A 57671-nucleotide genomic window follows, 5' to 3' on the forward strand; every position below is an offset into this window, starting at 1 on the left:
AAGCCATTAGCGGATAAATAAAACACGAAATCATCAAGCGATATGTCTGTAGAAAGCTGAAGCAGATTTCATTCATTAACAATGAAGGCATTGTGGTTTCATTCTTAGATTTTCTACAGACTCGTTAGCTACTCAAATCTTAAGCATCCTGTACATTATGCCTATAGAACGAATTGATAAATTTTTAGAAACAACAGATCTGGGTATAACTCATTCATTAGGTATTGAAACAAATCAAATTAATGAATGTATTGCAGAGATAAAAAGTAGACATATCTTAGGTGTATTTGGGTGTCCAATCTTTGGTTTCAAGCAGAGTGATTTCGATTTTTTTGAAAAAATACCATTTATTAAGCAAGTTTGGTTTTGGGAAACAAATATCAAGAATATCGATGGGTTATACACACTTGACGATTTGGAATATTTTGGTGTTTCTGAGAAACGACCTCCGATAGATTTCTCAAAGTTCCAAAAATTAAAAAAGGTCGTATGGCACCCTATTAAGAACGACTCAGGGCTAGAAAAAATAAACAACCTTAACGAACTGCATATCTGGAGATTAAAACCAAGTAACAAAAGCTATGAAAATATTCCTAATCCCTGCAACTTAAAAAAACTTGATCTAAATTGGTGCAATCCAACATCCCTAAAAGGGATGCCAACCTTAAATAATCTGGAAGAGTTACAAATCCACTACTGTAGAAATTTAGAATCAATTGCAACATTATTCGATATAGCACCAAATTTAAAAAAATTAATCATAACCCGTTGCTCAAACCTTACAGATTATGCTGTAGTCAAAGATCACGAGTGGGAACATCTCTTTATACATATCAGGGGTAAAACCGTAGCTAACAAGAAAATCAAAAGGACGCCTACGGCGCCCTTTATTTAGACGTTATACGTATCATGAGCTCTAGGGATGAGAATTATTAGAACCCTCTTTATATCTGTATCAATGTTATTTTCTCCGTTGTGTTTGGCCGGGGCGTGGGGTATTGGAAGCTTCGAAAATGACAGCGCACTAGACTGGTCATATGAGCTAGAGCACTCCATTGGTTCAGTAGCATTGCAAGGTGCATTCAGATCTGTTCAAGTTGGTGGCTACATAGAAGTCAATGCTTGTTCCGCTGCTATGGCTGCCGCAGAGGTGGTGGCAGCAATCAAAATGAAATCCTTTGAGCAACTCCCTGATAGTGTTCGAAAATGGGCTATTTCAAATTCATCAGTAGTTAACGATGCGCTAATTCAAAATGCAAAGAAATCAGTAGCTGTATGCTCCAACGCTGAAAATTCAGAATTAGCGCAGCTTTGGCTAGAGTCATCAAGTAAAGAATGGGCAGACTATATTTCCACACTCAGCTCAAAGCTATAGCAAACATGCGTATAACAAGGCGGTGTTAGTCGCCGCTTCGCGGCTGGGACTGCCTACGCGTTGCTTCGGCAGCCCCAAACCTTATCGTTATGTAATTAGTGCAAATCCCAACTATTATTCACTTACAATAGAATGTTACTCTTGCAACTCGCGGCTGCACATCAGAGCAATTGAAAGTAACAGAGAAATCTATGATTGTTGAAAATGTGCTTCCTGAATACTATGCAGAAATGCTAGATGTTTGGGAAAATTCAGTCCGAGCTACTCATGACTTCATTACGGAAGAAGATATTGAGTTTTTTAAGCCTATTATCATCGAACAGGCTTTCCCTGCTGTGACACTAAAATGTGTCAAGAATGCCGAAGACCAAATTCTAGGGTTTGTGGGCGTTCATGATGCTAAAGTTGAGATGCTCTTTTTACTCGACAAGGCAAGGGGAAAAGGCATAGGTCGGTTGTTACTTGATTATGCAGTAAACAACTTAGGAGCAGTGAGTGTAGATGTAAATGAGCAAAACCCACAAGCTGTTAATTTTTACAGGCATATGGGTTTTAAAGTTATCTCACGTTCACCTCTCGATGATATGGGTAAACCTTTCCCGATCTTACATATGAAGTTGTAAATCTCGGTTAATCTCTAATCGAACTGGGTAGAAGAAACGCTTAAGGCTAATAATCTTAGGTGTTTCCGCATGTCTGCAAGAAATCACATAACAAATGTTTCCAGTTCGTTCCGGGGCTTCGCCCCTCCACCCGACCGCCTTCGGCGGCCGCTGAAGCAGGCGTTATAAGTCCCAGTCAGCAATGAAGGAACTGCCATGAATATTGATGAGATAGAGAAAGACTGGATTTCTCGAGGTTTTTCATTTGGTGTTGGCACCATCAAGTCTGGCGATGGTGTTAACGAAGCCGTACATAATGATAAAGATGAATTGGTCATTATGGAAAAGGGGAAATACGAATTTACCCTTGATGATGAGTCATTTGTTCAAGAAGGCTGTGCTGAGGTATATATTCCAGCAGGGTCTACACACAGCATTAAAAATCTCGGGCCAACTGATTCAAAAATATACTATGGCTACAAATCAACAAACTTATAACGCGTTATGTGTAGGAGAAATAGATGGCATCAAAGGAAGAAAAACAAAGACGCGCAGCCTTAGTCCAGGCGATGGTAGATGCAGATACGAAAAAGGCCATTGAAGAAATGCCTATTTCGCTAGCTCATCTTGGCCAACTTTTCGATCATTTAGATACCGACTTAGAAAATGGTTGTGATCATACTTCCAAAATAACCACTGCTTTTTTAGCGAGTCACAACCTCAAAATAGAAAGCATTCTACCGTGGCTTCAGGATCAAGGGGGGTATTGTGATTGTGAAATTCTGGCAAACGTAGAAGAGAGCTGGGAAAGTGAAATTAGCAAAAACACATAACATGGCGTTCTTGTTCGCCCCTTCGGGGCTCGCCATGCCTCGCTTCAAGCCGTACGACACTCGTCAAAATCTTTTATTACCGATTAACCTGGCCGAGCAACTAGTGCCCGGTTCTTTTGAGTACACGCTGAATTACCTGGTGGATCATGAGATCGATACGTCCATCTTCCATGACCATTACCACAACGATGAAACCGGTCGTCTGGCTTATGATCCGGCCATGCAGTTGAAGGTGGTGCTGTTTGCCTATTCTCGCGGCATCACCTCCAGCCGCAGGATTGAGAAAGCCTGTCGTGAGAATGTGGTTTTCATGGCGCTCTCCGCCGACAGTCAGCCTCACTTTACGACTATTGCCGACTTTATCAGTCGTATGCACAAGCCGGTGGGACAACTCTTTATTCAGGTCTTGATGATCTGCGACCAGCTCGGCCTGAACTGCAAGGACATATTTGCCATTGATGGTCGCAAAAGCGTTATCGACCCAGTGATGCAAGACACCTAACGAAACCTTCAGGGATTGCTGAAGCCTCCAACGATAAAAAGAATACCTAACCATTAACCGACGGCTCTGCAGAAACCTGAACAAGAATGATTTCCTCGAAAATAAGGCAAGCCTGTTTTCTTTTTTGTTTTTCTACAGACTCGTTAGATTTACAGCAATAAAAAGGAATCTCATGAAAAAAACAACAACTATATTGCTGGCAACCTTAGTGACGATGTCTGCATATGCAGAAGATTTAAAGCCAGTAGATAGAATTCCAAAAGATGTAAAATCAGTAAAAGCGGTCATTCCCATATATAGTCAGAGATTAGCTTTTCGCCTCCCTACAGATTGGAAGCCTGCGTTTCAGGATCAAAAGTCCAACATGTTTATGATTGAATTTACTCCAAAAAATGAGACCATTCAAAGTTGGAGTAATATGTTCTCTGTTCAAGGTTTCAAGAACCTTGCATCGAAAGCCAACTCAGAACAATTTCTTGACAACCTTGCCTCTCGATTTCAAGCCACCTGCGGTGAATACCTGGTCTATGAAAAGATTGGCTCGCCAATTATTGACGGATTTAAATCCACAACAGCTATTCTAGGTTGCTCTAAGTTACCAGATAGTCATCCTACTGGCGTCAAAAAAGGTCAGAGTGAAATCGGATATTACTATTCTATCCAAGGTAAAAAGGATATATACCTGATCCACAAATCAGTACGCGGGGATGCATTTGACCCTACTAGTACTCCTTTGACAAGAGAAAACATTGCATCTTTCATAGCCCCATTTAATTCAATTGAGCTTTGTAAAAATACTGGAGGCCAGGGTCAGTGCAATAAATAATCTAAAAAAACAATCGTGTGGGAATGCGCTAACGTGCAGTCTCATACCGAGTCTCTACAAAATTAATACGGTACTTGAGGATAGAGAATGAATGAAGATTGGAACCTAATGGTTCCAGAACTTGCTGTTACTGAATTTCAAAAATCTCTTTCCTGTTTAACTTGCCCAGCTCTGGCCGCTCACTGATCCGTGTGTAGGCCAATACAGAACCAACACCAGGTGTACTGGTAAGAATCGCTATCGGAACACGCCAGCGTGACTCCTGTTGCACCAGGATATACAGCTCTTCAGTGATCCTGGTGATCTGTTTTTCAAGCATCTTGAGAATACTGTTTATGGAGCTATGCAGTGCTGCCGGCATGATTTGAAGACGATTCTTCTCCATTGTCCTCATAACCAACAGCTGCTTGCGCCTGACCAATAGTCTTTGATTTAACGCGATTTTACGTCAGGCAGAGGGCGGATTTCCGGTTTCATGTTGGCCGCATACTTTGCAATCAGTTTGGCATCAATCTTGTCGGATTTGGCCAGAACACCGAGGGCTCGGGCAAAGTGCCTGACCTTCGCTGGATCTGCGACAACAATGGGTAGGCCTGCTTTGTCGCAGGCAAATACGAAAGCACTTGCATAACGGCCTGTCACTTCAACGACAATGTACTTATGCAACAAGTCCCTGAGTCACAGCAGTTAGTACCACAAACCGTCTGAAGCTCTGGAACACTTGCAACAGAGAAGATTATAAAGAAATACCTGAATCCGGGACTTCGTTTGGAGTAAAATGACTGCAGTCCTTGTGTTACAAGAGCTGTAGAGGGAAAACAGTCAACCAAAAATGCACCAATCAGGTGAGTTTTTGAGTTACAGATTTTTCCGCTGCATCCCGTGCAACAGAAGCGATGCAGCCGTTTTAACGCTTACGAAGTCACGGGTTCAGGAAATAGGTCTATTGGCGAAACCCATAATTCGCTGATGCAGTCAAACTTATTGAATTTCTTAATAACAGGGAAACGACGACATGAATACAACAATAATAGGAGTCATTGGGACTTCAAAAAAAGAAGATGAAAAACGTTTACCAATCCATCCAGAGCATTTGTCACGTATTCCTGAAGAAATTCGCCGCCGGTTAATATTTGAGGAAGGTTATGGCGCACCATTTGGTATCGCAGATTCGGAAATTGCTGCTCTGACAGGTGGCATTGGGACACGGCACGACATACTGGCCGACATTGGTATGGTTATTATTAACAAGCCAGTCTTAGCTGATTTACAGGAACTTCGCGAAGGAGGAACACTTTGGGGTTATGTACATTGTGTGCAGCAACGAGAGTTCACGCAGGCGGCTCTCGATCGTAAGCAGACACTCATTGCCTTTGAGGATATGTATGTTTGGTCTCCTGCTGGGCACATTGGTCGCCACACATTCTATAAGAATAACGAAATGGCTGGCTATTGCGCAGTCATACATGCCCTGCAACTTAAAGGGATCGATGGGCATTACGGTAATCAACGAAAAACAATCATTTTCGGTTTTGGTGCAGTCAGTCGTGGTGCTATATACGCTCTTAAGGCACATGGTTTTAGAGATATCACCATCTGCATTCAGCGCCCTGACCATGAGGTGCGTGAAGAGGTACTCGATTGTAATTATGTCAGAATTCGAGCAGGTAGCGAGGACGAGGCACGCATGATAGTGGTGGAGCACGATGGAACCGTGCGGCCGCTGACGGACCTGATTAGTGAAGCAGATATCCTCGTAAACGGAACCTTTCAAGATACAGAAAATCATATCGACTTTGTTACCGAAGCAGAAAGCGCATGCCTCAAACCCAATAGTCTGATTATTGATGTCAGTTGCGATGAGGGAATGGGGTTCTTTTTTGCCAGACCAACCACATTCCAGAATCCGATATTTAAATATGAAACCATCGATTATTATTCCGTGGATCACACACCCAGCTATCTCTGGGACAGTGCCACGCGATCAATTTCTGCCGCTCTCATTGTCTATTTGCCGGCTGTACTGGCAGGCCGTGATAGTTGGCAGGAAAATGAGACTATTCGAAAGGCGATCAATATTGATAGTGGCGTGATTCAGAATCCCTCTATTCTTTCGTTTCAAAATCGTGAGCCGGACTATCCCCATGCGTACTTAAATCCGACTGGCAATGCTGCTCCAAATAAGATTGCCTAGACATAATGACTCCCGCTGACCGGTAGAGCTGGTCTCCAAATAAAACGCGGGCTCAGCCCTTCGCCCAAAAGCGTGAGCTATGACCCGCTTGAAGCGTGGTTCCCAAGCATAGAACAGCCACCGCTGATTCCTCTTGTTGCCTACAAAAGATCACTGCTCGTCCATCTCACAGAGCAGTTGCACCCTGGCCTTATCGAAGGGGTGGCTTGTTACTTGTTGAGGAGAGAGTTTTTTAAATGGCGGGATACGGTGTTTGGACTGATATTGAGTACTCGCCCCGTGTCTCTTACGCCTGAACCATTCATTGCCATGTCGATAATCCGCTCATGGGTTCCTGACTGGTTCGCGTTGTAGATAAACTCGATCTGAAAGCTGTGCTTGCAGTCACGACAGAGGTAACACTGAAGGCCAGAGGGCGCTTTACCGTTTCTCACAACAGCTTTGGTAGCATCACAATGGACACAAACAACATCAATCTTTGCCATAGAGCCTACAGATAAAACCGAAGAAATATACAGGTTCTATCTGTGATCGGTATTCGCAATCAACGTATTGGCGGCATTACCACAAAACGACAAAACGACAAAAGGGAAAAAAATGAAACGGAATCTCTGTTTTTTCATCATTTTCATTACAGCCATAATTGCGGCTTGTTCATCGAAAGAGCCGGTAGTGGCTTACCCGCCGGACGGAGGAAATCTGGTTATTTATAACGGCACGATCCTAACAATGGCGGTAGAAAATCAGAAGCTAGATAATACTCAGGCGCTGCTGATTAAAGATGGGGTGATTAAAGGTATTGGCAAAACTCAAGATATTATCTCCCAAAGTAGCAGTCTAGAGAGCGTTAAATACCTTAATCTTAACGGTAAAACCCTGCTACCCGGATTTATTGAACCTCATGCCCATTTAATGCTGACAGCCAATGGTGAGGCAGTCACTAATCTTATGCCATGCCTGCCTGACAAATATCAGAAAATTTATGAATTGGATTATCCCAAGGGTAAGAAATGCAAAAATTATATTAATGAAGCTTTGGGAAAGCTGGCGAAAGATAATTATTTAATTAATGGCTGGTATATCGGCAATGGTCTTGACCCGTCAAGAATGTTACTTGATAACAGAGAACCAAACCCGGAGTGGATAGATATTAACCGCCAGTTCCTTAATCAACCGGCTCACTATATCCAGAGTTTCAACAGTGAAGATGAAGCTTTTTATATCACCACAAAACCGTCAGATGGTAATTATCCTTTTGATGATGGCACGCCGCTATTTATTCTTGATCAATCGGGCCATCTCGCTTATGTGAACGAGGTAGCTTTTCAGAAATCCGATATCTGTTCTTTTACTCCTGGAGAAGTACTTAACAGCGAAAGTGGTGTGATCTGTGTGGGTACCAAAGATCAGATGGAAAAATCACTGGAAAATGCGAAGAGTTATTATGGATTTCCGGATGGAGCTTGGGGGATTACCTGTAAAGAAGACAGGGACATTTGCTCTTTCTCAGGTTTGTTGAATGAAGAATCGTCCTACCAACCTTTTGTTGATGCGATTGCTGACCCAGGCACTAAGGCCATGCTGAGGCATGCCAGGCAGGATGACCCTGCCTTGAAGGTTGAAAATCGCATGGTTGAGTTGATGAAAATCTTCTCCCGGCAGGGTGTTACTACCTTTGTTGAAGGCGGTGGTTCCAGTGTAGGGATGATTGAAGCTTATAAAAATATGGTCAAAAATAATACCATGGCAGCCCGTTTGCGCGTTCTATATACTTGGGATATCAAAGGCACTGATGGCAACCCACTGAATCATAAGCAGTTCAAAAACGTCGTTGAGAAGATTCCCTTTGAAGACTCTGAGTTCAATGGTTTTCTCTCTGCAGGGGGCATTAAGCTCTGGGCCGATGGTTCAACTCAGGGCTGCAGCGCTGACTTAATTACAGTTTATGATATTGATGGGTTATGTAAGGAGTTTAAGCGCGGTCATCAGAATTATGATGACCAAGAGATTATTGAAAACCTTGGTCCTTTTTATGAAGATGGCTGGTATTTGAATGTACATGCCAATGGCGATCAGGCAATTATCAACACGGTTACCGCCTTCAAAAACTTTGGCGTTAATGGCCCAGAATACAGTGACACGCCGCTGACCCTGATACATTCCACTGTTTACGACGACAAACAGAAAAATGACACAATTGCTGCTATCAAAGATGCTCAGAAGTTTGTACCCAATCTCTCTGTCAGCCATTTGATAGGCCATGTGGCTTATTGGGGAGAGTCTATGAAAAATGAGCTAGGTGATGAGCGTGGCGGTCATATTGCCCCGGCTCGTAGTGAGCTGGAGAAGGGCATTGATGTGTCGTTGCACAGTGATATGTCGATTACGCCTTTGTATCCACTCTGGTTTGTGGAGCAAGCAGTCACCCGAAAAACTTGGAAATACCCCAAACTGACCGGTAATGGCGAATCCCTGATCCCTAATATCCCACAAAAAGAATGTATGACAAAAGGTGAATGCCTCACACCATACCGCGCGCTAATGGCGGTAACCGCAATACCGGCAAAACAGCACCAACTGGATAAGCTGGGTACGATTGAGCGACATAAAATTGCTGACCTGGTGGTGCTGGAGCATGACCCAACGATCTCTCTTGCAGATGATATACATAGCATCCCAGTCGCTTGCACCTTTATTAATGGCCAAAAAGTGAAGGCTTCCGTCAGCCAAGACGGTTGCCAGCTGACGGATCTCCCAAAGCTGTTGTAACCAATTTTGGGCTGTATGGGCTGTTGTTATCAAACAGCAGCCCAGTAAAAACAGACCCATTAAGAATCAAGCAGGTTTCGTGCAGTTTTGAGTTTTGTGTCCAGAGCTGAAAAGAGTGAAAACTAGGCTCGCTTAAAGCAGAACTGATAAAGGCAGTCACTTTTATGGTGAGATGCATTTGCGGGATTTGAACTTCCCCCGTTTTAGTGGACAGCCAAATCACTAAAACGGAGACTGCCATGCGCAGGTATGTATATGAAAGACCAAAAGGAAATATGCAAAAAATTCGAAACCATGCCCTTTCCTTGCAATGGCAAGGACAAACTAGGTATCGCAATTGATACAATTGGAAAACTACCCATTAATGGTTTGCGCCACATGCCAGAAAAAGGTACCAGTGGCTGGTATATATGGTGTGGAGAAGAGCTATCCGATTCACCAGATTTCTTTAATCCCATTCATGTAGAACATATTGAAAAATACTTGCCCAACGTAAACCAATATTTGTTATTACCTCCAGGGTATCGCTTTTTAATAACTAATAAGTACGAAGATGTATGGTATGACCCTCAGTTAACAACCGTGTGATTAAATAATCTATCCGTAATGCATCAAGAGAACAGGTCCTATATGCAAAAATACCCTTTCCGTGGTATAGAAAGTAATGGCTTTCTTTTAAAAGGAACAATTTCTCAAGAAAAAGCGATTGAATTAGCGGGAAATGATTTTAGATTTGCACAGTCAGAGTCTCCAAACCATGTGCGTTGTGCATTACTTGTGGTTCGCATTGAGCAGCTAACGACATGGGGAATTCCCATCATACGTTGGACTTATCCAGAGGCAGTCTGGATGCTAGAACTATCCGACAATTCATTTATAGCGATAAAAGCGCATACCCCAGGATATATGCTGGGTGCACTTTCATTGATGGATAAATATAACACCGATATTGGTTCGATAACGTTATCGAAACGTGAGGATTCTGCAACTATTTCAGTTAGCTCAAAACAATCAATATTCACTGCAAACTTAATGGGATCGGCTCAAGGCGATACGAAACTCATAACAAACTTATGGACACGAAACCATAAGGGCAACTATTACAGAATTCCATGGGGTGCCAATGAACCAGCCAGTGCCTATCGTATGCATTGCAACGTAGAAGATAGTTCTCTTGGTGAGAAGGTCTTTGGAAAAGGAATAGTCTGGGAGGATGAAGCGATTTATTTTATAGAACGTGTTCATCAGTGTGCACCTGCATATTCAGAATCACCTATGATTTAACATCATTTGATTAGAAATCATTATCGTATTTCCAACAACTTCTTTATTTTAACAACCAGCACAACATTGCCTTTAATTAATTCCGAAGAGTGTCATAGCATTTACCAAATGCAGTCAATTAACTATACGCCTACGGCGCCAGACATAGCAAAGTTGCAACAGTTACTGGTGTGTTATTCAAAGCATCAATCTGTGCTTGCCCTCTCGATCACGTCATCATTCAAAGAAATATAACAACCAATGGAGATACGATGAAAAAGCAATACTTAGGCTGGTTCACCGCCTGTCTCATCCTACTGAGTGGCTGTTCGCTGAATTTAGTCGGCCCTTATGATCCGCAAACCACCGCTCAACTACAAACTATTGACCGCAAGATCGAATATATGTACCTCTCGATGCACGCTCTGGAGGAAAGCCAGCGTCACTACGATCGGTTTGCCAAACAATACCTTGACCTTGATATCGACATTCGAGCTTTGGAACGCAGGCAGGAACGACGCGAGAGCAACAAGGAAACGCTGCAGCAAGTTCAGATACTCGCTCAGCTCTGGCAGCAGGATCGTAAAATTCACCAACAGCAAGACGGTCTTTCAGACTTTATGATCAAACGCCGCCAGGAACAATACCTACGGCTTATCGACACAATAATGCGTGGCGAACTCGCCAAACAATAGTCTATTGGAGCAGATACCATGACAGACACCATTGAATCCGTACTGATGCAGATTACCGCTCAAATCGAGGATTCCTCGATAAAAGAACAGCTAGGGAATGCGCTTATAACCAGTATTAGAATGCAACAAGTCGCTATCGAACAACTTCTCATCGCAAGAAAGAACGGCGAGATAACCGAGGAGGACTTTGAAATTGAGCTCACTCGTGAAAAGCAAATAACAGTAGCGGAAATGCTCACGTCGCAAATCATTGCGAAGGCTGAAGTTCAACGAGTCGTGAACAAGACTTTCCAGGCACTGGCTAACGTGCTGGTGTAATCTACCTCGGCTTGCTACAGACAAAACCAATAACGCAAGCTTACGACGTAATACCGTTACACAATAGACACATGCACAAGGCGCTGATAGTTGTTGATTCGATCCCGGGGCGACTAAACCTTCCCTGGAGCTGGCACTATCTATTTTCTACCAATGAGTTGATTATCGATGGAAACCGTTTCAATTTTGGTAGATGTACAGAACGTCTACTATACAACGAAGCAAGCTTACGGTCGTAATTTCGATTACAACAAGTTCTGGCGTTACGCAACCAATAACAGGAGGGTTATAAACGCAGTCGCCTACGCAATCGATAAAGTGGATGAAAAGCAAAGGCATTTCCAAAATATACTTAGAGCGATTGGCTTTGAGGTGAAGTTAAAACCCTTTATACAACGTTCCGATGGTTCGGCGAAAGGCGATTGGGATGCCGGTATTACATTAGATGCGATGGAATATGCAGAACAAAGCGATACGATTGTTTTAGTTTCAGGGGATGGTGATTTCGATTTACTCGCAGATAGAATGAGAACCAAACACAATGCTACGGTAGAGGTGTATGGCGTTGATAGGTTGACCGCAGCGTCATTGATAGATTCAGCGAATAAGTTTATTCCAATAAAATCAGACTTATTACTAAATTTAAACCCGATCACGTATAAGTTACTGTAGCTCTTCGCCAACCAATAAAAATGCAGCAATGGATAAATTCTTGAATAAAGAATATAACTATTGAGAGTAGGTTACGTGCAAATATAAATAATAATCCATTAGGTTACATAATGAATATGAATTCAATCAAAATTAACTCCTTCGTTTTGATACTATTATCAGCAACGTCCAATCACTTACTTGCTGATAGTAATACTCATGATAAAAGTTTATGGAATCGCCTCTATATAGGCAGCCATATTAATAGCGTCCATTATAAATCGAACGTTACCACCAGCTCCAACCCGGGCTCATATTTCATCAATGATGACTATTCTCAACTGATGGATGCTGGGTCTGGCTCACCGTCCGGCAATGATATCTCTGGCGGTATCAACATAGGATGGAATTATGCGTGGGATAATTTCATATTCGGTATTGAAGCTGATTATTTACATGCCAATAAAAAGCTTAAGATACACAGTGGTGATATTTTTTATATCACTCAACCTGCAGACACTTTCAGAACAACCAGCCAGATAAACATAAAAGATACATTCTCCTTACGACCAAAAGTTGGCTACATGTGGGGAGGCTCGCTAGTTTACATTACAGGCGGAGTCTCTTTAGCAAAATTAGAACACAGTTTTAATTTTTCTGAGACCTTTGAAAATCAGCTGTCCAGTGCCAAAAAATCAAAAACCCAGATAGGGTGGACGATTGGTGCCGGGATGGAACATGCTATAAACAACAACTGGTCAGTAAAACTTGAGTATTTATATACTGAATTTGATGACTTAAAGACGAGCAGTCCCCTTTCCGGCTATCCCGACCAGATTATTGATAACAAGGTAAGCGTTAAAATGTCTGACTTCAGGGTTGGAATTAACTACAGATTCTAGAAGAAGTTACTGTTCAGCATTAAGAATTTTTATTATTAATCGTTCCCTTATCGGAGGCCTACTCGACAATTGAATACGTTCACACTGTATTTTAAAAGATATCAAGCATGGACAATATCCATCAGTATCAGGAAAGAGTGTTGTTAAGAATTCCGGCTCGGCGAAGAATGGATCAGTTGTGAAACTTTAGAGCTTGGAAGGTGATGTTCCCCGAGCGTTGACATTGAAACCAATAATGACTCTAAAGATAACAAGTCATTCTCACCGTCATGGTTTGAGAAATACATCCCCTGTTATTTAGATATACTTTAACCGTCGCTTAGAGCTCTACCGCGTCAGCAACGATTACAGGAAAGAGTTCAGACCCGTGAAACGTAATGGTCTGCCAACAACTGCCATCCGATTTTGGTGTAAATTCAATGTGATAGCCGCTTGGATAGTAATCCAAGTCACCTCGATCTCTTGGGTCGCTTTGGTCACGCGGTATTTTTTTTGTATCTAAGGGCTCTTGTAGCGTTACAGCTGTTAGCTGCCCTGATTCAAGTATGGGGGTTAAACGCTGAACGACGGCTGCCGGGGTGTTACTCCAGAAAGGGGCATGTGTCACATCTGTCGATAATGCAGCCACCCCATGTCTCCCAGGTGCTACTACAGCATCAGTAATGGATGCATCCACTTCAATTTCAGCCAATAGTTCTGAATAATACGTCCAAGGGAATGAACTTGTTTTCTCCGATGACAAAGGGTCCTTTGTTTTATGTATTGATAATGGGTCTATAAAAAAACATAAACCTGATTCTTTTACTTTCTGGTAAGCATCATTAAGTAAACTCTCATGCATAGCGCCAAACATCATCACCTTTCTAAACGCTCGAGGATGTAGTCTAAGGAAACTTTCATGCTGTAACTGCAACTCCTTATCATCAGACTCAAGATATCCACTCATGTAGGAATCACTGAAACGCAGGGAGATGAACCTACCTCCAAATTCCCTTGTTTTTTCTCTTACTGTAAAACTGATTTCAGCAATGTTATCTGTATTCTGGGCTTGAGCGACATCTTCAATAGGGGGGAGGGTGTATAGGAAAGCCAGAAGCTGGCAAATATTGGGGGTACTGTATTTGGTTAGGTAATCTTCTCTTGGCAGCTCTGTGTCGAATAGCGTTCTTCCCGCTATTGTCAACAGACCAGATTCTTGATAAACAGGCCACTGATGGCCATGCCTTCTTGTTATCGTCAATGTAGTTACTTCTTGAGAGGCAATATTTCTATTATGTGGATAGGACTTACGGCCTGTTGTACTATCGACTTCTGTCACCGTACGTTTTAGTACCGCTATAGCCGGTATATCAGCCTTGCCACCCTGCATCCGTAACTCATAAGTACTTGCGAAAGCTATAGGCGCAGAAGTGGTTTTTTTTCCAGGTAAAACGTCGGTTTTTAAGAGAGGCTTAGATGATCTATACGATGAACCTGATTCTATATCACTACGAGATTCCATGGCCATAACTCCTTAATTTTAGAACAGAGTAAAAAAATACCATTAGGTTCAGATTGCTTATTAAGGGTTTTATCCCGAAATAATTAAACTGAAGCTCTTTACAAGAACAGTCATTCATATTGGCTCTTTTATGGGTCAATTAGTTCACGATTAGTTAGCCATTTTATTTACATCCGTTAGGCATGCTGACTACCAGCCTCCAGCTCAGCGCCTTAAATTCATGAATAAGTATGTTCCTGCCTCACAGAGTAGCTCTACCTTGGTCTTCTCGAAGGGATGGCTTGTTACTTGTTGGGGAGAGAATGTTTAAATCGCGGAATACGGTGTTTGGACTGATATTGAGTACACGCCCCGTCTCTCTTCCCCCTGCACCATTCATTGCCATGTCGATAATCCGCTCATGGGTTCCTGACTGGTTCGCATTGTAGATGAACTCGATCTGAAAGCTGTGCTTGCAGTCACGACAGAGGTAACGTTGAAAGCCAGAAGGCTCTTTACCGTTTCTCACAACAGCTTTGGTACCATCACAATGGACACAAACAACATCAATCTTTGCCATAGAGCCTACAGATAAAACCGCTGCAATATACAGGTTCTATCTATGATCGGTATCCGCAATCAACGTATTGGCGGCATTACCAAATTTTAACGGGTAATAACAATGAAGACTTACATCCTCATTTTCCTGATCAGTTACAGCAGCTACATTTATGCCAATGAGCTGCCAATGGAGAAATTCATTCATGTAATATCCAATAACTACACAAAAGTACATTGTTCCGAGAGTGGTTATGGGGGAGCCTGTTTTGCTATTCCCACCACTGAATGCAAAGTATCCATTCGCTCTCACATTAAACAATGCTTTTTAACACTCCGAAAAGAAATACCGCAATCTATAGCCACTAAGGAGGAAGCATCACTGTGGAGTGGCAAAATCATGCAATGCGCTGGAGAAAACTTCCACCATAGTCATGATAACCGTTTCCAGTTCCAATGGAATTGTGCAACACTCATTGGTAAAACAGTGAAGCATAATCTGTTTAACAAAACCCCATAAAAATCAACAGCCACGAAGAAAGACACAATATGAACAATGTATACGAACCCCCACAATCGGACCTGAAACATGATAAAGAAAAGTATGAATATGCCGGTTTCTGGATAAGAACGGGGGCATCCATTATTGACTCCATATTGATACTCGCCATTACAACACCATTAATTTTTATGGTTTATGGCAGTGGTTACTACACATCAGAAACCTTCATCCATGGGCCCTTTGATGTTTTTATCAATTATATTTTTCCGTTAGCGGCAACATTGGTTTTCTGGTCTTACAAGTCGGCGACACCCGGAAAAATGGTCATCAGTGCCCAAATTGTCGATGCGAAAACCGGTCAAAAGCCCTCGACAAGCCAGTTTATTGTACGTTACGTCGGTTATATCCTGTCCATGATTCCCCTGTTTCTCGGTTTCTTCTGGATCGCCTGGGATAGCAAAAAACAGGGATGGCATGACAAAGTAGCGGGTACGGTTGTCATACGTAATCGTAACCGTGGTACAGAAGACGTCTCATTTCCAAACCAATAACCCAAGACTGCCGCTGCATTACAGCGGCAGAAGCCTTTTCTGGCACATATCAAAACGTTTCTGGTAACGCGAACGCATCGTATCGCCCGCCCTATTGTGTGACGTAACAGCCCCAGGCGTTCGTTAGCCCGCAATACCCAATCACCGCCCAAAATTTCTGATTACCCACGACAAGGATGCATGCATGAAACCGTTATTCCCTTTGTTACTGATGCTCAGCCTGACAGGCTGCAGCGCCCATACCTGGTGGCCTGACGTAGACAGTGAAGCGATATGTGCGAATAAATGGAAACCTGAAGGCCATATCAACACCACCCATATTGTTGCCACAATGGCCGGTGTACCTGAATACAGCGCGGAACGTTATGCACTCTATTCACAGGTGCCCGATGCCCAATGGTTTCGGTTTTCTGCCCCGGCGGTTTCTGTCTGGGCGACACTCGTCCCCTGGGAGTGGGACTACCGCTATGAAGTGAATGCCATCCTCCACTCACTGCATGGCGGCAACCAGGAACAGATAACAGAGAGAAGATCACGGTTAGTGAATGAGATTAATGACTACGCGCGTCTGGATCTCCGGGAAAACGACTGGAAAGTCGGGTTTCTTATTCATGCGTTAGGCGACAGCTATGCCCATGTCTACCAACGAAACCCTCAGAGTGATCAACAGGCTTATGGCCCTGCCATCGGGCACGTCGTTAGCAAAGGCATCTATTCCGCCGACTCCATTCAGGAAAACATGGAGAACTACCTCGCCTATATTCATGCACTCTATGATGCATTGAACACTGGCAATGGAAACCAGAACAAACTCTACAATCTCAAACACAGTGTTGATTATTGGCAAACAAAAGATGATGCCTATATTGCAGGGAAAATAGCCGAATTTAATATCAGCGACAGCGCTCCAATACATTACTGTGAACATCAGGAATGGGCTAAGGAAGTCACGAAACAGGACGTCAGCCTGTTTCTGAAAGAGCTCAAGCACAAGCTGCGTGAAGACGTATAAACCATGGAGCTGACCAACAAAACCATTATCATCATTGGCGCCTCTTCCGGAATCGGTAAACAGGTGGCACGCCTTTTAAGCCATAGAAACAACAACATTGTCGTTCTTGCCCGCAGGGAGAATCTGCTCACATCACTCGCTGAAGAGATCACCCGCAATGGCAGCCAGTGCCTGCCCATCGCCGCCGATGCACTGTCTGCCGAAGCGATGGAGGCCGCCGTCCAGTTAACCGTCGAGACCTTCGGTACCATTGATGTCGCACTCATCAACGTGGGCGACGGGCCGTCCTTCGACATGGCGTCTGCCACTGCAGAGCCAGTGCTTCACAATATGGCGATCAACTACAGCACGCTTGTCTATGGCCTGTTACCTCTGATTGCGGTCATGAAGCAGCAGAAACAGGGGTTGATTGCCCATACTAACTCACTGGCCGGCTTTCTCGGTCTGCCAAGGCAAGGCCCTTACTCGGCCGCAAAAGCCGCCGGCCGGATTCTGATAGATACCTGCCGTATCGAACTTGCCCCGTGGAATATAAAGTTTCTGTCGCTTTATCCCGGCTTCGTCGCAACCGAGCGCGTATCAGACGATGGTATTCCATCACTGTTTGAAATCTCCGAGACTGCAGCGGCGAAGCACATGGTGCATGCCATGGAGAAAGAAAAGCATGACTACCTGTTTCCCTTTTCACTTCGTTGGCTGATTCGACTGGCGCGCATTCTGCCCAAGTCTGTCGTTGCCAGGATGACTCAAAAAATGATGAACGATTAACATCAATCGCTGTCTATCGAGTATCCACGCATCACAGCACACACTATGCTCAAACCGGGCGGTCAATGAGGCTTGTTTCATGCACCAATGCTATGAAGACCTGTGGCAGACCACAGTGGAAAACCCTTTTTCCAATGTGAATACCCATGCCTATCTCATACGACATGATGACGGCAACATCCTGCTTTATAACACCAGCAATACCGATGACATTCGGGCCATGGAAGCGCTGGGTGGCGTCAGACTGCAGTGCCTCAGTCACCGCCATGAAGCCGGTGATTCCCTGCGGTTGATTAACGAGACCTATCATCCCCGCTTATGTATCGATCGTCTCGAAGCCCCGTATATCACCCAACGAGACGTCAACCTGACGCTTTCAGGCACCACAACGCTGGCCACAAACTTCGTCGCTATTCCGACCCCTGGCCATACGGAGGGCGGTTTTTCTTACATCTATCGCTCACCCACCGGCTTAACCTATTTATTTACGGGTGATACCTTTTTTCTGTCAGACGCTCAGTGGTCGACTTTTGTCCTGACTGATCAAGGAGGCTGCCCGACTCGTCTTGCTCACAGCCTGATGGCTCTGCGTGAGCTGCAACCGGATGTCGTGCTTTGCAGTGCCTCGGTTGGCGACATGGCTATCGCTGAAGTCTCTCGGGCAGAGTGGGTTGACGCTTTAAATGCCAATATTCACTTGTTACATCAGGCAAACGATACTGCAGACGAATAGATGAGCATTATTGTCGTTACGATCACTGCAGCATCGCATTAGCTTTTAAACAGGGACTCATCGAATGCCCTACAGAGACATAAAAACTATGGAACACCTTGGAAACCTTTTAAAACGTGCGCCACACGGACTCGAATTTGGGTGGCTTTACTTACCGCAAAATGGACCATGGCAACCGGAAGCATCCGCCGTGATTATTGATGTTGATCATTTGGACAGTCATGACGTTGATCAGGATGACGAACCCATTTTTGCAAAACAGCAGGGATTGGCTGCCACACTCGAATCACGCACGGTAGAGGATATTGTCGCGTCAGCCACAGCTCTCGAATCACCCGCTTCGGTAGATTTGTTAGTCGAAGCCTTCAATTACTATTTTGAGTTTGATTCATTCCTGCCGGAACGAGGCCATATACCTCTCAGCCGTGACGAGTGGAGACACAAAGTGAATCGGGATTTTTACGACGCCCTTGGACCTGAAAGTCTAAATAAGAAATGTCATATCGAAAGCTGCGAACGAGGAAAAATCACAGGAAGCCTTCGCTGCAAGGTTCACCACTATGGAATGGTCAGAAATAAACCCTGCCCGTTTACTGACTGACAACAATGTACCACGAAAATAAGGCACAGTATTAATAGAATATGTATATAAAACGGCTCGCTCACTTGACCATGAAAATATCTTATACGATTTGTATCTGCATCCTGCTGAATATATTTTTCCTTGCCACGATGTCCGCCGCAGAGATTCACGTCAGCCCGGGCAAGTACAATGATTATTATCACCTGCGTTTTACGCTGACCCCGGAAAACTGCTCCTTAAGCGTTTCCCCTACTGAACGACAGCACCGATACGCAAACAACAACACCTATGAACTTTCTGAAGGCGGCCAATTTGAAGTCTTCATCCGCAAACAGGCTTTCCCGATTCCGGCGCCCCACACAGACAGTGATTATCTAATCCTGCGCATGCCCTATACCAACCCGAACCTCCCTGAAGCGAATCGCCACATCGCAACCAAGCGCGCCCTGTTCAATCAAATTCAGGCGATGAAATCGAAAGGCCAGGGGTCCGTCGAGGTCACCATAGAACTTAATCCGTATGTGACGGTGCTCAAGCACGAACCCCTGACGCTCGAACTCTCAGGCCGCAACGTGTTCTTCCGTCAGGCTCTGGGGCAGTACATTGATTATGTGGGTCCCCTGAAACAATAACCCGGCATCATTCATTCCAGCACAATCTTTGGCTGATAATACGGCATTAGGCCATCCGTGAATGTGCCATCGGTCATTCTACGAATTACCCATTAATGAAAACAAAGTAATCACGTTTTTCAGCATTGTTCCATTGCATGAAGAACAACCTACACACCCAAACTCCGCGTCACACACTCGCTGTTTGATGTTATTCACATAACCAATAAGTAAAATAAATTATGCAAAACAACATCTATGCCCCACCAACCACCGATGCCGCATCATTAGAGAAAACCTCTGGGTCATCGACGTTTCAATTCTACGTGGTTTCCAAAAACAAATTCATTGTGTTGTTCATCAGCACGCTAGGGAAACTGCGAATAAGTCCCTTTTTCCCAAAACAGTACCAGTAATACCAAGGATTACCGAAGGTGAGGGTGGACTTATTCGCACCTTCCCTAGGATTGTATGGACTTTACTGGTTCTATCAGAACTGGAGCCTCTACAGACCCTATTTCAGCAAACCCATTTGGGCAATACCCAGGGCCGTCTTCAGTATATTCTTTACACACTCGCTGTTTGAAGAAATCGACAAACACTTGAAACTCAACAACAAGGACTATGCATGGAAACCCAATATTGAAGCAACGTTATATGTTGTCGTCACGATTATTGGGAATATTGCCAACAATATGTCCCAGAGCAACGTCTTATTTCCCTATACCGACATCATTTCCTTACTTTATATATTTATTCTTTTATCACCACTGGTTAAAGCCCAGCAGGCGATCAACACCCTCAGTGACGACCCAGCCGGAAGCAGCAATTCAACCTACACGGTTGCCAATTTTATTTGGATAGCCCTTGGCGTCATCTGGTGGGGCTTAATCATCATTGGCTTTGCTACTCTCATTCAAACGTAATCGCCAAAGCATCAGGTAACAGGATCTGCCTGTTTATATCTTCATTCACAACAATGCGTGCCGGTTATATACGGATTGGGGCATGCCAGGCCTGTTGGTCAGTATCCCTAGGACATCAGCGATATAACCGGCCTGTTTCCTACAAACCACTAAAAGCACCCACACGACGTTCCCCAGCAAGTTCCCGGCTATGGATTATGCTGTATGGCACATTGATCCTAAAGCCATCCAGGATTTCCTGTGTGAATGAAACGATCGCCACGGCCTTTTGAATCAAACGCGCAGGGAGCCCCCGTTGATCGGTTAGTGTTCTGCTGCCTCTGTTTGCTTGCATTATCGGGGATGACAAACATCGGCTCGGCCACAGGCATATCACTTTCACTGTGGACAGCCAGTACTGACCAACAGCACACGCCTTCATCGTTGAACTTCTGCACCTTGGGCGGATCAAACAGGCATATCTCACCAGGAGACTCAAGCCCAGTGGACAACTACGACCTTCAGACACTCGCCTCTCAGCTGGCCTGCCCCTATGGGGAAGACGGCACCGCCATTGCCGAAAAAATGAACGAGACCAATGCGTTTATTACCGAGCGCAGTATTGAAGCGCTGGCGCCAACCGCAGGTGAGCGCATCGTTGAAATCGGCCCCGGTAACGGCCTGCTTTCACGTCCACTGATTCGCGCCCTGGAAAAAAACGGCGAATATATTGCACTTGAGCCCTCTGTCGAAATGGTGGAACAGGCCTGGAACAACCTCTCTGGTCTGGGTGCCGCCCCGGTGACGATTTTCACCGACGACAGCTTTTCCGCACCGGTGATTACCCATTCGGTTGACGGCGTGATGGCCGTGAATGTGCTCTACTTCATCGACGATCTGGACGCCTTGTTCCGTAAGATCGCCTCTTGGCTCAAACCCGGCGGACGCGCTGTTTTCGGTGTGCGTTCTGACCACTGCCTCAAAGCCATTCCCTACACCCGTTACGGGTTTCATATCCGTTCCCTGGAAGATATCAAGGATTCCCTGCTGGCCAGCGGTTTCCATCTGGTTGAAACCAGCTATTACGATGAAGGCATACAACTGTTTGATGATCTGGAAATTCCACTGGATGCCTTGATCATTCAAGCAATCATGTAATAATCCGCGATTGCGTCACCCTGAAACCACCAGCACAGGACTTGCCTGGTGATACCCGCAGCAGGAAACAGCTGCCATTACAACACGCCCATCAGGAGTTGCATGTCGGATTCTTATCATCTCGCGCAGATCAACATCGCCACCGCCAAGGCGCCGCTGGACAGCCCGGTCATGAAGGGCTTCGTGGATCAGCTGGATGCCATTAATGCGTTGGCGGATCACAGTCCGGGGTTTGTCTGGCGTCTGCAAACAGACGACGGTGACGCCACTGCCCTGCAGGTCTTTGACGACGAGCGCATCATCGTCAACATCTCCGTCTGGGAATCGCTGGACGCCCTGAAAACCTATGTCTATGCAGGCGACCACCTGACGGTGCTCAAACACAAAAAAAGCTGGTTTGAAAAAATGGCCGGCCCCTCGCTGGCACTGTGGTGGATACCCAAAGGTCACATTCCGTCGATCGCCGACGCCAAGGCCGTTTTGGAAACACTGAAAACCAAGGGTCCCAGCCCCGAAGCCTTTACCTTTGCCAAACCTTTCCCTGCACCCAGTACCGTATCTGCCTGACTAACAGGTATTGCCCACTGAGTGCTCGTGCCACGGTGCACGCCAGGGAATTGATCGACGAAGGGACGTTAAGGAGCCTGCCATGACGCTCGAACTCTGGGTCTACTACACACTGGCCATTCTGGTCTTGACCGCCTCCCCGGGGCCCAGCGTGCTGCTATGCCTGACCACCTCGGTGACCGACGGGTTCAAATCTGCCATCTATACGGCGCTGGGCAGTCTGACCGCCATTGTCGGTATCATAACGCTCTCGTTTACCGGGCTGGGGCTTGTCATCAGCACATCCGAGCTGGCGTTTAATATCATCAAATGGACAGGTGCCGCCTACCTTATTTACCTGGGCATCCGGGCACTGACCTCATCACAGCAAAGTTATGACATCAGTGACAGTAAATCAGCTTCCTCACCTCGCAAACCCGGCAGTCTGTTCCTGAGTGGCTTCATCGTCGGTGCCAGCAACCCCAAGGCGATTGTGTTTTTCACAGCCCTGTTTCCGCAATTCATTACCCCTTCGGCCTCCCTGGTGATGCAGTATCTGGTGTTTGTCATCACCTTTGCCGTACTGGAGCTGTCCTGGTTGCTCTTTTATGCCTGGCTGGGCGCGAAGTCCTCGCGCTGGCTGATGCAGGCCGGCCGGGCTCGTTTTTTCAATAAAATCACCGGCGGTGTATTTGTCAGCGCCGGCCTTATCCTGTCCAGTACCCGGGCATCCACCTGATCGTTCCCAAGAGGTAGAAGAATGAGCGATTACACCGAGATGGGTCGAAAGATCCTGAAAACACAACCTTTCAGTCAGTTCCTGGGGACGGAACTTGATGCGCTCGCTCCGGGCTCCGTGGTTCTGTCACTGACCGTTCAGGACGCATTCAAACAACAGCATGGGTTTGTACACGGTGGCGTGCTGAGTTACCTGGCCGATAACGCCCTGACCTTTGCCGGCGGTACGTTATTAATGAATTGCGTTACCTCGGAATACAAGATCAACTATCTTCGCCCCGCCATAGGCAACAAACTGGTCGCTAAAGCCGAGGTTCTATCCACCGGCAAACGGCAGGCGGTTTGCCAGTGTAAAATTTATGCACATCAAGAAGGCGAGGAAGAGCGCCTGGTAGCCATTGCCCAAGGCACCATCATCAAGATTGAACCTAAAAGCTAAGACGGTTGGCCACCGTTGGAAACATCACACTTCCAGGCTGCCATGCACGTTTGACGACAAGGAACATCTTGCCAGGCGACGACATCCAGACAAAACAACAACCCAGGTTCAACACATACATGACCCGCTTTGCCGTACTGTCGGACATTCATAGCAACCTCTGGGCGCTGGACGCGGTGCTGGCGGACGCCCGGAAAAAACAGGTGGACCAACTGATCAACCTGGGCGACATTCTCTACGGCCCATTGGCCCCAAAGGCCACGTACGAGCGGCTACAATGCGAAACCATCATTACGATCAAAGGCAACCAGGATCGACAGATTTACGAAGCCACTGCTGCAGACATCACCGCTAATCCAACCCTCCAGTTCATTCTTGAAGACCTGGGTCAGGAGCCACTGCATTGGATGCGCAAACTGCCGCCCACACTGACGTTGGCTGAAGATATCTTTCTCTGCCACGGCGCACCGGATAATGACCTGATCTACCTGTTGGAAGAAGTGGCGGCGGGTTATCCCCGCATCCGACCTGATGCAGATATCTGCGAACAGGTGCCGTCCATCACCACATCGCTGATATTGTGCGGCCATACCCATATCCCCCGGGCTATTCAGCTATCGACCGGGCAATTGGTCGTGAACCCGGGCAGCGTTGGCCTGCCGGCGTACCACGATGATCTGCCAGTGCCGCATGCCATGGAAAACCATTCGCCCCACGCCACCTATTGCATCGTGGAAAGAACGGCGGCAGGCTGGACGACAGCGTTCGTCAAAGTGCCATATGACTATCAAAAGGCCATTGATGCGGCACATGCCAGAGGACGTAAAGATTGGGCCTTTGCACTGAGCACCGGCCGCGCCCCGTAAACAAAGCAAACCAGCCACACAGAATAGGCAGCCCCACAACAATGATTATCCGGCAGGCAAACGACGAAGACTTCGATGCTATCTGGCCCATCTTCCACGAAGTGGTGGCTGCTGGTGATACCTACGCTTACCCAACGGATACCAGCCGCGATGAAGCCTTCCGCCTCTGGATGTCAGCCCCCCGGCAAACCTGGGTAGCAGACGACAATGGCGTAATCCTCGGCACCTACACTATAAAAACCAACCAAGCTGGTTCCGGAGACCATGTCTGTAACTGCGGCTATATGGTGTCATCCGCCGCCCGCGGTCGCGGGTTGGCAACCGCCATGTGCGAGCACTCCCAAACCGTTGCTCGCAACATGGGCTATAAGGCCATGCAGTTTAACTTTGTGGCCTCCAGCAACAACGGTGCCGTCCGCCTGTGGCAGAAGCTTGGGTTTGAAACTGTCGGTCGCCTGCCCCGCGCCTTCAACCACCCGACGGAAGGTTACGTGGATGCGCTGGTCATGTATAAATGGTTGTAACCCGCATCCAGCAAGGAGACTCCGTGATGAACATTCTGATGGTACTCACCTCGCACGATAAGCTCGGCGACACCGGCGCCAAGACCGGCTTCTGGCTCGAAGAGTTCGCAGCGCCTTACTATGTCTTCAAGGATACCGGTGCGACAATCACCCTTGTCTCTCCGCTGGGCGGCCAGCCGCCGCTGGACCCCAAGAGTGCGGAACCGGATTTCCAGACACCCGCCACCAAACGCTTCAACAACGATGCCGACAGCCAGACGCAACTCGCCAATACAGTAAAACTGTCCACGGTATCTGCTGATGATTTCGATGCGGTTTTCTACCCCGGTGGCCACGGCCCACTCTGAGACCTTACCCAGGATGCCGACTCCATCCAGCTGATTGAAGCTCTGGCTTCCGCCGGCAAGCCCGTGTCCGCGGTATGTCACGCTCCGGCCGTATTGCTCAACGCCTGCGCTCCTGACGGCACACCGCTGATCAATGACCGCATGGTCACTGGCTTCAGCAACACGGAAGAAGACGCGGTTCAGCTGACTGCAGTAGTGCCTTTCCTTCTGGAAGACGCTTTAAAAGCCAAAGGCGCTCGCTACACCCGGGCTGATGACTGGCAGTCACATGCGGTAACGGATGGCGTGCTAATAACCGGCCAAAACCCGGCGTCATCCGAAACGGTGGCGAAGGCTGTGCTGACAATACTCGGCACTTGAATTCCGCCTTACACAACACCGACGGCACAGGCATTTTCGATGAGCCAAACCACGCAGCCTCCCCAGGAGCCACTGATCGATAATCAGCGGGACTGGACCGAAACCCTGCGGACTATTTACCAACAACGTCAGGCGACAAATCCCAAGCCTGTCGATGAACTCAGGGAGCATCACCGAAAAATCACCTGCTGGAGCTGGCAGTGGTTCCCCGCCGAGTTTGATCCTGAAACATCCCCCCGGCGGCAGGCCTGCGCCTTCAAGCATGAATCGGAACTAATGACGTATTACCACTCCAGCATGCTTCTGGGTGAGTTTCTGGAGCTCACTGAACTGGCCGTCCAATACCCCATGGGGAATCCCGTCGACGAATATGTTCTGGCGAAATCCCTGTTACTCTGCCTGTATGCCGCCCGGCGCAGTAACCACCCGGAGAATGTTCAAACACTGGCGGCTTTAATCGCACAGCAAGAACAGAAAGACCCAATCTCTTTTGCAAAAGCCAGCTGTGCTGTCAGTGCCTGGCTCAGTGCACATTGCGCACCGCTTGATGAGTGATCCCCGGTGCTGATGCCGTCCTCCCTGAAACCAGCGCCTCGGCCCACGACGCTGACACAGGGATAACCCCCTCGCTCCCCTTTTTGATAGACTGTGATATTTTGCAGTAACCGACCCGCGTTACGCCGGTCGGCAGGCATTACAGGTTTGACTTCGGTACAGGGAAACCATGCGTAACGATTACACAGCGGAATCCATTGAGGTTCTGAGCGGGCTTGACCCGGTGCGCAAGCGCCCGGGCATGTATACGGACACCACCCGGCCCAACCACCTCGCTCAGGAAGTCATCGACAACAGTGTCGATGAGGCGCTCGCAGGCCACGCCAGTGAGATCACGGTCATCCTGCATCCGGACCAGTCGCTGGAAGTCAGCGATAACGGCCGTGGTATGCCGGTGGACATTCACCCGGTGCACCAGGTCTCCGGCGTGGAGCTGATCCTGACCCGCCTGCATGCCGGCGGCAAGTTCTCCAACAAGAACTACCAGTTCTCCGGTGGTCTGCACGGTGTGGGTGTTTCCGTGGTGAACGCGCTCTCCACCCAGCTTGATATCACCATCCGCCGTGGCGGGCAGGTGTACACCATCGGTTTCGCCGACGGCCACAAGCGCTCCGAACTGGAGATTATCGACACCTGCGGCAAGCGCAACACCGGCACCACGGTCCGCTTCTGGCCAAACGTCAGCTATTTTGATTCCCCCAAATTCTCCGTCAGCAAGCTCAAGCATGTGTTGCGCGCCAAGGCGGTGCTCTGTCCCGGCCTGAAGGTGGAATTCAAGGATCTTATCTCAGGCGAAACCAGCACCTGGCATTATGAAGACGGTCTGGTCGATTACCTGAAAGCCGCCTGTGAAGGTTATGAACTGCTGCCCCTGCACCCTTTCACCGGCAACCTGACCGGCGAAACCGAAGCGGTAGACTGGGCCGTGGTCTGGCTGCCTGAGGGCGGCGAGCTGACCACTGAATCCTACGTCAACCTGATTCCCACCGCCCAGGGCGGCACCCACGTCAACGGTTTGCGTACCGGCCTGCTGGAAGCGATGCGGGAATTCTGCGAATACCGCAGTCTGCTGCCGCGCGGTATAAAGCTCTCGCCGGACGACATCTGGGAACGATGCAGCTACGTGCTCTCCGCCAAGCTGGCCGACCCGCAGTTCTCCGGCCAGACCAAGGAACGCCTCTCCTCCCGTGAATGTGCAGCATTTGTTTCCGGCGCGGTGAAAGATGCCTTCAGCCTCTGGCTGAACCAGCATACCGACCTGGCCGAACTACTGGCGGAACTGTGCATCAGCAACGCCCAGCGCCGGATGCGCAAAGCCAAGAAAGTTGCGCGGAAGAAGGTCACCCAGGGCCCTGCCCTGCCCGGCAAGCTGGCGGACTGTTCCAGCCAGGATGTCTCCCGCACCGAACTGTTTCTGGTGGAAGGGGACTCGGCGGGCGGTTCCGCCAAGCAGGCCCGCGACCGGGAATACCAGGCCATCATGCCCCTGCGTGGCAAGATCCTGAATACCTGGGAAGTGGATTCCAGCGAAGTGCTATCTTCCCAGGAGATACACGACATTTCCGTCGCACTGGGCGTTGACCCGGGTGCTGACGACATCAGTGGCCTGCGCTATGGCAAGATCTGCATCCTCGCCGATGCGGACTCCGACGGCCTGCACATCGCCACCCTGCTCTGTGCACTGTTTCTGCAACATTTCCGCCCGCTGGTCGACAAGGGACACATCTACGTGGCCATGCCGCCGCTGTATCGGATCGATATCGGCAAGGAAGTCTATTACGCGCTGGATGATGCCGAGAAGGACGGCGTGATGGAACGCCTGAAGGCCGAAAAGAAACGGGGCAAAATCAATGTACAGCGTTTCAAGGGTCTGGGTGAGATGAACCCGCTGCAGCTGCGTGAGACCACCATGTCGCAGGATACCCGTCGACTGGTGCAGCTGACCAACGAAGATATGTTCATGACCCGGCAGACCATGGACATGATGCTGGCGAAGAAACGGGCCTCTGATCGTAAATCGTGGCTGGAGACAAAAGGAAACCTGATAGAGATTGTCTAAGCGAAAAAATAATCGCGGCTCTTCGTAGCAATTGACGGCTCCCTTCTCCAATCCAAAGATCAATACTGATCTATGAAGATGGTAGAAGGGACGCCAAGACAGAAGATCCGAAAACCAAATCACTCAGGTTTTGTTCCAAACAACTTGATTCAATGGTTTGGGCACTATGATTAAACCATTCTGTTTTTTCAGATATTAATGACTCATGTACTTAAATGTTGTACCTAATAGCTCGTAAAACACTCTTATAAAAAAACCACCCTCAACATCACTGAAATCGACAGGCATCCCGCTTACGTATCTTCATCATCAAGAGCAGGCGGAGGTGGAGTGCTTAAACCTGGGGACATCGGAATGAGCAGCATGTCGGGCTCATTGATATTAATGTAATTCGATCCGACGCTGGCTATATCGTCAAATGACAACATTTGTGGCGGAGGTGCCGGAGAGGGGGTGGACGGCATCGGTTGTCGATGTGTCGACGTGCTCGGCTGTGGTGACAAGGCTGACGACAAACCCGCAACCGAAGCGGTCGAGGAAGCGGCAACATGCGTAGTAAGCGATGATGTCACTATCGAGGTTACCGCCACTCCTGGATCTTCTCTCGATACGCCCAATAGCTTCAATCTTTTATCACTGTGCTGGTCTTTCCCGTGCTTAGCAAGTTCCACATGCGTAGAGAACATCTGGTCACAAATGGCACATTTCCACGTCTTCACCGGCGCTGCCTTCGCGCGCGGGGAAACGATAGACGGTTCCTTTTTAGCCTGACTACTGGTGGCTGCCTTTTGCTGTGGTTTTAACCTGGGAATAGGGACTTTCAAATGCTCAGGCAGGGGATTACACCCCGTCATGAAATGTAGCTGAATATGATTCTTTAACAGCCTTTCTGTCGCAAAATATTCGTGACATAAACTGCAACAATATCGGCATTGACTCCTTTGTGAAGCAATATTCAAGGATACCGTGGTTTGTGCCTCTGCTTTGACGCTACCCCCTGTAGAAGATGGTGCGGCCCGTTCCGTGATACCTGCCAGCCTTTCTTCCCTTCTCAACGCGGGTGATTCAAGCACTGCTCTACGTATGGATTCTGAGCTACGTTCATACCCCTGCCTTGACGCACGCGGATCATGATCAAGCATGTGATATTGCAAGGTAGATTCGAACCAAAAAATCTCACCGCAAATCCCACACTTTACGGTCTGATCAGTATCTTGAGATGATGGCTTTTCTTCCCTTTCTCCAGGCACACTGAATTTTTCAGGAATCTGCCCGGACTGATACTGGTCATGAAGGCTCAGGTGAATTTTCAACGTATTTTCAAAACAAAACATTTTACCGCATAAATGGCATGCCCATTCGCCTATAGGATTTTCTTCCCCCTCAGGCTGAGTAATGGCTGGAGGCTGTGAAACCATGGCAGATGAAGTTTCAGGCTTGTGGGCTTTCTTGCGTTTTGCCTCTTCCATACCGGCCTGGCATTGACGTTGATGCGCTTGATAGCGAGCAGCGGTAATATAACCGCGATGACAACGATCGCACTGATAGAAGTAGTCACCGCGTTGCTCACTTTTCTGCCCTGTCGTCTTTTTCTTTCTCTTTGGCTTACTACCGGCTGATGATGGTGCATCGACACTCAGCGAGGCTCCCAACATCACAGCAGGTTCTTGCGCACGCTCCTGATCTCTCTGACATGGGACAGGTGACTGAATCTCCGCCATCGCTATGGCCAGAAGATCCACCGGACTCGACGCAGCACATTCCGCCTCAACTGTCGGCGCAGCTGCAGTGCCAGCCGAGTCTACCGTACTGGCAACGTACGGTGTTTCTGACCGGGTGGGTCCCAGCATGCTCTCAGCCGGAATCTGTCTCTCCCTCGCCTCATCACTGCCCGCCATGCCTTCCTGGACAGGTAACGCTTCCTGCTGTTTTTCACTGACACGTTCACCTTGCCCACCTTTTTCAGTCACCACTTCCTGAGACTCACCGGATACGGGCATTGGGGAGAATGGCAAGACACCGGGCAGCCAATCAGACAGTAGCCCCGGTGATGCAATCTCTCTACTCAGTGGGAAAGAAAACGGTGGTGAATCATGCTTCGATGAACCTCTGCCTGAGCGTTGTTCGTCATCGGTTGCAGGCTGTATACAAGCCGGACTCTTAACGCTTTCAGCTACTGCGGCATCGCCAAACATCAGGTCACTGACTAGCCTGGTATCACTCGTGGTCGTAATGCTTCTTGAAACAGACGTCAATTGCGACGTAAGCGCTGCGGTTGTCGATACCAAAGGCGATATATCAGGTTCCGCTGACGAAGCAGTCACCATAATTGACGGCATGGATACCGGCGATAAAGACGCTGTCGTGTTCGGCTTCATAAAAAATAGTACGTTTCGCAACGATGGCAGAAAAACCCAGCCTACTGGGATTGACGACGCGCAAGCCTACCAAGTCATACATTCACGTCACTAACCAGCTGATAAGCATCACTATTCAAATTCCCCACATTGCATGAGAGCGATAGACCCATGCTTAGCATTCAAAACCTATCCCTGACCCGGCGCCGGTTTCTTCTCTAGGCGAATCCTTTTGCAGTTGACGGTAACGGGTGGTCATTCAGCCTGCGGATACCCCAACCGCCAACGCATTCGCCCCTTTATGTTTCTGATGCCGGTGTTCGATGAGGTGTTAGGCACCCCGTCCTAAGCGAGGACAATCACTCTTTGAGCAAGCCAGACCTCCAGCCCCTGCAGCACTCACCCCAGCTATAGCCTTGTTTTAATGCCAACGTTCACTGCCACCTCGTTTCACAGATTCTTTAGCACATGATGGGTTATCGCCATGTTCTCAGCCGTATAGTCTCTTCTTGTCTACAAAGTGAATTATAATGCCTTAAGACTTTTTCGTTTCTATTGATGAATTATCTCGCTCGCAATGAAAACCAAATAATACTGCATGCCATAACAAACTTTGTTAGTCCTGCCTTTTTATTTTGTTAGCTTATATACTTGTTTTTTTAGCTTCGATGATTGAATGTAATAATAGCGCGAACAAGCTTGATTCATTGAAAAATTGTTATTGTCGTTAGATATACTGCATTTGTAGATTTCAAGCTTTTAATTTATTGGTATTCACTGTGTTTTCAAAACTCATGTCGACTTCTAGTCTGAGCAACATTAGCAACCGGTTTCCTTCCCTTGCCCATCTCATGCCATCCCGGAGAAGCGTGGAACTGTCATCCCGCAGTGTCGACACAGAGACTGAAACATTAGAATTGACACCCACTTCAATGTTCAGAAGTCTTACAGCCTCTCTGGGAGACCTTACACGCTCAGCGACAACCGGCAAAGCGCGAACGGTTAAAGCGTTTGATGCACAAATACTCGGTGAAAAATTCTACAAACACTCGCACCCTGCTCTCGGTAAACGGCTAAAAAAAACGTTGAATGAGCATGTAATGGAAGCCCCAGAACGACATGGGGAAGACTTAAAGCATAGTTTCATAAAATACCCTGTTATCAAACAATTTATTACTGAGATCCCCACAAGAAAAAAGGGTTATCAGATAACCCAACTAAACATGCATGATAGTTATGAAAAATTCCAGGCGTTTATCGCTGCATTGCTGGAGGGGCAGCCCCCAACGGCCCCCTTGTATACCACACTTAAAGCTATGTTCCTTGATGCAGGCTTCGATATAAAGGAGGCAACCGATGGAGAACAGGCTTATCGTCTCGTCTACGTTGGATTAGCGCAAAGGAAAGCCCAAAGTGAACCATCTCTCCTAGAGGCAATAAAATTAAAAGTGAGTAAGGTATATTCAAGCACGGAACATCTGCACAAAAGCAAGGTTATTAAAAGCATCGACAAGGCCAACCAGGAACGCCTGCACCTAAAAATGAAGACGTTATTATTACGGGATGTTGTTAATTTTCATGGAAAATATGTGACATGGTGCAAAATGCCTCCCATTGAGCACATCGATTTTTCTACGTTGACCGACAGAAAACCGAAACAAGAGGATACACTGGCGTTTTTGGAAAACCTGCAAGCCAATCTTGAGAAGGAAAACAGGGCTATTGAGCACGAGTTTACCCGACTGTATAACAGCCTGCCTTCGACATTCGAGCAGAAAAACCAATTCCGGCTTATGACTCTCCCTGACAACATGTCAGTGACGAAGGTTTGTAATGATATGGAAGTCATGATGTCGCTTACGCCGGGGTGGCGGGATGTGCTTCGCAACACGAGAGTACTTTACCGACGGGCTTATGTGGATGAAAGTGCCAAAAATACAACTCGATTTAATGAACTTAGAGAGTTTAAAAGATTATTTGAGGAGATGAAGCACATCGTCACATGGGAGGACATCGATAAGGCCGTGTGGGCACAAAATCTCATGGTCGAATGGCTGAGAAGTAATACGCCGGATGCACTGTGCACGGTGGGCCCTTTTAAGTGCTCATCCGGCCTGCGTAAGGCATGGAAAGGTCAGCTAGCGGCGTGGGATATATCCTGGAAACCGAGAATAACTGGCGCTCATGCCACGGCAGTGACGCCGTCTTGTTTCCAGCGATTCAGTTGTCGATAAACGCAGACGCTTGAGCAACAAGGTTTCAGGCCTTGTTTTTTGTCTTTATTATTAATTGTCTTTTATCACTAAAGAGTCTGACTTGGGTATCAGCTTGAGATCAATGCTGAGGGAACGCTTCTATTTACATAAAGTTTTTCAAAATCGGGTATACGCTGCTCCCATATGGGCACTCTCTCACCAATCACTTTTTGAATTACCCCGAGAAACAGGCGAGATTTAAGGGGTAAGTCTCTATGTGGGTAAACGGCATAAAAAGTACCAAAGTCAGCCAGATTGATGTGTGTCATCACGGGAACGAGCTTCCCCTCCAGGATTTCATTATTGATCATTGAGGCTGTCACAACTGATAACATATTGCCGGTTACAGCGGCTTCTATCAAACCATCCTGTTCGTTAGTTTTATAAACGACATTCAGGTGGATGTAAGATTCTTCTCCATTACTCTCATAGTATTTGAACTTATCCATCAGGCTCCCGTTGGATGAGTAAACGGCTGCGGGCAATTGCTCCAGTTCCGCGACGGATTGTGGAGTACCCCGTCGTTGTAAAAAATCGGGGGAGGCAACAATAAGCAGACGATTTCTTGCCAGCTCTCTGTAAATAAGGCTTGAATCTGCTGAGTAACCTGTTCGAAACCCAAGATCAAAATTCTCAGCAATAAGATCAACCATCTTGTCTTCCAGCCTCAGCTCTATGCTGATTTCTGGATATAATTTTTGATATTGAACCACAGCCTTTTGCACATAATGGCGCCCAAAGTGACAGGTGCTGTTTATCCTTAAAGAACCCATGGGTTTTGTGTGAAAGCATTGTGCCTGCAACCGCGTTTCGTCGAGGACTGTACGCAAACGCTTAGCTTGAACCAGTATTTCATTGCCAGCACTTGTCAACGACATAGACCGCGTCGTTCTGTTGAGCAGGCGTATGCCAAGCTCGTTTTCTAATTTGTGTATTTGCTTTGAAACCATCGAGCGATTGACTTGCATTTGCTCTGCGGCACTCGTGAACGACTTTGACTCAGCCACCCGTAGAAATAGCAGTAAGCGTTCAGTAAAACCCATACGTCATTGGTTCGCATTGTTGCCATTGTGACAACAATATAATGCTTATCTGTCCATTTTCCAGCCGTCGTTTTTTCCTATATTTCTGATTCAAGTCAGTTGTCTGACATATATGCCCATTCACTCACGAGTAGAAGGTTCCTGTAATGAGTAAAATTGCCATAAGCAAAGAGGGAAAAATTACTTATGTCTCTATTGATAACAAGCCGATCAACTTATTAACGATTGACCTGATCAATGAATTAAATAAATTCATCCTTTCATTGAAAGATGACAGAGATACGACGGTTGTAGTATTCAAATCCATGAACCCTGTTTTTTTCCTGGCTCATCTTGATATTACCCTCATTAATGGTACGCCAGGTGGTCAGGCTGCCTGCATCGAGTTTAGCCATTTGATTCATAACATTAAATCAATGCAACAGTTATCCGTTTGTATTGTTGATGGTTATGCACGCGGGGGGGGCGATGAATTTGTCATGGCCTGCGATCTATCCTACGGCACGGAGAATGCCGCTTTTGCCCAGCCTGAACTGTATATCAATATTCCTACGGGGGGGCAGGGAGCGGTTCAATATGCTCGTCGGCTCGGGAAAAGCAAGGCACTACAGGCTTTGCTGACTGGCGCTGACTTTAGTCCACAGCAGGCTGAAACATTGAATATTATTACCCGACATGTGCCGAAAGCGGAGATGGAAGGCTTTTTGTCTCAACTGTTGGGGATTATGAGCAAGTGGGAGCTTGAAGATATTGGCATGTACAAGAATATCGTTGCCATATCCATCAAGGATGAACAAGCCGGGGCTGAATTGGAATTGCGCTATTTTCTTAGCCGCGCTAAAGATGAAAAAACCCAAACGATTATTACTACATTCCTTAAACATGGCGGACAGACAGAGCGTGAAGCTGAGGATATGCAAGGGATTTTCTTTGATACCGTCAAAGAACTGGAGGGTTAGGCGAGCTGTATTGTAAATACCCATCAGGTTCCTCACACAGGCATTCAAGCTGCGTTGTACGACTTGAACAGGGAACCACCCTACTTTGCCCTGCGCCCTACTCTTCCCCTGGATGCCTGTGTGATGCGCTTGTTTCCTGCCTATTTTGGAATGCTCCTAGCCTGACATTTTTAGCATTTCTTTAGCAGCATGTATTGGTAACTCTTCCTGTTATGCCAGCAATAAGACTTCACTCCTAAGCCTGTTGTCCTGATCTACAGGAATCTCGACGGGTAATACAAAGGATTGTCCACCATGGCTGATCATCGGTGCCGCCATATTAGAAGACCGCGGGGAACTAATCGTGCAAGGGCATGTCCAATGTTAAACCACGACAGTTTCCATTATTTCGAGAGCCCCGATTGGCTCCTACGTCACGCTCTCCTGAGAAAGGCGCCCGAGAGGCAGTCGTTAGTCCATTATCTGGGTTATAAAATGAAATCTTGAGGCAGAGTAACAACATGGATGTCAGCGCTAGAGCGGGCTTTCCCGCAAGCCCTTCAGGCAATAGCAGCCCCGTTCAGAGCAGCGACCGGCAACTTGCCGATCAGCTGGTCAATGCAGCAGAAAAAGGGGATAGCCACAAGGTAATCCGCGCCGTTGCAGCCAATGGCTTAAACATACTGTCAACACACCATAGTGAAACAGGCAATACGGCGCTGCATGTCGCCATAAAAAACAGTCACGTTGAGGTGGTGGGCGCAATCACGGGCCTGCTTGTTAACCCTGACCCCAATCCATCGAGTTCTGTCAGCCTTCAAACACTTCTTGCACTACAAAACAATGAAAGCCAGTCACCGCTGGAAGTCGGCGATATCACGCCCGAAATCAAAACAGAGCTCTTAGCCGGTTTATCTGACCTGTGGCTCTTTTGCGGCCGCCATAACGGATACATGGTAATCCCTTATCAGCAGAAAGCTTGTGGCTGCAGGGTCTGTGAATTATGTGCGCAGACTCCCCAGACTGACTATGTGACCTGTACGAATTGTCCAAGATATCTGAGAAAAGATGACACATTCAAAGATACGGGCATGCTTAGGGAAGTGAAAAATCAGATCAAAAAATACCAGGTTCTGTTTGAAGGGGAAGGTATTCCAGCCTGCCCCGGTGACTGCCAAAGCAAGAGCCTGGCCTATCCACCGTTTGAATCCCAGTGCGGTCATGTTCTGTGCTACAACTGCGTATCGAGAGCCGAACAGACATGTCAGGCAACGATTGATGGCTCCGACAAGAAGTGTCAGCAACCTCTCAAAGCCATGCGTATGGATGAAGATGCTAGCAAGCTGTTCATTGGTCTTTTTTCCTCAAAAACCCAATACGATGACGACTCTGTCATAGGACAGTCTATTCAGGAAGTAACTCACCGTCCGCGTACTCCAGCAGTGCAGAAGATTAAGGCGATACCATGGACCGATCCGTTCCAACATCTCCCTGAGGTCATAACCCATGTTATCAACGGCATCATCACAGAGACGTGCCGATGCTTCCCACATCGATACGCAGTACCAAAGAAAGACAGGATTCTTAAAACATATTATTACGACGACCCGCTCAAAAACCTGAAAATCGAGGAACTGGAATACAGGCTGGAGTTTTCCCCTGACAGAATCAGAGAAAAGCTGGAGACGGCACGAACAAATGCCCGTACACAACAAGAAGCAGAACAAAAAGCGGCAGAGCAAAAAGCGGCAGAGCAACGCGTGATTGCACGCCCAACAGCTGATGACGAACCGCTTACTCCGCCTGATGATGCTGAACAACAAGAAACATCAGGCAGTTCACTGGAATGCCTCCTCCGAGAATTGGATGCAAAGTTAGCAACATTGTCTGACTCAACCACTGGAGAGCTGGAGACTGAACGGGCCATTGCCCACGAACAGCAAGCAGAACAAGAAGCAACAGCGCAAGAGGTGGCTGAAATCCCGGCAGATAGTGATATCGAGATTATTTCTCTGCCTGATGAGCCGGTTCAACAGGAAGCCTCAGAGAGTTTGTTGGAATCCTTACTCCGAGAATTGGACGCAATGTCAGAAACGTTGCCAGGCCACACGACTGGAGAGGTGGAGACAGACCAGACAATTGCCCGCACACAACACGAAGCAGAACCAGAAGCAACCGTGCAAGACGTAGCGGAAAGCACAGTAGATAGTGATATCGAGATTATTTCGCAGTCTGATGAGTCTGCTCAACCGGAAGGATCTGACCGTTCGCTGGCATTACCTCCCCGAGCGCCCTTTGTAATGTCAGACAGGTTGAGTGTGAGAATCACAGCAATGCTGGAGGCTGCACCAACAGCAACCCACACACAACAAGCAGCAGAACACATACCGACAGAGCAACAAGTGACGGAACATCGCGTGACTGCCTACCCGTCAGATGATGAGGATATCGACATTCTTACTCTGCCTGATGAGTCTGCTCAGTGGGAGGCATCTGGCAGTTCGCTGGAATCAGGTCCCCCAGTGCCCTTTGCAATGCCAGATACAGAGCCTGACCCAACCACTGCAATACCGGAGTGTGCAGAGGCATTTACCCATACACAACAAGAAGCAACAGAACAACCAGCAACATCGCAACACGTGATTGCACAGCCGACAGGGGATGATGAAGGCACGCTTGCTCTGTCTTCTTATGATTTTGGTCAATGGTTAGCATCAAGCCGTTCGTGGGGAATGCGTCCCTCTATATCTTACGCAATGCCAGAAATACTGTCTGCCCCGTTCACAGCCCCGGAGACAGAACCGACCAACGCCCAGACACTACAACAAGCACACCACGATGCAACAGAACAGTATGAGATGGAACAGTCGGTAGAAGGCATCGAACGGCTTGTTCTGTCTGATGATGCGGATTCGCTGACATCATCAGGAAGTTCGTGGGGAATGCTCCCCTCTATATCTTACGCAATGCCTGAAACGCTGTCAGCCCCGTTCACAGCTGCGCCGGAGACTGAACCGCCCAATGCCCAGACACAACAACAAGCACACCACGACGCAACAGAGCAACATGAGATTGAGCAGTCAATAGATGACATCGAAACGCTTGCCCTGTCTGCTGATGATGATGCTTCACTGGCATCATCAGGGAGTTCGTGGGGAACACTCTCCCCTGAGTCGAACGCAATCCTAGAAACGTTGCCTGACCCAATCACAGCAATGCTGGGAACTGCACCTGCAGTTACCCAGACACAACAAGAAGCGCCAGAGCAACACGTGATTGCACAGCCGGCAGATGACACCGAACTACCAGCCCTGTCTGATGATTCTGATCCACTGGAAGCGATAGATAGTTGGCAGCCATTACTCCCCCCTGTGACTTGCGAGATGTCAGAAACATTGCCAGGCGTCAGCATTGCCTCTTCCATTGGATGGCGGCCAACCATGGAAGATGCCCACATTGTCACAGACTTCACCATTAAGGCCGGAGGGGAAGATGTACCGATTCAAATACTGGGGGTTTTCGATGGACATGGGACGAAGGCGGTAGCAGATCATGCCGCACAGTATATCGTCAAATTCCTCACCAAATGGCTTGAATTGTACAATACGGAAGGCCTGACAGATGAAGGGATATGGAACGCCATCAAGATTGCCCTTGTTGACCTCAGCCGCAGCAGTCACTGTGCACTTGGCGGCAGCACCGCCTGTGTCGCCCTGATTATAAAGAACGACCTTTGGGTTTCTAACCTTGGCGATTCCCGCGCCATTTTGGTAAACCGTAACGGGGAGGACATCCAGTTAAGCGAGGATGCCAAACCAGAGAATAAGATCTACAAGCATTCGATTAAAAAGCGAGGCGGTTTTGTTGAATTTAGCTTAGGTTGTCATCGGGTCAATGGCGAGCTTGCACCAGCACGGGCTTTGGCTGATCACCAGTTGGACGGTGCCGTAAGCTCCCGCGCCAAAATAACCCGGTACCCCCTGACCAGTTTTTCCGGTTGCCTTGTGCTGGCCTGTGACGGCGTGACCGATGTACTCACCACCAAAAATATCGGTGACATTACACGGGTAGCGCTGAGCGAGGATGATCCAACCGTTAACATTGCCGACAGGATAGCCAAAGAATCGCTTAGGAAGGGCACAACGGATAACGTATCCGCCGTCGTGGCTCCATTGGGGGGTGCCTGATTAGCAGAATGATCAACCGTATTCGGGAACCTCACATGTAGTCCAATTCCAAAACCTGAACCTCAATCAACTCCCCCCTGTCTAGATCCGGCCGTAATAAGGCGTCGCTGAGTCTGCTTTAACGGGTACTGGTCAACGTAAGCAATATAAACAAAGAGATTGAATACCGTTAGCGTTATTAACAACATCAAAACTATTTAGGCCTGATGGCGTCATAGTCTGACACTTTGGCAAGAAAGAAGACTGAGAAATTTATGCGACCCTACTACCCCTATCCGCCCGGAAGTTCAACATCTCATCCAGCAGGTAACTACCCTCATCAATATTCTTATAATGCTGATTTTGATAGAGGCTTCTTAGCGGGTCATCGAGTAGGCTACAGGGACGGTCTGGAAGAGGGTATGCGACTTCTACAACAAGAAATACTACGAAGCCAATACCCATACCCATTGTCATTTCCGAATCAAGGCGGGGGGGGACATTTTCCAACAAGAGTGACCGCACCGGTACCATCGATGCCTACCCTGTCTACCGCTCCATCAATGTCTCATCCTATTGCGCCACCTATGATGTCAATGCCTCACAGTGATCCTTCATTCAGCTTTCACAGTCCGTTTGTCAATTACGATTATCGGAGTGCGGCTACTGCAGCGTATCAGCCACAAGCATCAACGTCAGTAACAGCATCAGGGTATCCTATTGGATCATCACTCTTATCAAGCACACAAACGGCCGTTGGAACTTCAGCACCTGCAGAACAATCATTAATAAGTCATCCGAACCAAGAATCAATCGCGCATCCATCAACCTCTCACGTTGAGGCGGAAGATAGGGTAAGCGATAGGGTTACACCAGAAGACGGCCGCCAATCCACTTCGTCAGCTCAATTAACTAATGACGCTTCTGATTATGATGATGAAATAATAGATGTGGGAAGCTAGGGAGGGTTGCGCTTTATCTTCGGCAACAGGGGAAAAGAACTAAAAATCACGGCTGCTTCATGCGCTCGCTTTACAGGGTTTGCACGTAGCGCAGTGAATTTTCAGTAGATGGAGCGCACGCCAGGTACACGATAACCTTTGGTTAACAGTGTCGTCTGTAAATCATCGGCCACAGAATCCCACTGCTCGATACTCCAACCCTGCATCAGGCTTTCATCCTTTATGCAGCTGAATAGACCTTCAACGGATAACGGTTTGGAGAGTATGGTCAGTTTTTTATTGATGCGCTCATCCTGAATAGTCCGTAGCACAACAAACTGCCTGCTATGCAGTTCATGCACAATCAGCGTGCCATGCGCTAATGCTTTTTGGAGGATTAATGGGCCGCATATCTGCACGACCTCTTCCTGATAACTGAAACGTGGATGTCGCTCCGACCAGATTCTGTAGGCTTTTGAGAGATTGATTTCGTAAAACTTGTTTGGTCTTCTGTATACCCTGATAACCGCATCACCAAAAAGCTGTTTACCCCAATCCTCCATGCTATTGGCATCACGGGGATCTGAAAACGCTTCGTCTGTTAACTGGCGCAATGCCTTCGGGCTTGCGTGACCGGTCAACCGGAAACGTTGCCGATGTTCACTTCTTTTGGTGTCAAACTGTTCTTGAAGTTCTTTGCATTTCGCCAACAGTCGTTTGGCGTGAGCTTCCGGATCATAGAGCTTGTCATTTCTCCCCCCCACATTTTCATCGTGCCCGGATTCAAAGAGGTTTTTGATCATAGGCATTTCCAGATGCCCTCGAGCCCTTGTGCAGGCATCCGTCAGCCGTTTACGGGGTATTGCAGGAGACCAGCCATAACGTTGGAATTTATGCTCAATGACGTCTTCTATGCATAGCTTCAGCTTGGTGAGATCATCATCATGCCGCTTTTTGGTGAGGTTATACCATGTGGCAACGATCGCACGTTCCAGCCTTTCGGCTTCCAGACTTTCTTCACGCTCAAGCTTGGTCACTTCTTCATGGTAAGTCGCCAGGGCATCTTCCAATTGCGTGATAACCGACTGATTGCTTCCTTCAATCTGAGCCTGGCTACTGAACCCCAGACCATGCTGCTTTTTGGGGCTGCCATCAGAATCAATCAGTTCCAGTACGTTGCTGTGCTCACTAAGAACCTCATTGAAACCGACTTCCCCCGTGGGATAACGGCCTTCGGAATCATGCTCGGATACGGCTCGCAAGCCTTCCATGAGTACCTGTTGTTCCCAGTTGTCAGGCAGGCTCGGGGTCATGGCCTTGAGAATGGGGTAGGCTGAAAATTGATCCCCTGGCGCTTTCGGATACAGCATCCGGATAAGGATCTGGGCATGCTCATCTTTGAGTTTGCCTTTCCCTGCCTTGATCTGGCTTATGAACGGCTGACTGACGCCTGTAGCACTTGCCATTTCACTCAGGGTTCTGCCTTGCTGTTCATTCAGCGCTACCAGTTCCCTGGAATAAGGGTGCTTTGCGGGGCTCCCCTCCGGGAACAAAATCTTCTCTATATCAGCATCCAGCGTCTGCATCTTGTTTCTCATTGATTGTGAACTGCAGAATTCATTCATACCGGCTTTTTCAGAATCGCAAAACAACTGTTTTACTTATAGTTTTCTTATTGCTACTTCTTATCTAGCTGTTTTTATTAATATTAATTGAACATTCATTTTATGCAAATTCCAAACCCGGCAGCTTTTCGCGTATTCCCGGCTGTTAATACAGACAAAAATCAGGCTCAACGCTATGATTTGGTGAAAGCCGATTTAAAAACACCAGATAAACTTATAATTTACTTATGAAAGACCAATACTTTACTTATAATATTCTTTTTTAGCGCCTATTCTCTGCAATATGATCAACCGCATCCGGGGTTATCGCTTGGGTGACCGGTCTCAACGTTTACAAACTTCACTAGCCTTCCAAACCTGCCCCTATCCCTCAGGCATTCAATGCATCTGATGTATCTGAGTCTCTTCCATGGTCAGCAACCGGCTCTTGCCCTGCTCAAGATCACCCAGGGCGATATGCCCCACAGAGACCCGGTGAAGCGCCACTACCTGATTTCGAAAAAAGCCAAACATGCGTTTCACCTGATGATACTTGCCTTCAATAATCGAAAGCCTGGCGGTGTAGCGGGAGAGAATCTCTAAACAGGCGGGCTGAGTGGTAATGTTTTCGTACGCGAAATAGATGCCTTCCCGAAAGACCGCAATATACTCATCCGTTAATGGCTTAGCCAATGTCACCTCATAGGTCTTGGCGAGCTTGGTCTCGGGTAAACTGACCTTGCGGGACCATGCACCATCGTTGGTCAATAGCACCAGCCCCGTGGTATTCAAATCCAGCCGACCCACAATGTGGAGTTCGTGCTTCTGAGGGTGCTGAATCATATCCAGCACGGTGGTGTGCTGAGTGTCTTTCGTGGCACTGACAACCCCTTTGGGTTTGTTCAGCATGAGATAGACGGGCTGTTTATCCTTTAAGCAGTGACCATCCAGTACGACATGGGTGAATTCAGTCACGGTCTGCTGAACGGAATGCGCCAGATGCCCATCTAACAGAATCCGTTTTTGCGCAACCAGATAACGGGTATCCGACATCGAAAAAGCACTGTGTTTACTGATGAAGCGATCGAGTCGGTAGGTTTTGGATTTCATGGAATGATGATAATGCGATTTGGTGACAGGTCTTGATTATTGACTTACTAAAATTCAAAAAACATAAGCCTTTGCTCACATTGACACATATTTGGAGACATAAAGGACAACTTATATTAGCGCAGTCACTAAGACAAACTAACGGCCACAAGATCTCATAAAAAAATGACTGAGGAAGAGTTAGCTCAACTTTGAATTTGAAGAATTTAAATCTTTAAAAAACATGAATAATACAGCAAGCAACTGAAACATAATTGATAAATGTCGATAGAGTGATTCTTTACGTGAAAGCTCACTTAGCGAGTCAGTAATGCTGATCACTTTTTTGTTCCAGTCGTCGTATTTTTGGAGTGCATTAGCCATCTTCATCTCATATAAAGCAAATAAACCATCAATATCTCCTGCATTATAAAGGGACGTAATATTAGCAACTAGCTCACTACTTGCTGCCTCGCGTGTCGCGGCGGCTTCAAGAGTTAAAACAGAATCCCCTAACAAACGAAGCACATTTCCTTGTTCGCTTGCAAGATATTTTTCTAGTTCACCAAACGCATCTAAGCCTCTGTAAAACTCAATATTAAGTAAAATTGAGATGATTCTCGAATTAGACAAATTTTGAATTGCTTCACTTTGATATTGAGCTGACATCTCAACATAATAACGACTAGAGTCTTTTTCCACCTTGAGATCATCAATTTCACTTTGCATTTTTTGAGATAGGACCAGCATTACAATAGATAATGCCGTTAGAACAAAAACAAGAGAAAGGATTAGTTTATTGCGCATACATCCTCAAAGAGCTGACGCTTGCATTAGAGAATTTACCGAAAGCTTAGTGATTCTGTTGTCAACTAAAACGGGGGAAGTTCAAATCACTCTTAAATTTCTTGTTAGGAATCATGCTTAAATACTAGGTAATCTATGATGTTCACCTTGGAGCTTCCAGATTTATTCAACATCTTACCTACTAACTCAAGCTTCCCATGATCATCAGCTTCATCGATATGCAAAAGGGCTACAGCAACGTCCATACGCTTATCTGATATTGGAGTAAAGTTAAGTAGAACAAATTGGTTACTTACAGTGCCAGAAACTTTATAGTTTTCTTGTCGGTTCGAAACCTTATGATGATATGAACCTTCCACTTGATTTCCCCATTGCCTAAGTGACATTTGAGCTTCAATTTTGTACTTACTTTTATCTATGTCATGTGTCCAATCGCCGTCTACACGCACACCGTTGTACAGCTTATCTTTACCCCATGGAATTACGACTTTCCGTACAAACTCTGAGAATCCAATAAATAACGCAGTGGCCATTAGACTGCTAACAATACCAATAACCAACGATATAAAATTACTACTACTTTCCATTTTAAACCTGTTTTGATTCCTAACGAGTCTGTAGAAAAAGAACAAAAGTCCAAAGAGGCATGTACGGAGAGCTTTATGAAACACTTTTTGAGCCGAATAAAGTCTCAGATTTCACATAGAATCGCCATTTTCTGATTATTTTTTAATCAAGTGTTTTGAAAAATCAACGAAATAAGGCTTTTCTACAGTCTCGTTATACGGTGGTGATTAGTTAACTGAGATATCCTTCACATCGATTTTTTCAAGCTCAGAAAGCAGGTTTTTGATATTTTCTTTACCTGATCCTTCATTGGCCAGTCGCAACCTTTCTACGCCATAAAACGCATCGTTTACTGTTGCTGTATAAGGTGCAACGACTGTTTTTTCAAATACTATGTTATTAGTCTGTGTATCAGTGAGCTTATATTGAATATGTGTGGTAACAGTAAAGTCCAGACCAAACATTGGTTGATCAACCTCTATCAGATCTGCTGTTAAAACATATTTTCCTTCTTCAGCATAAAGCCCTTGCATCTCTAGAGATTCTTTAAGTGCTGACTTGAACATTTCATTGCTAATTTCTGAAGTCCAAGCTGGGTTTGTTTCTTCGCCACCCACAACTTCATTGACACTCACTTGCTGCTTAAGTTCTGGAGCATACGTCTTATTTGAAAAATCAGAATAAACCATATTCTCCATTTTCGCGCCAGTTGCACAGCCAGCGAGAAAAATTGCGAAGACGACTGTTGAAAATAGTTTAATCTTATTCATTGCTTTACTTCGATTTCGATAGTATTTCTAAAGTTAAATTGAAAGACTTTTTTCTTAATGCCTTATTTACTCATTACTACCTCCATGTAGAGCTGTATAACGTCTACATCAGCCGCTGCCGAAGACGCTCACAGTTTTTTTTGTTAGGCTTCAGTTATTTCCATGTAACTAACTTTAACAATTCAGCAATATTCTCGGCAGTATCAATTTTCTCAATATAACTATCTAGGTTAAGAATCCTAGCACCCATGATCCCACCACTAGATATTTTTTTGAACGATGTCAATTTAGGCGAACCACAGAAAAATCTATGGCCAGTTCTTACATCGTAACCACATTCACTTTTAGCCGCATCAATGATCGACATTATTTTTTCATCATAGTCATTTGTTTCACGACCACTGACCAATTTTTTATCGAAGTTTCCATCAATAAAATTAACATCAAAAACGGAGTCTAGCTCCCAGATTGCTTGTACTCTTTTCTGCTTGTAGACTCCTATAAATCGATGATTTGAGTAACCTCGATCTGAAGGTTGAAAGTAAACACCATATTGTTTATTTATCTTTATACTTTCACCACAAGGTACTATTCTCAACATTTTTCGAGTTTGATCAAACAACCCAACATCATTACAATATTCTTTGTAGTCAGAAACCAACTCATTCATTTGATATTCGTATTCTTGGAATAGACCATCACAAGCATTACATACCTCCTCATATGTGATATTTTTAAAAGTGACAGATGGATGCTCTTTCTTGACACTCGTTCTTAATGACTCATCTTCTGATTCAGAAATTCTACTTTTAGTAAGCAATAGTAAAACTTGCATTTCTTCTTGCCTGAAGCTTGATGCATGCCTTAAAAGTTGTGATTTACTTACTCCAGAGTCTACTTTTGACTCAATTAAAATCTTAAAACTTCTTTGAATTATTGACGCATCTGGAATGGAATCTCCGTCTCGAACTTGTTGAGTAATTTCAACACCGATTTCTACAGAGTCATCTATCAAATTACTCAAAAATATAGAAGCTTTGGCTGGTGAATATTGGTAAACCCTTGAAAACAACTGCAACGTATTATTTGTTACTGTGTTTTCTACAGACGAATATCTCTGAAAATAATGAATTTTTGACATAGTTTACTCGGTGTTGAGTTGAAACCCCACACGAATGAATGGTTATGTTTTTTATTTAGCACAATGCACTAACTGACTTACCAGAATGGATAGCATTTAAAAGCAGATTGACGCCTTATATTTTTTATATCTTTGCTGGAAAAGGGAATGCGGCCAATACCATCTTTATCAGTATGGAATCCTGTAATATATCGGCTGCCTCGAACAACTAACCGATAATAGGTTTTTCCATTTTTAAGTTTTACATCAATCCAATGAACATCCATAGCCATGGCAGGACCAAGCTTATGAAGCATTTCTTGTGGGATTTCAATTTTGCTCATAATACAGTGGATATTAACGCCTTGCTAAGCCGACCGTGAACTTCCCCCGTTTTAGTGATTTGGCTGTCCACTAAAACGGGGGAAGTTCACTGTCCGCTGGAATTTTTTGTTATGTGCGGGTTATTTTTTTGTGAGGATATAGTTTTGTACTGAACTTTTAACTACACTGATTTTCTTAGAGATAGTACCTCCGTGACGCTGCAAGGCACCTTGATAGCCTGTTGCTGCTTCCCAGAATACTTGAGTTGTAAGGTAATATTCCCCCGCTGGAACATTGTTGAATGCGAACTTCCCATCAGCATCCGCTGTAGTCGTAATTATATAATTATTATATTGCGGATCTGGCTCAGAAAGAGGTGTATTTTGAATATATGCTATTTGATACCACTGATTACTGTACGCTGTAACTGGATTTAGCATAACCTCATTGCCAGCTGCCTTTTTGACATCACCACCTCTAGTTTTTAGAAAAGCCTGCCCTGTAACTTGAGCAGTTCCTTCCTTAGAGAGAAGTTGATATTCAGCTATTGGAAATGGGATTCTCTGTACAGTCCCAACGTTTGTATGTTGTACAGCACAACCTGTTAGAAGTGTAATAAAGAGTATTGTAATTAGCGGATATTTAATTTTACAGCTCTCAAAATAAAATTCTGCGTATTTTACCACAGAGTTTTCTCGATGGTGACTGGATTATTTTGAGTGTTGGAAGCACATAACGCCTGCATCAGGTGCGCCGTAGGCGTCACCTGGATGCACTTGTTACACGCGTATTAGATGTCGTAGTTGTGAGTCTCATCAGCGTAAATAGTAATAGGAATATCACCTGCTGCGTAAACAAGTGGCCAATAAAATTCCGCTCCTCGCCAGTTTAATTCTTCACTACCTATCTGTCTAAATAGAGCAAGAACAGGAGATGACTTTCCATGCTTACGAGCTTGACGGCCTTCAGTTTTTGCAGTATCAGGAGTTGCAACATACTTGGTATGCGACCCTTCTCCCGCCAAGCGATTATTTTTGCGGCCAGTTAGCCACATGCATTGCATCACTTCAGGAGTTGTTGAGTTGTTGACCATGTACTTAATGGCATTTTTTAAGCCATTCCAATCAAAGGTATAACCTTCATCTTCACTCATGACTATAGCTTCACTTGCTAAGTCAATAATTTGTAGGGCTATTTCGGTTTTGATTTCAAAAGGCTCTTTTTGTGGACCTTTAGGGTGAGCTTGCTCAAGAAGCCTATCAATTTTTTTGGTGATATTTTTTGTTATTGTCTTGTTCTTAGTTTGGAATCCAACAGGGATTATTCTTTTATATGGTTTTAATGTTGTTGTTTTAGAAAGCATTATCTTGTTTGGGCTGCATGGCCTTACAATACCATTCGTAGACCCTTGTATAAAAGCAACTCCTTGGTCAGGAACTTTACTAAACTGCTCTCTTAATGCGATGTCACTCTCATGCATCTTTCTCATTGATGTATATATAGATTGTTCTGTATAAAAGCGAGTTACTGCTAAATCTTCGTGTGGTCTGTACCCAAACATTCGACAATGCTGTAATACGGTATCTTGTTGGAAGTTTTTTGGTTTTCTTCCATAGAAAAAACCAATTAGATTCCCGATTGTAATTCCACGATCAAGAATTTGACCCCCTATAAAGGTATTAAGTGGAGCTCTAAGTTTGAGTTGGCCACTATCATCCAGCATTGATTCAACTTGTTGCTCTGAGTTGACATTCGCTACTAGAAGTTGCTCGTCTTCCAATATTTCTTTGACTCTTTTCTTTACATCATCAATCGGTGGGAGGTAATCATTGTTAAGTAAGACTGATTTTTTAATATCAAGGTATGAAGTTGTAACAATATTTGTGAACAAATCAGAGTCTTTGCAAGACTCCTCAATTAAAGAATCATGAAGTGCATCAACAATTTCTTTTTGCCAGCTATGAGCTGATTTAGCTGTCTCTGTGTGAATGAGAAAACTGAATTTTCTTGGGGGCAAATCATTATGTTCGCATTGTAGTTGACGAATTGCTGCACCAATGATGAAATTTGAGACAGCCATTCTTAGGCCAGGGATAGCGTTAGAGTTAAGGGTATCATCTAGATTTATTTTCCTGCGATCTTTCTTTTTTAAAGCCAGCAATTCTTTTTCGGTAAGTTTGTGATGAAGATAAAAGGCAGTCGAATTTTCGTCTGCCGAGTCATCGAAATAAAAATCGCTACCGACGTAGGCTTCATTGACAGGTACTAATTCGGTAAAAGATGGTCTTACTGGCTTGAACAAAACACCATCAATTTCTATATCCTTTGGCTGCAAGTATAAAGCATAAGGTGTCGCTGTTACTTGAAGAAATGATACATCTTTTGCTATTTTCCTTAACTTATCTAATTCAATTGCGGTAAGGTTTGGTGTTAATTCTCCATCTTTCTTATTGTAACCTACGCTGGCATAATCAGCTTCATCATCAACTATAAGGGTTTTCTTAGAAAAGACCTGGTATTTTTCATCAGAAAACAATGTTTGCAATCTGCTTAAGTTATCTTTTTGTTTTTTTACTATTATTACAATCTTTTTCTTGAGCTCCCACTTTGTTAGTTTTTCTGGCATATTCATGATGTCATATATTTCAATGCAGTCATCATTTATGAATGGTTTGAAATCGTTCTTTATTCGAAGTTGTGTCTGAGTCGCTAAGGCTTTTGTGCCTTTTGTTAAAACAACAGATATTTCATAGCCATTATCAAAAGCTAATCCAATTATCGCCATGAAAGTCTTGGTCTTTCCTGACTGTATTTTTCCCAGAAGCATTCCAGGGTGGCTTCCGTACGTATCAATACTCTTAAGCTTTAATACGGTGTTTTCTATGCAAGTTTGTTCTTCTTTTGTATACGGAAACTGGGCAGATTCCAAAAAGTGATTGTAGTACTTTCCATTTGTATTCAAGGTAATCGTCCTAGGTTTGACTGATAATATATATAGTTTAAGATTTTACTGAAATCAGCAGTTAGTTCTATCCGTATTTTCTAGAGAGTTGGCACAATATAGTTTTTAGCGTGTAACAGAGGTTTATACGAACCGAGTTCGCATAACATACTGTCTATTTATTAAGTGTCTTTTATAAAAAATCAGGTATAACAACAAGATATATCTGGATTCTGCATTTTGATCATTTATCAACCAGTTCGCATTTCATAATTTTTTATCAAGTTCGCATAAAACAAGACTAAGCCCAAAAAAGCTTAAAAAATACATATAAAACATAACGTTATGCAAGCTGATAAAATCTGCATAGGCGAACTCAAGTCAAATCTCTGAGCATGATTTACGCATCACTCAACTCAAAAAGCCGTTGAACTGACCATTCACAAACACAAGACACGCTACCGCCCGAAGGAGTGGCACAGTCTGAAAATGACTGGCGGAGCATGGGCCTCGGTAGCTCGAAGTTGACTGGTTGTACAAAAAACGTCGTGTATGTAACCACATTTGATAGGGCAAGGGTATTGACCTAAACGACAGTTAAATTACGGAATGTACCCTGCACTCTCATTGGCAACCTGCGAGCTGGCAGTCACTATTCTGCCCAGCACAACCACTCAAAGCCCCTCTCTTAATTCCCCCTTAATTCTTCCCCCGTACGCTGCCTGCCATTACGCGATTTTTATTCTCCCATGGGACATCACACCAGAGAGGCTCAATCACTGATGGCATGCCAACACTGCGGCCATAACAGGCTGTCACCCGTCGCCCACAAAGACGCCAAGACCGGGGAACCCCTCACGGTTGCCCTGTGTGAACAGTGCGGGCTCGTCCAACAGACCCCACTGCCCACTGCTGAGGCGCTCACGGCCTATTACGCCCACCATTACCGGGTGGATTACAAGCAGGCCTACACGCCCAAACCCCGGCATGTGTACCGTGCGGGGAAAACCGCGCTGCAGCGCGTCGAGTTCCTGATGGCCGCCGGCTGTGCCGGGGGTGAACTGCTGGATATCGGCGCTGGCGGCGGTGAGTTCGTGTACCTGTCCAGCCGCGCCGGGTTTCCGCACCCGGAAGATCTCTACGTCAGCGCTAACCTAACCACGTTTACTAGTCGGCAATGTATCAGGGATAGTTGAGGGAGGGAGGGAGGGAGAGAGGCAGATATCACCATAAAGAGATCACGTTGAATCAACATCACTAAGGCACGCTTTCTTCGACCTAATGCATTTTGTTACCCACTCTGGCAGAAATAGTTAGCGTTTGGCGATCAATCCTGACGCCTTGAGTGAACAATGCGCCTTTTTTCTTTTCTTAACCATTAATGGCCTTTCGTGGAATATCGGTTAAGCACAATCAAAAACATCACTTTATACCGGGTAGCCGCCATCAACGGATAAGTAACGGAGTATTTATGGCACAACATCCCCTTCCTACAGCGATCACCACTGCAGTTCAATCATGGATGACCAGCGCTCCCCCTATATCAACCACCCAGCCATCCTATTTCAGTCAAGCGACAGGCAGTGATGTTACGCCCAACATTCCACTGCCACAGCGAAACCTCTTTGGTATCGACCCTGTCTACGTCGAACCAACTTCCGTAGATTCCTATGATATACCGATCTTTCTGGATCCACGGCTGGATAAGAGCGGTGAAAATGAGTGCAACCTGTCAGCAGCCATTCGGCAATCCTGCTCACATCCTGTGGACACGTATGACGCGGAAAGCAATCAGGCACTGATAGAATACCTATGTCGCCTGAACCAACTCGCTACTGTCAGACATGGAAAGGGCCCGCGCTGGAATCTACAACAGATAACCTGGGTGAACCAACATGATGTGTATGGTAATACGCCACTGAAATATGCTGCACGCTATGGTGTACTGTCCGCGATTAAACCTCTGATAACAGCTGGCGCGACACCGTTACGGGAAATCGGAAAAACGTCGTTACATGAAGCACTCTTTCAAAACAAAAGGTATACAGATGTCACCCGTATTCAAGTGTTACAGGAAATACTGGTAGCACTGCATGATGTTGCCCCGGATTCACTGGGTGATGTCATTAACAAGTACGCTGTCGAATTGCCTAAATATGATGACGGAAAAATAATAACCGATGTTTGTCTGCTTCAGAAAAGGGGCTATACCGTTCTGCAAGCCGTATTAGGTGACACCAGTATTAATCTTCCAAAGACTCAGGAACTGGTCAGACTCTTACTGTATTTTGGCGCAAACCCTTTATTACTAAACGAAAAAGATGAAACTGCGATTGATATGGCCTGCGAGTTTGAAGATCTTGAACAAACAACCATTCTTCAGGATTTACTCAATGCTGTGCCAACCTCAGAGCTTGATCGCATAAAAGTCTCCCCCAAGCATCAGACCCGAGCTCAAATGGAAACTATTCAAACCAAGATAAATATCAGAAAAGCCCCCCTACTCACCACTTTAGAAAGTCAACCAGTTGCATCCGGGGGCTTAGCCACTGCTCCCTTTGCAGATCAACCGACTCAGGCCCTGAGCAGCAAAGCCTCCCGTTCATCAATAACATCGACCTCCAGCCACTGGCAGCCCGAAGTATCATGTCCCCCTGTTCCCCCATACAAAACAGATAGCGCCGCTATGCCTCCTCCTGCCACTGTGCCCAGCCTGTTAACTGAGGGATTCACACAACCTTCATCATCAGTAATTGGCGTGACGGGTAGTGAACTCTCTTCACTTGAATCGCTGCAAGCCGTACCCCCTGAAGCGATCTTTGGCTCGCCTGCAAGCAGTGCTATTGTCAGTCAGCCAACGCCTTCATGTACTGTTGAAACAACCATCGCCGAGGAATCACAACAGCTACAGACTCCTATACCCATTTTCGTGGAGCAAGGAAGTTCGGAGCAAGAGAGTTTGGAGCAAGGTAACACAGAGCAATCCTACAAACCCCATTGCAGCCCCATCTCTCCTGCTACACCTCAAGCACAAATGTCATCGTATTTTAGTGGCACATGGGTTGGTGAAGCCGTCCGGAGACAAGAGCCATGGCCTGTACCCACGGCACCATCCTTCACTCTGCAAGATCCAAGACCCCGTCAGCCAACGCACACAATATCCAAAGCTCCGGAAAGCGATACTGAGACGGAATCTGTATCACAGGCGACAGAAGAAGAACCAGCTGATGGCACCTCGGAGCAAGATCTCGCGCGGTTACAACCGAAAAAGTTCTCCATGCGATTAGCATTCAAGCGCTCCTTATCGGAACAAGGCAAGCCATTAACCGATGAAGAAATCAAGCAAATTGCAGCAATTGAGGACATTGATGACGCACCCTGCGCCACTGCAGACGACACAGAAAGTGATACAGTGGATGAAGCAAAAACACCTCCCCCAAAGCGCAAGAGGGGGCGCCCCAGGAAGAAAGCATCTCAGGAAACCACGGTGACACAGCCGTCAACACAGGGCAAACGCACTCTAGTGCTTGATTTCCTCATAGAAGAATTGCAAAAAGGTGACCTCATTTATTGGCAAAAGATGATGGAACACGGCACATTCGTTATGAATCAAGATGTTCATGAAAAGATAGCCACGCGCTGGGGAATGAAAAACCCTAAAGAAACAAAGGACCCAATGAATTATGCGAAGTTTGCAAGATTATTAAGGCAAAAATACGAAAGTGGCATCATTGAGCATTTAACGATTGCAGGACAAGAACAGAAAAGCAGCTTCCGGAGTCCTTACTATAAAATCAATATACATCATGAAGATGTGAAACCTTTCATAACTAAGCATGGTGTTAAGTTTTGATAATCATCACAATTGATGACTGGCATCCATACAGCACGGAACGGTCAGAAAAGAGCCTGGTTGGCTGCAAGCGCCTTACCCACAATATTGAAAGAAACAACCTGACACTATCGCACCTGATCAAGCGATTGAATCGAAAAACCATCTGTTTCTTCCGTTCAGAGGAAACACGTGGCAAAGTCATCGGCGAGTTCATATCCTGGTATGTGGTATCAACCTGTATGAAACATGACCAGAATATTTATCTGACTCACTCTAGAAACCAGGGACAAATAGCCTAGGCACTCACCCTTTCATGGGTTTAACCGGCACACTGGACGGCACCGGATGCCTCAGAATATGCCCCTGCATGATCCCCCTGGTGGTACCAAATGCCGCCAGGCACCAGGCCAGCAACAGCGCCACATAGTAAAGTACGCTGGCCCACTGAAACAGCGGTGAACCTGTGTGGTGCGCCAGCTGGGCCATGCCGGTGACACAGGTACCCACCGGGAACGTAAACGACCAGTATGTGAGTGCAAAACGCATATGCCGACGCCTCGCCCGCAGGGTCAGGAGCATGGCAAGGCACGTCCACAGCACAATAAATCCAAACACCGGGATACTGTAAAGCACCGAAAACACTTCAAACCCTTTCGCGATAGCTTCAGGCACGGCCCCTATCGCTACCGTGCCTAAAATCCCGGCAGCGGTCATCGATTGCCCCAGTGGCCCCAGGACAATCCATAACGTCGGCACACGTGATGAACCGGAGGTTCCATGGTGAGCAAGACGACTCCAGATCATCACGATGATAATAAACGCAGCAATCAAGCTCAGACCAAACAGGCTGAAGCAGACATAAAACAGGGTTTCACGCAAAACACCCACCGGCGCATAGGGCACAAGAATGGCGCCGATCGCCGCAGACACCATAGGCGGCACCACCGGCATCAGCCAGCCACCAAATGCCGAGTCGGGTGAGACTTCAAAATGGGTAAACAAGCGAAAAGGAATAATGACCGCCGTCGCCAGGCCCAGCAACGTCCCGATAAACCACAGTACCCAGGCAATATTCACGGCCAGCGCCTGCCCTAAATACGGCGCCCCGACCAATACCGTGCCACCGGCAATCGTCAACATCGCCATGGGTGGTGCGCCATAGAACTGCACCATCGTGGGATCATTAAAATGCTGTTTCCATACCCCTTGGTGCTGAACCAGCGGATTCAATGTCGCCAGTAGCAAACCGACCAGCATCGTACTGGCAAGTATCCAGACAACCACGGAAAACACATGCAGTTGATCAGAAAACAGCGGCAGTGAGGCGGCGGCATTGGCGATAATGCCGGTACCCATCACCGAGGCAAACCAGTTGGGCCCCATAGCGAAATCGCGCGAGCCTCCGGTACTGGAATAAAAGAACCGTTTCCACCAGAAGCCCTTGAGTTCGACGTTTTTTACCGCTTCATCGCCATTATCATCATTCATACACACCTGCCGTTTTACCGAATCTAACCGCTGCTCGGCAACATACATTTCAGGTTAGAGTGGCCGTTGTGACCGGAACAGTCTGTCGGAATGCCACCGGGCTGATGCAACATGTGCAACAGACTTACCAGTGTAGACGTCAAACACTCCCCTCTGTTCACAGTAGCGAATCGACGGTCAAAGGCACGGGGATCATCAAGACCTGCGTGCTCCGGTGAGCGAAGCCGGCATGATCAGTCTGCTACGAGCCGCATCTATCATGGGTAATCGACTGATACAGTTTAATGACAGAACTGCTGCGCAACGTGCAAAAGAACCCTGAAACCTACTGGGGGCTGCTGGTTCGTGTGCTGGCTACAGCGTCATTTATCGAACGGTAATAAGAGCTTCAGGATGAAATCATCAGCCGCACTATGCCGAAAAAAGCCAGTAAGCAAATGCTCACACCGATCCAGACCCTATTAAAACCGGGGCAATGTTAACAGGACTATATCGTCTGATCTGACAGTGACCTGAACAGCTTTACTGTCAGATCTAACGTTTCATTTGCTTTATATGACTTCACAAAAGCAGCGACTTACTAACCGTACGAATAAGTACCCCGAATGGGATAGTGGTGTTCCGGATTTCTGATCCATTCCAATCCGGAAACCAGCGCCTCAATATCCGGCCGCACAAATGGGTTGTTGGCAATATCCACGACCTGAATATTGCCTGCCTCATTCACTACGAACAGGCCGGGCTCAGCAAAGTTATGGTCAGTTTCCTGCTCGGAACGGGGTACCGATATGTATAAGCCCAGCATTTGCATTGCCTCTAATGGCAAGCCATAGCCCAGTGGAAAGGTAACCGACAGTTTTTCCCTGTGCGATTCAAGCTGCTCGCGGGAATCTGCCGATACCGCTACCAAGTCAATACCAATAGCAGCCAGCCGATCCTTAAAACCTTCCAGCTGGTTTAGGAATCTGGTACACAATGGGCAGTGTCGTCCACGGTAGACCACCACCATCTGCCAGATCGCTTCGCCTCGCGGCTGCCCCAGGTGCAGTGCCGCATCATCCAAGGTCTTCACGGTGATAGCCGGAAACGCACTGCCGGCATTCAGTTTGAGGGAAGTGGTCATCATAGGCCTCCGGTTACAGATACTGGAAGCGGTGGACAAAACAGCCTCCATCCCAACCATGACTGTGATACAAAATCATTATTTCGGCCAATGATGATTGCATGCGGGTGGTTTAAAACAGGCAATACGCATGTATGGGGGAATGTATGCTATTACTTCGCTGTTTTTTCACATTGTGCCTGTTAGGCATGTTCAGTTCGACCAAGGCCAATGATCAGACCATTGTCATTCCAATTGTCGAAGACTGTGAAGATATGCTGAACAATAACTATGTCCAGCAGGTTATTACCGCTGAGCCAGTGATACATGAATTTGATATCAGGCTCGAACGTTTTGTTTACGGCCTTATCGGGTATGCAACGCTTCAAGCACCGGCATGGACAATACCTTCTCTGAAGAAGCAAATTGCTTCTTTGTACTCAAAATGCGATGGGACAGCATCTCGCGGCATTGTGCCTCGGGAGAATGGGCTGGTTTCTAATCTTCTTGTCGATGATCTGAACTTAATGGAAAAGTATGGAGATGGAAGAATTATCGTGATAGTCGACAAAGGAAAAGATGTCAGAACAATAAGACTTGATCCATGAGTAAGCTGCGGAAATAAGCAATTAGAAAACATATTATTAATATGTTTTTCACGACTTTACTGGGCAATATAACTTCCCATTGCAAGCCGAATCCATCATGGCAAGTCATATGACCGCATCCGATACCATCCAGGAACCGGAAACCGCTGCCACATTGGGAAGCGCCAGATAGTCTTGGGCATTAGCAGCAATAATGCCGCCTGACGGGCAAAAACGAACCTGTGGAAACGGCCCTCCGAACGCCTTCAGAACGGCAACACCACCAGACGCTTCAGCTGGGAAAAACTTCAGGCATTCGTAGCCGTGTGCCAGCGCCTGCATGATCTCGCTGGCGGAAGCCACACCGGGGATGAATGGAATCGTTTGGTTTCGGGCATGACGTAACAATGCTTCGGTCAGACCGGGAGACACTGCAAACTGAGCGCCTGCCTTCACCGCCTGATCATAATCCGCAGTATTAAGCACGGTACCGGCGCCCACCAGCACATCAGGAAAGGTACGGCGCATTTCCGTGATGGCATCCAGCGCAGCGGGTGTACGGAGGGTGACTTCCAGAGCAGAATACCCGCCCTCTATCAACGCGTTCCCTATGGAAACCGCCTGCTCCACGCTATCAACCACCAGCACCGGCAGGATGGGATGGACGGTCAGTATCTCGTCCGGCTCCAGTATCCATTGATTCATGAATCCCTTTCTCCCCCTCACGTTTATACGCACCTGGTGTTTTCAGGTACCTACCTGACCTGTCGATCCTAGACGTTTTCAGCGTCCTTAAGTTCCCGTAAATACTTGAAGACTGTTGCCCGTCCCATATTCAAGACATTGGCCACATAGTTCTGGGAGCTCTTCCCCTTGAACGCGCCATTGTTGTATAGCTCCGTCACCAGTGCCCGCTTTTGTGGATGCGAGAGCCTGGCCATCGTCAGCCCCTGCTGCATCAACCAGTGATGGATGAAGGTGTTGATGCGTTCCTGCCAGTCATCCTGGAACAGCTTATCCGGCTGCGGTACCAGTTGCGGGTGAGAAAGGAGTATGTCGAACGCCTGCTTCGCCTGTTCAAACACATCCAGTTTCATATTGATGCAAAGCAGCCCGATTGTACTGCCGGCATCATCCCGCAGCACAATACTGATGGAACGCTGCCTGCCGCCATCCCAACCGATTTTCTCATAGGGGCCGATGACCGTTTCCGGCTCTTCAGGCGCAATATCATCCAGGGAGGAGTCATCCCCCAGCGATCGTTTCGACAGGTTGTTGGCGATGTACACCACCTTCTGGGATGCGTAATCATGAATGATCGCCTCCACATAGCCGGAAAAGAGGGCAACGATGCCATCAGCCACAGGCGCATAACGTTCAAGCAACAGCGCCTCGGCACCGGATGTCTTTTTCTTACGCATGGATTCACTATGAGTCATGGATGAAAACAGGCCGGCCCTTCAGGCTGAGTGAAAACACCGGCGGTTTTCCAATAAACCAGTTGCTTCCCTG

General features: G+C 46.6%; 60 protein-coding genes and 1 pseudogene. 39 read left to right on the forward strand and 22 right to left on the reverse strand.

The window, feature by feature from the left end; genetic code table 11:
* Nucleotides 1-157 precede the first annotated feature (157 nt).
* The 7 genes from KHS78_RS07110 (at nucleotide 158) to KHS78_RS07140 (ending at nucleotide 4138) form a co-directional block, all read left to right on the forward strand.
* Nucleotides 158-895, forward strand: a complete 738-nt coding sequence (locus KHS78_RS07110; RefSeq protein ID WP_211826654.1) for a hypothetical protein — start codon at nucleotides 158-160, stop codon at nucleotides 893-895.
* 27 nt (nucleotides 896-922) lie between these two features.
* The gene (locus KHS78_RS07115; RefSeq protein ID WP_211826656.1) at nucleotides 923-1375 is read left to right on the forward strand and encodes a DUF4259 domain-containing protein; all 453 of its coding nucleotides are present in this window, start codon (nucleotides 923-925) and stop codon (nucleotides 1373-1375) included.
* A gap of 191 nt (nucleotides 1376-1566) precedes the next feature.
* Complete coding sequence (locus KHS78_RS07120; protein ID WP_211826658.1) at nucleotides 1567-1998, forward strand: GNAT family N-acetyltransferase; 432 nt, start codon at nucleotides 1567-1569, stop codon at nucleotides 1996-1998.
* A gap of 195 nt (nucleotides 1999-2193) precedes the next feature.
* A complete protein-coding gene (locus KHS78_RS07125) occupies nucleotides 2194-2475 on the forward strand; it encodes a cupin domain-containing protein (RefSeq protein ID WP_211826660.1) in 282 nt (93 codons plus the stop codon).
* Nucleotides 2476-2498: 23 nt separating this feature from the next.
* The gene (locus KHS78_RS07130; protein ID WP_211826667.1) at nucleotides 2499-2810 is read left to right on the forward strand and encodes a DUF2695 domain-containing protein; all 312 of its coding nucleotides are present in this window, start codon (nucleotides 2499-2501) and stop codon (nucleotides 2808-2810) included.
* A 1-nt stretch (nucleotide 2811) separates the two neighbouring features.
* Nucleotides 2812-3312, forward strand: a complete 501-nt coding sequence (locus tag KHS78_RS07135) for a transposase (RefSeq protein WP_211826669.1) — start codon at nucleotides 2812-2814, stop codon at nucleotides 3310-3312.
* A gap of 172 nt (nucleotides 3313-3484) precedes the next feature.
* Nucleotides 3485-4138, forward strand: coding sequence for a hypothetical protein (locus tag KHS78_RS07140; RefSeq protein WP_211826671.1), 654 nt, complete (start codon nucleotides 3485-3487; stop codon nucleotides 4136-4138).
* Between the two features lie 127 nt (nucleotides 4139-4265).
* Here KHS78_RS07140 and KHS78_RS07145 read toward each other — a convergent pair whose 3' ends face one another.
* Complete coding sequence (locus KHS78_RS07145; RefSeq protein ID WP_211826673.1) at nucleotides 4266-4523, reverse strand: hypothetical protein; 258 nt, start codon at nucleotides 4521-4523, stop codon at nucleotides 4266-4268.
* Between the two features lie 47 nt (nucleotides 4524-4570).
* Entirely contained in the window at nucleotides 4571-4804 is a 234-nt protein-coding gene (locus tag KHS78_RS07150) for an IS110 family transposase (RefSeq protein ID WP_211826675.1), read from the reverse strand.
* A 349-nt stretch (nucleotides 4805-5153) separates the two neighbouring features.
* Here KHS78_RS07150 and KHS78_RS07155 point away from each other — a divergent pair, with 349 nt between their 5' ends.
* Complete coding sequence (locus KHS78_RS07155) at nucleotides 5154-6332, forward strand: N(5)-(carboxyethyl)ornithine synthase (RefSeq protein WP_211826677.1); 1179 nt, start codon at nucleotides 5154-5156, stop codon at nucleotides 6330-6332.
* Here the strand turns inward: KHS78_RS07155 and KHS78_RS22640 are convergent.
* Entirely contained in the window at nucleotides 6291-6449 is a 159-nt protein-coding gene (locus KHS78_RS22640; RefSeq protein WP_211827151.1) for a hypothetical protein, read from the reverse strand. The two genes, KHS78_RS07155 and KHS78_RS22640, sit on opposite strands and share 42 nt — an antisense overlap.
* Before the next feature lie 92 nt (nucleotides 6450-6541).
* Nucleotides 6542-6817, reverse strand: coding sequence for an IS1 family transposase (locus KHS78_RS07165; RefSeq protein WP_211827153.1), 276 nt, complete (start codon nucleotides 6815-6817; stop codon nucleotides 6542-6544).
* A gap of 67 nt (nucleotides 6818-6884) precedes the next feature.
* Here KHS78_RS07165 and KHS78_RS07170 point away from each other — a divergent pair, with 67 nt between their 5' ends.
* From KHS78_RS07170 to KHS78_RS07200, 7 genes are all read left to right on the forward strand, one after another.
* The gene (locus KHS78_RS07170; protein ID WP_211826679.1) at nucleotides 6885-9101 is read left to right on the forward strand and encodes an amidohydrolase; all 2217 of its coding nucleotides are present in this window, start codon (nucleotides 6885-6887) and stop codon (nucleotides 9099-9101) included.
* A gap of 255 nt (nucleotides 9102-9356) precedes the next feature.
* Nucleotides 9357-9689 carry an immunity protein Imm33 domain-containing protein gene (locus KHS78_RS07175; RefSeq protein WP_211826681.1) on the forward strand — a complete coding sequence of 111 codons (333 nt, stop codon included), beginning with the start codon at nucleotides 9357-9359 and terminating at the stop codon, nucleotides 9687-9689.
* A gap of 42 nt (nucleotides 9690-9731) precedes the next feature.
* On the forward strand, nucleotides 9732-10385 hold the full coding sequence (locus tag KHS78_RS07180) for a hypothetical protein (protein ID WP_211826683.1): 654 nt from the start codon (nucleotides 9732-9734) through the stop codon (nucleotides 10383-10385).
* Nucleotides 10386-10636: 251 nt separating this feature from the next.
* Nucleotides 10637-11059, forward strand: a complete 423-nt coding sequence (locus KHS78_RS07185; protein WP_211826685.1) for a hypothetical protein — start codon at nucleotides 10637-10639, stop codon at nucleotides 11057-11059.
* Between the two features lie 18 nt (nucleotides 11060-11077).
* On the forward strand, nucleotides 11078-11377 hold the full coding sequence (locus KHS78_RS07190) for a hypothetical protein (RefSeq protein ID WP_211826687.1): 300 nt from the start codon (nucleotides 11078-11080) through the stop codon (nucleotides 11375-11377).
* Between the two features lie 168 nt (nucleotides 11378-11545).
* Entirely contained in the window at nucleotides 11546-12049 is a 504-nt protein-coding gene (locus KHS78_RS07195) for a LabA-like NYN domain-containing protein (RefSeq protein WP_211826688.1), read from the forward strand.
* 116 nt (nucleotides 12050-12165) lie between these two features.
* Nucleotides 12166-12930, forward strand: coding sequence for an outer membrane protein (locus tag KHS78_RS07200; RefSeq protein WP_211826690.1), 765 nt, complete (start codon nucleotides 12166-12168; stop codon nucleotides 12928-12930).
* Nucleotides 12931-13249: 319 nt separating this feature from the next.
* Here KHS78_RS07200 and KHS78_RS07205 read toward each other — a convergent pair whose 3' ends face one another.
* Nucleotides 13250-14431, reverse strand: coding sequence for a hypothetical protein (locus KHS78_RS07205; protein ID WP_211826691.1), 1182 nt, complete (start codon nucleotides 14429-14431; stop codon nucleotides 13250-13252).
* Nucleotides 14432-14672: 241 nt separating this feature from the next.
* Nucleotides 14673-14990 carry an IS1 family transposase gene (locus KHS78_RS07210; RefSeq protein WP_211827155.1) on the reverse strand — a complete coding sequence of 106 codons (318 nt, stop codon included), beginning with the start codon at nucleotides 14988-14990 and terminating at the stop codon, nucleotides 14673-14675.
* A gap of 102 nt (nucleotides 14991-15092) precedes the next feature.
* Here KHS78_RS07210 and KHS78_RS07215 point away from each other — a divergent pair, with 102 nt between their 5' ends.
* The 17 genes and pseudogenes from KHS78_RS07215 to parE all read left to right on the forward strand — a co-directional run bounded on the left by KHS78_RS07215 (nucleotide 15093) and on the right by parE (nucleotide 28225).
* Entirely contained in the window at nucleotides 15093-15488 is a 396-nt protein-coding gene (locus KHS78_RS07215; protein ID WP_211826693.1) for a hypothetical protein, read from the forward strand.
* Nucleotides 15489-15517: 29 nt separating this feature from the next.
* Nucleotides 15518-16021 (forward strand): RDD family protein, encoded by a 504-nt coding sequence (locus KHS78_RS07220; protein ID WP_211826695.1) that lies wholly within the window; start codon nucleotides 15518-15520, stop codon nucleotides 16019-16021.
* 184 nt (nucleotides 16022-16205) lie between these two features.
* Nucleotides 16206-17033 (forward strand): hypothetical protein, encoded by an 828-nt coding sequence (locus KHS78_RS07225; protein WP_211826697.1) that lies wholly within the window; start codon nucleotides 16206-16208, stop codon nucleotides 17031-17033.
* Between the two features lie 3 nt (nucleotides 17034-17036).
* A complete protein-coding gene (locus KHS78_RS07230) occupies nucleotides 17037-17801 on the forward strand; it encodes an SDR family NAD(P)-dependent oxidoreductase (protein WP_211826699.1) in 765 nt (254 codons plus the stop codon).
* Nucleotides 17802-17880: 79 nt separating this feature from the next.
* The gene (locus tag KHS78_RS07235) at nucleotides 17881-18534 is read left to right on the forward strand and encodes an MBL fold metallo-hydrolase (RefSeq protein WP_211826701.1); all 654 of its coding nucleotides are present in this window, start codon (nucleotides 17881-17883) and stop codon (nucleotides 18532-18534) included.
* A gap of 88 nt (nucleotides 18535-18622) precedes the next feature.
* Entirely contained in the window at nucleotides 18623-19135 is a 513-nt protein-coding gene (locus tag KHS78_RS07240) for a DUF7716 domain-containing protein (RefSeq protein ID WP_211826702.1), read from the forward strand.
* A gap of 41 nt (nucleotides 19136-19176) precedes the next feature.
* On the forward strand, nucleotides 19177-19749 hold the full coding sequence (locus tag KHS78_RS07245; protein WP_211826704.1) for a hypothetical protein: 573 nt from the start codon (nucleotides 19177-19179) through the stop codon (nucleotides 19747-19749).
* Between the two features lie 581 nt (nucleotides 19750-20330).
* Complete coding sequence (locus KHS78_RS07250) at nucleotides 20331-20654, forward strand: hypothetical protein (protein WP_211826706.1); 324 nt, start codon at nucleotides 20331-20333, stop codon at nucleotides 20652-20654.
* Between the two features lie 483 nt (nucleotides 20655-21137).
* A complete protein-coding gene (locus KHS78_RS07255; protein ID WP_211826708.1) occupies nucleotides 21138-21791 on the forward strand; it encodes a class I SAM-dependent methyltransferase in 654 nt (217 codons plus the stop codon).
* Nucleotides 21792-21893: 102 nt separating this feature from the next.
* Nucleotides 21894-22358: a DUF3291 domain-containing protein gene (locus KHS78_RS07260; RefSeq protein ID WP_211826710.1), complete on the forward strand. Its 465-nt coding sequence runs from the start codon at nucleotides 21894-21896 to the stop codon at nucleotides 22356-22358.
* Nucleotides 22359-22440: 82 nt separating this feature from the next.
* Nucleotides 22441-23076, forward strand: coding sequence for a LysE family translocator (locus tag KHS78_RS07265; RefSeq protein ID WP_211826712.1), 636 nt, complete (start codon nucleotides 22441-22443; stop codon nucleotides 23074-23076).
* Between the two features lie 21 nt (nucleotides 23077-23097).
* Complete coding sequence (locus KHS78_RS07270; protein ID WP_211826715.1) at nucleotides 23098-23514, forward strand: PaaI family thioesterase; 417 nt, start codon at nucleotides 23098-23100, stop codon at nucleotides 23512-23514.
* A 119-nt stretch (nucleotides 23515-23633) separates the two neighbouring features.
* A complete protein-coding gene (locus KHS78_RS07275) occupies nucleotides 23634-24380 on the forward strand; it encodes a metallophosphoesterase family protein (protein ID WP_211826717.1) in 747 nt (248 codons plus the stop codon).
* A 41-nt stretch (nucleotides 24381-24421) separates the two neighbouring features.
* Nucleotides 24422-24904: a GNAT family N-acetyltransferase gene (locus KHS78_RS07280; RefSeq protein WP_211826719.1), complete on the forward strand. Its 483-nt coding sequence runs from the start codon at nucleotides 24422-24424 to the stop codon at nucleotides 24902-24904.
* A gap of 26 nt (nucleotides 24905-24930) precedes the next feature.
* A pseudogene (locus KHS78_RS07285) lies at nucleotides 24931-25611 on the forward strand (type 1 glutamine amidotransferase domain-containing protein).
* A gap of 39 nt (nucleotides 25612-25650) precedes the next feature.
* A complete protein-coding gene (locus KHS78_RS07290) occupies nucleotides 25651-26166 on the forward strand; it encodes a hypothetical protein (RefSeq protein ID WP_211826721.1) in 516 nt (171 codons plus the stop codon).
* Nucleotides 26167-26335: 169 nt separating this feature from the next.
* Complete coding sequence (parE, locus tag KHS78_RS07295) at nucleotides 26336-28225, forward strand: DNA topoisomerase IV subunit B (RefSeq protein ID WP_211826723.1); 1890 nt, start codon at nucleotides 26336-26338, stop codon at nucleotides 28223-28225.
* Between the two features lie 293 nt (nucleotides 28226-28518).
* On the opposite strand, the gene KHS78_RS07300 is transcribed toward parE, so the two are convergent.
* Together KHS78_RS07300 and KHS78_RS07305 are read right to left on the reverse strand one after the other, a co-directional pair.
* On the reverse strand, nucleotides 28519-30420 hold the full coding sequence (locus KHS78_RS07300) for a hypothetical protein (RefSeq protein ID WP_211826726.1): 1902 nt from the start codon (nucleotides 30418-30420) through the stop codon (nucleotides 28519-28521).
* Between the two features lie 103 nt (nucleotides 30421-30523).
* On the reverse strand, nucleotides 30524-30685 hold the full coding sequence (locus tag KHS78_RS07305) for a hypothetical protein (RefSeq protein ID WP_211826728.1): 162 nt from the start codon (nucleotides 30683-30685) through the stop codon (nucleotides 30524-30526).
* A 766-nt stretch (nucleotides 30686-31451) separates the two neighbouring features.
* Here KHS78_RS07305 and KHS78_RS07310 point away from each other — a divergent pair.
* Nucleotides 31452-32816 carry a hypothetical protein gene (locus tag KHS78_RS07310; protein WP_211826730.1) on the forward strand — a complete coding sequence of 455 codons (1365 nt, stop codon included), beginning with the start codon at nucleotides 31452-31454 and terminating at the stop codon, nucleotides 32814-32816.
* An 89-nt stretch (nucleotides 32817-32905) separates the two neighbouring features.
* Here KHS78_RS07310 and KHS78_RS07315 read toward each other — a convergent pair whose 3' ends face one another.
* Nucleotides 32906-33880, reverse strand: coding sequence for a LysR family transcriptional regulator (locus KHS78_RS07315; RefSeq protein ID WP_211826732.1), 975 nt, complete (start codon nucleotides 33878-33880; stop codon nucleotides 32906-32908).
* Between the two features lie 146 nt (nucleotides 33881-34026).
* On the opposite strand from KHS78_RS07315, the gene KHS78_RS07320 reads away from it, so the two are divergent.
* The gene (locus tag KHS78_RS07320) at nucleotides 34027-34839 is read left to right on the forward strand and encodes an enoyl-CoA hydratase/isomerase family protein (RefSeq protein ID WP_211826734.1); all 813 of its coding nucleotides are present in this window, start codon (nucleotides 34027-34029) and stop codon (nucleotides 34837-34839) included.
* Between the two features lie 500 nt (nucleotides 34840-35339).
* Nucleotides 35340-39005: a protein phosphatase 2C domain-containing protein gene (locus KHS78_RS07325; protein WP_211826736.1), complete on the forward strand. Its 3666-nt coding sequence runs from the start codon at nucleotides 35340-35342 to the stop codon at nucleotides 39003-39005.
* A gap of 1042 nt (nucleotides 39006-40047) precedes the next feature.
* Here the strand turns inward: KHS78_RS07325 and KHS78_RS07330 are convergent.
* The 9 genes from KHS78_RS07330 to KHS78_RS07370 all read right to left on the reverse strand — a co-directional run bounded on the left by KHS78_RS07330 (nucleotide 40048) and on the right by KHS78_RS07370 (nucleotide 49168).
* On the reverse strand, nucleotides 40048-41523 hold the full coding sequence (locus KHS78_RS07330; RefSeq protein ID WP_211826738.1) for a helix-turn-helix domain-containing protein: 1476 nt from the start codon (nucleotides 41521-41523) through the stop codon (nucleotides 40048-40050).
* Nucleotides 41524-41928: 405 nt separating this feature from the next.
* Entirely contained in the window at nucleotides 41929-42639 is a 711-nt protein-coding gene (locus tag KHS78_RS07335) for a pseudouridine synthase (RefSeq protein WP_211826741.1), read from the reverse strand.
* Between the two features lie 180 nt (nucleotides 42640-42819).
* A complete protein-coding gene (locus KHS78_RS07340) occupies nucleotides 42820-43425 on the reverse strand; it encodes a hypothetical protein (RefSeq protein WP_211826743.1) in 606 nt (201 codons plus the stop codon).
* A gap of 104 nt (nucleotides 43426-43529) precedes the next feature.
* Nucleotides 43530-44012 (reverse strand): hypothetical protein, encoded by a 483-nt coding sequence (locus KHS78_RS07345; protein ID WP_211826745.1) that lies wholly within the window; start codon nucleotides 44010-44012, stop codon nucleotides 43530-43532.
* A gap of 207 nt (nucleotides 44013-44219) precedes the next feature.
* Nucleotides 44220-44762: a hypothetical protein gene (locus KHS78_RS07350; protein WP_246506209.1), complete on the reverse strand. Its 543-nt coding sequence runs from the start codon at nucleotides 44760-44762 to the stop codon at nucleotides 44220-44222.
* A gap of 154 nt (nucleotides 44763-44916) precedes the next feature.
* Nucleotides 44917-45903 (reverse strand): hypothetical protein, encoded by a 987-nt coding sequence (locus tag KHS78_RS07355; protein WP_211826747.1) that lies wholly within the window; start codon nucleotides 45901-45903, stop codon nucleotides 44917-44919.
* A gap of 77 nt (nucleotides 45904-45980) precedes the next feature.
* Nucleotides 45981-46226 carry a hypothetical protein gene (locus KHS78_RS07360; RefSeq protein ID WP_211826749.1) on the reverse strand — a complete coding sequence of 82 codons (246 nt, stop codon included), beginning with the start codon at nucleotides 46224-46226 and terminating at the stop codon, nucleotides 45981-45983.
* Nucleotides 46227-46346: 120 nt separating this feature from the next.
* Nucleotides 46347-46892: a carboxypeptidase regulatory-like domain-containing protein gene (locus tag KHS78_RS07365; protein ID WP_211826751.1), complete on the reverse strand. Its 546-nt coding sequence runs from the start codon at nucleotides 46890-46892 to the stop codon at nucleotides 46347-46349.
* Between the two features lie 104 nt (nucleotides 46893-46996).
* Entirely contained in the window at nucleotides 46997-49168 is a 2172-nt protein-coding gene (locus KHS78_RS07370) for a Z1 domain-containing protein (protein ID WP_211826754.1), read from the reverse strand.
* A gap of 761 nt (nucleotides 49169-49929) precedes the next feature.
* Here KHS78_RS07370 and KHS78_RS07375 point away from each other — a divergent pair.
* The 3 genes from KHS78_RS07375 (at nucleotide 49930) to KHS78_RS22260 (ending at nucleotide 53281) form a co-directional block, all read left to right on the forward strand.
* The gene (locus KHS78_RS07375; protein WP_211826756.1) at nucleotides 49930-50343 is read left to right on the forward strand and encodes a hypothetical protein; all 414 of its coding nucleotides are present in this window, start codon (nucleotides 49930-49932) and stop codon (nucleotides 50341-50343) included.
* A gap of 275 nt (nucleotides 50344-50618) precedes the next feature.
* Nucleotides 50619-53000 (forward strand): ETS domain-containing protein, encoded by a 2382-nt coding sequence (locus KHS78_RS07380; RefSeq protein ID WP_211826758.1) that lies wholly within the window; start codon nucleotides 50619-50621, stop codon nucleotides 52998-53000.
* Nucleotides 52997-53281, forward strand: coding sequence for an IS1 family transposase (locus KHS78_RS22260; protein WP_211826760.1), 285 nt, complete (start codon nucleotides 52997-52999; stop codon nucleotides 53279-53281). The genes KHS78_RS07380 and KHS78_RS22260 overlap by 4 nt, the downstream gene beginning before the upstream one ends.
* 4 nt (nucleotides 53282-53285) lie before the next feature.
* Here KHS78_RS22260 and KHS78_RS07390 read toward each other — a convergent pair whose 3' ends face one another.
* Together KHS78_RS07390 and KHS78_RS07395 are read right to left on the reverse strand one after the other, a co-directional pair.
* Entirely contained in the window at nucleotides 53286-54470 is a 1185-nt protein-coding gene (locus tag KHS78_RS07390; RefSeq protein WP_211826763.1) for a TDT family transporter, read from the reverse strand.
* Between the two features lie 580 nt (nucleotides 54471-55050).
* Complete coding sequence (locus tag KHS78_RS07395) at nucleotides 55051-55596, reverse strand: peroxiredoxin-like family protein (RefSeq protein ID WP_246506211.1); 546 nt, start codon at nucleotides 55594-55596, stop codon at nucleotides 55051-55053.
* Nucleotides 55597-55739: 143 nt separating this feature from the next.
* Between KHS78_RS07395 and KHS78_RS07400 the strand changes: the two genes are divergently transcribed.
* A complete protein-coding gene (locus tag KHS78_RS07400) occupies nucleotides 55740-56180 on the forward strand; it encodes a hypothetical protein (protein ID WP_211826764.1) in 441 nt (146 codons plus the stop codon).
* A gap of 105 nt (nucleotides 56181-56285) precedes the next feature.
* Here the strand turns inward: KHS78_RS07400 and KHS78_RS07405 are convergent, their stop codons facing one another.
* A complete protein-coding gene (locus tag KHS78_RS07405; protein WP_211826766.1) occupies nucleotides 56286-56864 on the reverse strand; it encodes a bifunctional 4-hydroxy-2-oxoglutarate aldolase/2-dehydro-3-deoxy-phosphogluconate aldolase in 579 nt (192 codons plus the stop codon).
* 68 nt (nucleotides 56865-56932) lie between these two features.
* Nucleotides 56933-57598 (reverse strand): helix-turn-helix transcriptional regulator, encoded by a 666-nt coding sequence (locus KHS78_RS07410; RefSeq protein ID WP_211826768.1) that lies wholly within the window; start codon nucleotides 57596-57598, stop codon nucleotides 56933-56935.
* Nucleotides 57599-57671 lie beyond the last annotated feature (73 nt).

Origin of the sequence: Kistimonas asteriae, assembly GCF_018263925.1 — a bacterium.
Classification (GTDB): Bacteria; Pseudomonadota; Gammaproteobacteria; order Pseudomonadales; family Endozoicomonadaceae; genus Kistimonas; species Kistimonas asteriae.

Coding starts and splice junctions, on each gene's coding strand:
- KHS78_RS07110 (WP_211826654.1), top strand. CDS start 158: ATGCCTATAGAACGAATTGATAAATTTTTAGAAACAACAGATCTGGGT.
- KHS78_RS07115 (WP_211826656.1), top strand. CDS start 923: ATGAGAATTATTAGAACCCTCTTTATATCTGTATCAATGTTATTTTCT.
- KHS78_RS07120 (WP_211826658.1), top strand. CDS start 1,567: ATGATTGTTGAAAATGTGCTTCCTGAATACTATGCAGAAATGCTAGAT.
- KHS78_RS07125 (WP_211826660.1), top strand. CDS start 2,194: ATGAATATTGATGAGATAGAGAAAGACTGGATTTCTCGAGGTTTTTCA.
- KHS78_RS07130 (WP_211826667.1), top strand. CDS start 2,499: ATGGCATCAAAGGAAGAAAAACAAAGACGCGCAGCCTTAGTCCAGGCG.
- KHS78_RS07135 (WP_211826669.1), top strand. CDS start 2,812: ATGGCGTTCTTGTTCGCCCCTTCGGGGCTCGCCATGCCTCGCTTCAAG.
- KHS78_RS07140 (WP_211826671.1), top strand. CDS start 3,485: ATGAAAAAAACAACAACTATATTGCTGGCAACCTTAGTGACGATGTCT.
- KHS78_RS07145 (WP_211826673.1), bottom strand. CDS start 4,523: ATGGAGAAGAATCGTCTTCAAATCATGCCGGCAGCACTGCATAGCTCC.
- KHS78_RS07155 (WP_211826677.1), top strand. CDS start 5,154: ATGAATACAACAATAATAGGAGTCATTGGGACTTCAAAAAAAGAAGAT.
- KHS78_RS07165 (WP_211827153.1), bottom strand. CDS start 6,817: ATGGCAAAGATTGATGTTGTTTGTGTCCATTGTGATGCTACCAAAGCT.
- KHS78_RS07175 (WP_211826681.1), top strand. CDS start 9,357: ATGAAAGACCAAAAGGAAATATGCAAAAAATTCGAAACCATGCCCTTT.
- KHS78_RS07180 (WP_211826683.1), top strand. CDS start 9,732: ATGCAAAAATACCCTTTCCGTGGTATAGAAAGTAATGGCTTTCTTTTA.
- KHS78_RS07185 (WP_211826685.1), top strand. CDS start 10,637: ATGAAAAAGCAATACTTAGGCTGGTTCACCGCCTGTCTCATCCTACTG.
- KHS78_RS07190 (WP_211826687.1), top strand. CDS start 11,078: ATGACAGACACCATTGAATCCGTACTGATGCAGATTACCGCTCAAATC.
- KHS78_RS07195 (WP_211826688.1), top strand. CDS start 11,546: ATGGAAACCGTTTCAATTTTGGTAGATGTACAGAACGTCTACTATACA.
- KHS78_RS07200 (WP_211826690.1), top strand. CDS start 12,166: ATGAATTCAATCAAAATTAACTCCTTCGTTTTGATACTATTATCAGCA.
- KHS78_RS07205 (WP_211826691.1), bottom strand. CDS start 14,431: ATGGAATCTCGTAGTGATATAGAATCAGGTTCATCGTATAGATCATCT.
- KHS78_RS07210 (WP_211827155.1), bottom strand. CDS start 14,990: ATGGCAAAGATTGATGTTGTTTGTGTCCATTGTGATGGTACCAAAGCT.
- KHS78_RS07215 (WP_211826693.1), top strand. CDS start 15,093: ATGAAGACTTACATCCTCATTTTCCTGATCAGTTACAGCAGCTACATT.
- KHS78_RS07220 (WP_211826695.1), top strand. CDS start 15,518: ATGAACAATGTATACGAACCCCCACAATCGGACCTGAAACATGATAAA.
- KHS78_RS07225 (WP_211826697.1), top strand. CDS start 16,206: ATGAAACCGTTATTCCCTTTGTTACTGATGCTCAGCCTGACAGGCTGC.
- KHS78_RS07230 (WP_211826699.1), top strand. CDS start 17,037: ATGGAGCTGACCAACAAAACCATTATCATCATTGGCGCCTCTTCCGGA.
- KHS78_RS07235 (WP_211826701.1), top strand. CDS start 17,881: ATGCACCAATGCTATGAAGACCTGTGGCAGACCACAGTGGAAAACCCT.
- KHS78_RS07240 (WP_211826702.1), top strand. CDS start 18,623: ATGGAACACCTTGGAAACCTTTTAAAACGTGCGCCACACGGACTCGAA.
- KHS78_RS07245 (WP_211826704.1), top strand. CDS start 19,177: ATGTATATAAAACGGCTCGCTCACTTGACCATGAAAATATCTTATACG.
- KHS78_RS07260 (WP_211826710.1), top strand. CDS start 21,894: ATGTCGGATTCTTATCATCTCGCGCAGATCAACATCGCCACCGCCAAG.
- KHS78_RS07265 (WP_211826712.1), top strand. CDS start 22,441: ATGACGCTCGAACTCTGGGTCTACTACACACTGGCCATTCTGGTCTTG.
- KHS78_RS07270 (WP_211826715.1), top strand. CDS start 23,098: ATGAGCGATTACACCGAGATGGGTCGAAAGATCCTGAAAACACAACCT.
- KHS78_RS07275 (WP_211826717.1), top strand. CDS start 23,634: ATGACCCGCTTTGCCGTACTGTCGGACATTCATAGCAACCTCTGGGCG.
- KHS78_RS07280 (WP_211826719.1), top strand. CDS start 24,422: ATGATTATCCGGCAGGCAAACGACGAAGACTTCGATGCTATCTGGCCC.
- KHS78_RS07290 (WP_211826721.1), top strand. CDS start 25,651: ATGAGCCAAACCACGCAGCCTCCCCAGGAGCCACTGATCGATAATCAG.
- parE (WP_211826723.1), top strand. CDS start 26,336: ATGCGTAACGATTACACAGCGGAATCCATTGAGGTTCTGAGCGGGCTT.
- KHS78_RS07300 (WP_211826726.1), bottom strand. CDS start 30,420: ATGTTTGGCGATGCCGCAGTAGCTGAAAGCGTTAAGAGTCCGGCTTGT.
- KHS78_RS07305 (WP_211826728.1), bottom strand. CDS start 30,685: ATGTATGACTTGGTAGGCTTGCGCGTCGTCAATCCCAGTAGGCTGGGT.
- KHS78_RS07315 (WP_211826732.1), bottom strand. CDS start 33,880: ATGGGTTTTACTGAACGCTTACTGCTATTTCTACGGGTGGCTGAGTCA.
- KHS78_RS07320 (WP_211826734.1), top strand. CDS start 34,027: ATGAGTAAAATTGCCATAAGCAAAGAGGGAAAAATTACTTATGTCTCT.
- KHS78_RS07325 (WP_211826736.1), top strand. CDS start 35,340: ATGGATGTCAGCGCTAGAGCGGGCTTTCCCGCAAGCCCTTCAGGCAAT.
- KHS78_RS07330 (WP_211826738.1), bottom strand. CDS start 41,523: ATGAGAAACAAGATGCAGACGCTGGATGCTGATATAGAGAAGATTTTG.
- KHS78_RS07335 (WP_211826741.1), bottom strand. CDS start 42,639: ATGAAATCCAAAACCTACCGACTCGATCGCTTCATCAGTAAACACAGT.
- KHS78_RS07340 (WP_211826743.1), bottom strand. CDS start 43,425: ATGCGCAATAAACTAATCCTTTCTCTTGTTTTTGTTCTAACGGCATTA.
- KHS78_RS07345 (WP_211826745.1), bottom strand. CDS start 44,012: ATGGAAAGTAGTAGTAATTTTATATCGTTGGTTATTGGTATTGTTAGC.
- KHS78_RS07350 (WP_246506209.1), bottom strand. CDS start 44,762: ATGAATAAGATTAAACTATTTTCAACAGTCGTCTTCGCAATTTTTCTC.
- KHS78_RS07355 (WP_211826747.1), bottom strand. CDS start 45,903: ATGTCAAAAATTCATTATTTTCAGAGATATTCGTCTGTAGAAAACACA.
- KHS78_RS07360 (WP_211826749.1), bottom strand. CDS start 46,226: ATGAGCAAAATTGAAATCCCACAAGAAATGCTTCATAAGCTTGGTCCT.
- KHS78_RS07375 (WP_211826756.1), top strand. CDS start 49,930: ATGGCATGCCAACACTGCGGCCATAACAGGCTGTCACCCGTCGCCCAC.
- KHS78_RS07380 (WP_211826758.1), top strand. CDS start 50,619: ATGGCACAACATCCCCTTCCTACAGCGATCACCACTGCAGTTCAATCA.
- KHS78_RS07390 (WP_211826763.1), bottom strand. CDS start 54,470: ATGAATGATGATAATGGCGATGAAGCGGTAAAAAACGTCGAACTCAAG.
- KHS78_RS07395 (WP_246506211.1), bottom strand. CDS start 55,596: ATGATGACCACTTCCCTCAAACTGAATGCCGGCAGTGCGTTTCCGGCT.
- KHS78_RS07400 (WP_211826764.1), top strand. CDS start 55,740: ATGCTATTACTTCGCTGTTTTTTCACATTGTGCCTGTTAGGCATGTTC.
- KHS78_RS07405 (WP_211826766.1), bottom strand. CDS start 56,864: ATGAATCAATGGATACTGGAGCCGGACGAGATACTGACCGTCCATCCC.
- KHS78_RS07410 (WP_211826768.1), bottom strand. CDS start 57,598: ATGACTCATAGTGAATCCATGCGTAAGAAAAAGACATCCGGTGCCGAG.